Source organism: Staphylococcus petrasii (assembly GCF_002902565.1).
Lineage (GTDB): Bacteria > Bacillota > Bacilli > Staphylococcales > Staphylococcaceae > Staphylococcus > Staphylococcus petrasii.
On sequence record NZ_PPRC01000128.1, the window covers coordinates 23950 to 73818 of the forward strand.

The window sequence follows — 49869 nt, forward strand, 5'->3', positions numbered from 1 at the left end:
GCTTGTACTGTGTTTGCGATTGCTTCTGCTAATTTTTGCATTTTAATCTCTCCATTTCGTTATTTTTTATTTTTGAAAAACTAAGTGATATATGAATGTTAAGGTTATATTAGAAACCTAAGTATTTACCTAATACGCTTACGCCGTTTTCTACGATGCTTACGATGCTTGTACCTAATTTAGTCCAATCGTGATTGATTCCTGCGTCTACTGTACCTCTGATTGCGTCGAATAATTTTTCCATGTTAATGATCTCCTTTGTGTTATATATAGTAATTTATTAATTAAAAACCTAAGTATTTGCTTAGTAAACCTACACCGTTTTCTACGATACCTACAATACTTGTACCTAATTTGCTCCAGTCACTATTAATGCCTGCTGTTACTGTATCTTTAATTGAGTTGAATAAACCTTCCATTTTATACACTCCTTAGAAAGTAGTTGGTAAATTTATAAAACGATTACTAGGTTGTTGCTTTGTTTTTGTTTAGCTATCGTTTTGATACTTATACTATAAAGGGTATCTACAACTTATGGCGGATTTTTTCTTAACTTGAAACTTTCACATCAAAACTGTTTCTTTTACGTTTTCAATTAGACAGTTAGGGATGCAAATATGTATGCTTAATACATACAAGTTAGAAAGCGCTTACTCAATAAATAAAGTTCTCTCTATTTTTAAAATGTATTATTTAACGTCTTAGTGTGAAAGATTGAGAAATAAGAACTAAAAGGAAATATATAAGTAGAAGGAATTTAGTACTAAATTACGAGGTTAACTTATTTAAACATACAAAAAACTCCACAACCATAAGGTTGCGGAGTTTTATAGCGTCCTGGGAGGGATTTTTATAAATATAGAACTAGCTAGAAAAACGCTTATTTATCGCATTTATATCGAATTATCTTTCGAACAAAACTGAACTAAATAGAACTATTTTGACACGCGCTTGACACTTTTATGTATAAAACCCGTCGAATTCGACGGGTTTTGTTTTATTCGAAATAACCAATTTGTTCTGCAACCTCGGTTAAACTTTCTTTACCTTTCAACACATCTTTAATATAACTTTCTGCGTCTTCTTTATTTACGAAGAATACACTCTCGATATAAGTTTCTTCCTGTTGATCTTTTTCAAGCCAAGTATTATAAAACACTTCCATATCTTCTTTTTCTAATTTATCATGGTGAGGAATTTCATAAGTTTTGCTGATAGCCACCTCATATAATGTATTATCTTTATAATCAACTTCTGAAAGTGTAGCAAATTCTACATCATATTCATGGTCGCCCTCAATATCGATAAAGTATTGACCTAAACCTTCTACTAATTCAACTTCGCTCAAAACTACCTCTTCAACCATTTTGTTATTTAATTCGTTCATTTTCATTCTCTCCATTTCAAATTGATATAAAAGTTCAGCATTTTTTAATGATAAATTATCCAATGATCGTGACTTCGTTCTTATTCTATATATAGTGCTTTGCGTCACACCTGTTTGTTTTGCTATATGCAAACTACTTAATTCACTATCTAATAGATTTTGTATTATCTCTCTCATTTGAATATCACCCATAATATAGAAATTATTATTGCCCACGCTATTAAACCAGTTACAAATTCTTTTTTTGTAGATTTTCTAATATTTATTTTCATATATTTAAAATGAGGATTGTGTTATATTTTATATTGAAGAGGGGCGACCCCCCTCAATCATTTAGTACTCAAAAGCTAGTTCAATTTGTATAACTGCCAAATTTATTTTAATTGAACACTTGAAGCTTTTGGGTGCTTTTATTTTTATCCTCATTTCCTTACCTCCTAAATATATTATACTATGCATTATGGCATAGAGCAATACTTTTTATGCATTTTGTCATAATTATTTTTAGACATAAAAAAATAGGGACAAGTACTAAACTTGTCCCAATGAATAAAATGAAAATCGGTTTTTTGTTATAACATATTAATACACTTCTACAATTCTTAGACGTTCGTGCCATATCCAACCGTTATTATTTTTAGAATAAACACGACACCAGCCCTCTTTAACTTCAAACACATAAAATTGACTATATCCTGCTCTATAAGTGTTGTTTGTCACATACCACTCTTTACCTTTGAATTTGACTAATGATGCACCGTAATAATCGACACGCGCTCTAAATTTAGCTTTAGACGACTTTTTCATGTTTAATGGTGGAATACTATTCACTTTTAAACCTGTTGTATCTTGAATGATATTACGTTGCGCTACTGCTTGTTTATCATCTTTTTTCGCAAACTTTTTACCACCTGCTGTTTTGTAGATATCTTTAACGATTAAGCGTTCATACCATACATAACCGTCGTTGCTTGGACTGTATACTCTAGCCCAACCATCACGAATTTCATATACATAGAATACGTCTCCTGGTTTATATTCTTCATTTGTTGTAACCATCACATTATTGTGGTTAGGTCTACAAATAGTGACACCTGCGTTATCAGCAATCGCTTTGAAATATGCTTGGTTACTCCAAGTCAATTTCTTAGGTGGCTTTTTGTTTACTGAAATTGAACTGTTAGATTTACGTTCTGATTTTTTCACTTCTTTTATATCCGTTAAATCAACGCTATCGTCGGCAAAGTCTGGCACAATGAAATGTGTTAAGCCTGTGTAATCATCTTCACGTAATTTAGCTGGCGAATTGGCTTTACTATCGAAGTTTTGTTCTAAGATTGTAAATGATTTTGTACCGCCGCTATTGTCCCAAACTAAACCAGTATGTCCCCAACGACTATAAACACCTTTTGTGTAAATAGCGATTGCACAAATAGGTGGAACGTAATCTCTTGTATTTTTAACCACTTTCCAACCTTTTGGCATAGCGTTTACTGTGTGTAATTGTTTAGCGTTACCATAGAAACGAACGCCACCTGTTACATGATAGATGAAATCTACAACGACATCAGCACATTGGAAAGCGAACTCTTTATCAAAGTCGATATATTGACCTTTCAAGCTGCGCATGTATTCGATTGCTTCTTTATACTTAACCACACTTTGTGGTGATGGCGTCGCTTTTTCTTTTGTCTTCTCTGATAATTGTTCACTAGGTTTCTCGCTTGTTTTTTCTTGTACCCCATTAATGTATTTAGCAATTTGTTTATCTAAATTTTTAACGTTACGTGAATATCCGCAAGCCTCTAATAAGTTACCAGGATCAATTTTATCTCCTTGAATATCTTGGTGACCTGGTACTTCCGTTTTGTAATCAATGCCCCAATAATTACATAAATAGGCGAGCACTCGCGCCATGTTATCTAATGACTTACGAGAACGTTCTTGACTACTAGGGAAGTAACTACCTTCCACACCAAATGCTACATCGTTTGCATCAGCGTTATACCATTGGTTGTCAGTTGGTGTATTATATAATACATGCCATGCTTTTTCAGTAACTGGAATACAAACAATACACTCTTTGTCATCGACAAAGATATGTGCGCTTGCTACTAGTGACCAATCAATCATATAAGTGTTTTTATAATAATTAACATTTGTTTGTGCGGTAGTTTCTGGATTCCCTGTATCATGTGCTACTGCAAATAAAGGTTTTTTACTTGTTAAAGGTTGCCCACTTCTACGTGTTCCAATCGGTAAAAAATCATATTTAACTGGAACGCCATTCCATTTTTCTGCCATTATGCACGACCTCCACCAATTTTATTATTTTTGTCTTTAGTTGAACCTGTACGTGTTCTTACAGTTTCCCAAATACCAGTAGCCATTAGTCCACTTATTAAGCCAGCAAGCAATCTACCTCCGATTGACAATTCTGTTACAATTTCCGGAATAAAAGCTGTAATACCACCTAAAACGATACCAATACCAATAGCGATTAAAGGTACAATGTTTTTAGGTACTCCAGCTTGTTTAACTAATTGTGTTAATGCGATTGTGATAACTGAAATTACTGTTGCAAATGCAATAATACTTTCCATTTCTTCCACTCCTTATTCAAAATAAAAAGCCGACCTAAAAAGGTCAGCTTAAATTTATAATCTTAATAATCTGTTATACACAACGTTACAAATTGCATAACCACCATTTGCATTTGGGTGTACACCATCTGTATACATTAAACCATTAGTATTAGTTGTGGCGTAATCACCTAAGTTTCTATATAAGCTAACATGCCCTAAATTTAAATCTTTAGCTACGTTCAATTGCGCATTACTGTAATCTTCAATTGTATGCAATTGTTTTCCATCATTTTTATTACCACTAGGCGCGATTAAAAAGATACTTGCTAAAGGCTTAGCCTCTCTGATACGTGAGACAATTTCTTTTAAATCCTTAATATAAGTAGAAACTGGAATATTTTGAGCCATTTCATTAGTACCTAACAAGATACCAAACGTATTAGCACGGCATCGTTTTAATTGTTTTATATAATTATCACGGTCTGTTGATGTCATATGGCCACCACGTAGACCGCCATTACCGATTTTGTGAACTACTACACCTTTGTTACCTTTGTAAGCGTACGAACCAATGAATGTAACTTTTCCACTCACAATTTCAATATTGATAATATGCTTACCTAAACTTAATGTAATAGGTGTAACTTCTTGTTGCGTCGCATCTACTGTTACCCAGTCGCCACCGTCAATATTGTATCGCCACGTTCCTGTGTTTAATGTGTGTATTTCGTAGAAATCTAAATCTTCATAAAATTGAACCTTAATACTATCGCCAACTGTACCGCTCTCAACCATTGCACTGTCTAGCCCTTTTGATAAAGCAATATCAGCTTTCTTTGGATCTTCATCATAATGTGTCCAATCACCAGTTAAATTAACTGCGACTTCGCCATTACCAATATGACCATTAGCAAAACTTACAAACCCAATACCACCGTCAGCATAGGTTTTTAAATAACGTTCTCGTAATGGTCGTGTTAGACGTTCACCCTGTTTCTTTTCGCCACCGGCAACCCAACTATCGCCAAGTATCGCAATTTCTGCACGCCCGTTGTAATTTGGGTTCATAGATTTACTAAAATCGGCTGTATATGTTTTTAAGTTTTTGATGCCGAATGATTCAACGACATTTTCATTAGCTGAATTATCGTTAGATGAAGGTTCGATGAAAGTATTAGGTATATAAATTTTGTAAGGTACAAATGTTTCAGGTAATGTATCACCTACAACAAGCATTTGACCGTTCATTGATGTTTCAGTATCTGAAAATCTGATGTACGCCGCATTACTTGGAACATCAACTGTATTTGTATTTGTGTTATTGGTCTTAATAAATTTTTTACTATCATCATAGAAAGCATATAGATTACGTGCATTGCTTTTAGTAACCTTAGTTGCACCTTTAATATTGATATAGTCACTTGCACTGTATGTTGGATTAGCACTTAATGCACCTGTTGTTGGATTTACATAATAACCAGTTGTATTAGTTTTATTATTGTATAAATTGGATGAATGTTTTGTAAAACCCAGTTTTTCTAAAGATACAGAACCATTTGAAATTTGGTCAGAAGTAATTGAATTATTGGGGATGTTAGGCTTTAAATAATCAATGGTTCTATAATATTCTTCATACTTAGTCGTAGTGTCGCCTAATTCTATCTGATAGTTCTTGTAATTATAAGTATCGACACCCTCTTTTAGCGTTCCTGTTCTAATGTAATAACAATTACTAGGTGTTTTGAACGATCTAGTATTTTTAGTGTTATCAGCTTTTTTTATACCGGAAATAAATTTTTTATTTAAATCGTAAAATGCAATCGCATCTGCAAAATTCTGAACATACGTTGTGCTTGGTGTCACTGGTTCGAAGTCACTAACAACGTAATATGGACTCTTAATTAATTCTCCTTTTGTGTGACTAACTGAATAACCTTGTGTTACATTATTCGCTCTAAAAATATTTTTCCCTGTCTTTAAAAACGAAGTTGTTTGAGGTTCTACTGAATTTAATGTCAGTTTATTCGAGCTAATACTTTGGTCAGGGATAACAAAATCAGATAAAGCTTCATTCGTAACAACTTTTATGAATTCTTTTTTCTCTTGACTTGTTAAATCTTCATATTTAAATTTAAAATCATAACTATTACTTTTTAAATAATCTTTTATTTCTCTTTCTAAAACTTGTCTATAATCATCACTTAATTGCCCCATCAAATTTTCAGACATAACACTTTTGACGATGTCTTTAATGGTTTCAGGACTAATTTCTCTACCAATACTTTGAGTAACTTTATCTTCTTTAACAAAAAAGTAAAAATTAGCAACTTCTGACTTAGTTGATTCGTTTTCTAACGTAATCGAAACATCTATCTGACCACTATGTTTTAATATTCTAGGTCTTACCACATACTGTATAACTCCATTTTCTGCGTCGATAATATCAATCGGTTCTTTTGTAAATGTCGAACCGTCTCTTGTTAATAAATCGACTCTTGGGTCCATTTTAGCTTTTACCAAATCAATCGGCTCTAAAATAGTTTGATTGGAATATCGAACTTCTTTTTTCAAATAAATTCTAAAAGATGCAGTCCCTTGATCATTAGGATATAAAGTTACATTAATGTTTCCTAAATCAACACTTCTTTCATTAACATTAGTTTCAATATCCTTATTTTTATATATCGTCATTAAGACACCTCTTTCAATAAATTAGGACTACATGCTGTCAGCACATAGTCCTGTAAATTAAGATTTATATCTATCTCGTATGAAGTATTCGCCTTTCATACCGATTTGTGAATATAAGTTGTAAATAGTATTTGCTTGATGCTTACACCAGTTAATATCTGTTGCATATTGATGATTCCCCGGCGACTGAGGATTCCAACGCATACGATAAAGCGTTTGTTGACCGTTGTCTATATAACCTTTTCTGACAAATTTAGCGCCGCCAACAATACCTTTGTAAGGTGTAGTCCAACCTTCTGCTCTTGCATAATCAATTGCTTTGTTTGGCGCCCAATCAACTGCATTTATACCAAAGTAGTTGTAAATTCCATATCGACCACTTGCAAAGTTTGAAGTTCCATATCCACTTTCTAAGAAAGCATGAGCGATTAGATAGATTTCGTTAATATTGTATTTCTTACAACCATCTGAAAAAGCTTGTCCTTGTCCAGATAACGAACCCTTACCTTTAAGAATTTGATTCAGCTTACTAACTGGAATGCCTTGATATTTACCTAAATTAAGCATTTGGTAACGCATTTTGCTATTATTCCAAATCGTTGCATTATTCATAGCTGCTGACGTTGCACTACGACTAGCGTTATACCAGCCACTACCATAGTTAACTTGTGGCGCTTTAGCCATTTGAATATTTAGTGCATTATTGTAGGTGTATCTACTATAAACAACTGTAACAGTAGGTTGTTTTTTCTTGGCTGATGTTGTAGTTTTTGGCTTAGTCTTTGATGTATTTGTAGATGTTTTATTATCACTACTTGAAGTAGTTTCATCATCTTTTGGCACTTCGACTTTAACCTTACGTTTAGTTATTTTATCTGATGGAATATCATTGAGTAATTTTTCTCTATTTTGATATAGATTGATTAACGCTTCTATCGTCTTATCTTTAACTCTTTTACTTGGCTTACCTTTTGCTACTGTGTTCCAAGCGCCATGTTCTAATATAGTACGCCAATATTCACTTTCAATTATAAAAGATGATTGCTTCATCGGAATGCTATGAAACTTCATACGACCAATTAGATAATTCATTGCATGTATTTCGTTTAAAATGAAATCATTTTTACTATCTGAGTAGTCCCCACAAACTTCAATAACTAAACAATCTGGTGCGCTTGGTACTTCGATTTGCTCATATCTTGGTTGCCAAATGTAATTTCTATCGATGTAGTAATGTGGTAACTCAGATGTTCTAATGTATTTGCGTCTAGTTGTATATAAATCAAGTACACTACACATTGTTCCAGCGTCACGTATTAACACTTTTTTAGGGGAACGACCTCTGTCTTTACCTTTTGCTATTCTGTGAGGAATAAACGCAGGATAGTTTGTATCTATATCGTCAACAGTAAATTTAATTTCTTTTACATCTTTTAATACCGTTTTAACTTCTTTTGCTTCTTCCGTCTCAGTAGGTTTAGGCGTTGGTTTGCTAGGTGCTGTACTTGTATCTTTAGGCGGTGTACTAGGTTTCGGTTTAGGCTTAGGTTTTGGTTCAGCTTTATATGGTGGTCTGACAAAATATCTAACGCCACCCGGACCATCAGAATAGCTGTGCTTAACTAATAATGCTCTACTTCCGTATGCTTCACTAACCGGATTCCAGTTTTGGTCTACTGCTGTAAAATAAGTAGTAGTTGAAGGTCCTACAACGACATTGGTATGACCGTAAACTCCGCCTGTATATACTGCTATATCACCCGGTTTAGGAACGAAATTAGGAGTATTTGCATATATTTTAAAGCCAGCAGGATATTGACTTCTATAAGCCATCGCATTAGCATTACCCCACGTTCTAAAACCCCAATAACGATTAAAGATGTAATTGGGTAAATCCCACAATTTTGTTACGATAACAGACGCTACTTGTTACCTTCTTCATATTTCTATGAACGTTCAGACTATATCATCAACCTATTAGGTTGCTCCCCGTTTCCACTCGCTTGAGTGTACGTCTTTCGACTAGTCGTTGCACGTTCCTATTTCTAGGCTTCGCTCATGATTGCCTACAACATCACTTGTTTAGGTTTCCCATGAATTAGAGGAGTTTGCTATAACGATTACTCGTTAAAGGTGCTAGAGTTAACACTGATACCCATACATACCATCAACATTTACACCTTTACGGTTTCTCGCTAACCACTTTGCCCAACTTGCTACTTGTGATGCAGTCGGCTTACCACTTGAAGGTAAAATTGCCATTTATCCACCTTCTTTTTTGTATAATAAAAAGCCGACACAAATGTGCCGACTTAAAACATATATTGCGCTAATCCAATTGCACCGCCGATGATGCCACCAACTGTTGTTATTAAAGCAACGGATATTTGCACACTATTTTTTTGTTTTTCTGAAATTGTACCTTCTATTCTTTCAATTTCATCTTCATGATTTTTAACTACAAACTTTATTTCTTTGATTGCATCCCACTGTTTGCTGTTAGTATCGTTTAATTGTTTCATTTGTTCGTTTGTATCTTTTTGGACTTCGAACGATTGCCTTTGATAAACGTTACCCTCGACAATTTTTTCTTTTAATCCATTGATGTGTTTTAAATTTTCATCATCACCAGCTTTTATCTTTTCGAGTATATCTTCTCTAGAAGCACGCCATTCTTCATAGGTAACGTGTTTATTTTCTGTCATAAATATCAGCACCTCCGATAAAACCAACTACAAAGCAGACTGCTGATAAAATGCTGAATTGTATAGTAGAGAGCCAATTAATCGCATTATAAATACTTGCTGATGTCATTAGAAAATAAAGTATAGAACAACTAAAACCACCAATAACTAATAAATAATTACATATAATGCTTGTGCTTTGTCTTGGTAGAAAGAAAGCACCAATCATTAAGATTAGACTGGCAACCATAACGATAATCCCCCACGCCCAAACAGGCATGATGTGATGAAGCGCTACATAGAAATCACTATCACCTAGAACTTTCTCTTGCTCTTTGGTGAAGAAAAAACCTCTCGCAAAAGTAAAAGCGCCTAACCCTAACAAAAGAATAAAATTGATAACTTCATTAAAATTATATTTCAATAACCACACCTTCTTTATTAAGTTGTTTCTGTACTATCTATCGAAGTGTCTACATCACTTTCTTCATCGTTGCTATCATTAGTACCAATCTCTACTTCGCTACCGATATTGAGCCAATCAGTCCAATTATTGCCTACTTGATCTAATTTTGAACGAAGGTAAATAGCGTTTGTTTCGTTAGGCGAGTAAATAACCTTTGTGTAATTACCATAAGCTAAGATTTGTAACATACCTTCAGTATCATTTCCATCAGGTGTATGAAGTGGACCAACTGCATAAAAATATCCAGAAGTATCAACAAAGTCCATTGTAGATAAATCTGGATTAAGTATTTCTCTCACTTGACCGTCATCTTCAAATAACGGTTTATTTTGATTTAACTCGCTAATTCTATTTGTGACTGCTTGATTGATTAGTTCATTAAAATTATCTGGTAAGTTCGACGGTGTTACTTCACCTTTATCTGCTTTATTGTTTAAAGCGTTGTTAAAATCAACCGTAGTTACATAATTAGAAAGTGTAGTGTCTAAATCTGGTTTAGTTACTGCACCAGCTGTTTCATCACTTAGATTTTTTCGAATAGTATCGGCTTCATCACGCATATTTTGAATAGCTGAATTAATGTCTTTTTGTGCCGAATCTACCAAGTTGTTCGTTCTTCTTTCAGTATCAGTTACAATTTTTTCTAAATCTTGCTTTTGTTCACTGATAAACGAATTAAAACTCAATTGAATATTTTCAACATTTTCAATACCAGCAGACGCAGCAATCAATCTCTTTTCAGCTTCTTCAATTAAATCATCGATTTGACGAATATATCTTACTTTAATATCTGCACCAATTTTATTAATCAATGCATCTTTAACATAAAACCTAAACTCATTAAGAATAACAGTATCTGGTCTACCAACTGCTTTAACTCTTACTTGACCGTTAACCCACGTATCAGTAGAAGCCTTTAAAAAGTCTCTATCAATAACAAATCGAATGATACCATTTAGCGAATCAATGTATTCTACTTTAGTCAAAGAAGTGTGTGAACCATTTTCTGACTCTACATATAAATCAATATCACTATTTAAACTGCTAACTTGTAAAGGGTACTTATCTTTTTTGACTTGAAAAGTGAGGATAGCAGTATTGACATCTAAGTTGTAAAAAACAATTTGTTCATCGCTTAATGGTTTTAAATAAGGTGTGTCACTAGCAACTAATTTAGCATTTTTATAAATACCGTCAATATCCATTGAACTCATAATTTAACCTCCTTATTTTTTAGTAATAATTTCATTTCTAATATCATATGCACTTTCGTAATTTGGATAAATTTGTTTGAATGTTTTTTCTTTTTGGTTACCATATCCAGTTGATGTAAATGCTTGGAATGCATTGTGTGAGCCTGTTGGAATGAATTTAATGTTTTGAATAAGTTGTTTAATATGACAGACACCTTCCGAACGTCTAACTTCAACGGGACACATAACTTCTGCTGTTCTATGAACATCACTCGGTGTAATACTAGACATTTGGACAGGAGCAATCGCATTGATAGGTATTGTATGAATACCTTTCGGAAGTTTATGCTCTGTTTTAAATAATTGACGATCATCAGATTTTCCATTACCACTAAACGGGTTATAGTTTTGTACTACCATTGGATTTACTCCAAATGTTGTGTCCCTATCAACCTCAACTGTAATAGATCCGTTCATTTCAACAATGCCATTTGCTGTAATCATAAACCGTTGTTGCGTCATTAACATTCGTTGCCACTTATTTGTAGCAACAAGACTGAATGTAGGTACGCCTTTATTGTTATATCTATCGCTATATACAAATGATTTAGCAAAGGCTTCATTCGACGTTCTACCTTGCCCGCTATTATTTGTTTGCATTAAGCGGATAATGATATTACCTAAGAAATTAACACTACGCCACATTTCTTCTGCTCCACGAGGTTTACCAGCACGTCCTTCATAAATTTCTGGTAGATAAGAAGTGATGTTTTTCTTAATGCCTACCCAGTTAGAAAATGAGCTTAACGTACTAGAACCCCATGTAACTAAATCTCCACGATTACTCACATCTTGCATGAATTGAGTCATAATATTGTGGTCTTGATTAGAAAATCTTGGATAGAATAAACAATAATCTGATACTTGGGAAACAATGTTATGACAATCAACATGCGCAGTAATATGATTAAGTCCTTCAACTAACTTTTTCATATTTTTTGATTCTTGTTCACTAAATGGTGCTTTTCCTTTGAAGTTTTTACCAGTCGAACTTGTACCTTTTCCAGCTTTCCAGTTGTAATCAAAGTTACGATTAAGGTCTACGTTATTAGAGTTTTCTCGATTATCGTTAGCAAAGCCATGTGGATTAACAATAGGTACACATACAATTCTTACATTTTTACGAATGTAAGCTAAATGTGGATCGGTATGCCATTTATTTACAACCAAGTCTAAAAATCTAGAGTTGGCGTAAAACGCACTGTACTCGTTACCATGAATACAACTTGTTAAAAGCAATGTTTTTGAATAATGCTGAGGCTCGAATGTGTATGAATAAACACTGTATTTTCCTGATTGGTCTTTCCCAATATAAGTTTTACGACAATACTCATTATCGACAAACTTATCATAAAAGACTTTTAAATTTTCAGTAGGCTCATTGTGTAATGGTGTTTCATTTTCACCACGCATAGCACCTTTAATGTAAGGTGGAGTCCATAAATATGAACTATCAGCTGCAACGTTCAACTCTTTATCTAAATCATTTCTGATTGAGTTGAAGTCACGCCCTAATCTATCACCTAATGTTTTTGATACCTTACCATCTATACTTGCTCTTGCGTCAATAATTTCTTGTTGGTCGTTAGCTAGTGTAGGTACTAAAAATGCTCTCATTCTAGCATCTAGCCAGTTAATAGAGTCTTTTACACTTCTTGTCGAACCGTCAGCAAATGTATGTTTGATTTGATGTGATTGGTGCGCTTCGTTATCAACAAAGTTATGTCGATGCAACTCATCTTCAACGTAAGTGACCATGTCACGGAAAGCGATGAAGTTAAGTTCTAGCTCTCTTACGTGTCTAGCACCAAATATTGTTTCAAGACTTGTATAAATCGTCTTACGCATTATCGCTGACCTCCTTAATTTTTAGATTTCCGTTTTCATCAATGTATAATTCTTTGTCGCTTAAATCTATGACAGTACCGTCTACTTTTTTAGCAGTTAATTTTGATGATGCGTCGATAGAGTCTAATTTTTTCTTATCTTCCGGCGACATTAAACCAGCTTTATCAGTAGAAGCATTACCTTCGTTTCTCATCTCTATTGTTGTAGCTAAGACGCTTGATGTTTTTGCACTTGTTGAGCGGTAATCTCTAACAAATGCGCCACCACCTAATCCACCAATAGTATTAGCTGCGACATTGATACGATTCATATACCTGTCATAACGTCTGTATTCACCTAATACTACCTCTTGTTTAACGATTTCGTTGTTTATATCTCGTTTTGTCTTAACTTCAACAATGCGTACTATTTCATTTAGTCCTAATACAGAATTGCGTATCTTAACTAAATCGCCAACTCTAGGCTTAGCGTTTGGATAGTATTTTTTTAAGACGATAAAGTCTAAGCTAATAGAACGTTTGATTGAGTCATCTATACGTTTCTGTAACTTTGCTTTCATTAACTCCTCGTCTTTAATACGACCATCTTTGATAGGCTCTGCTTCGTATTTGCCGATGTCTTTCATATCCGGATGTTCGAACTTCATAATCAATCCAGCGCCAGTAATACCCTGTTCATCTGTATAATCACCATAACCAACACAGTATGTTGCCATATCTCCTGTATCTTCTTCAACTTTGATGTTATTTGCATTAATTTCATCATCTATGATGTAATCAACTTCTTTTTGATTATAAGGAGTAAATACAAATGTGTATTTTTTAGTTTTCTTATTAAAATCGATGTAGAACTCTAAATCCCAATGCGACATTGCTTTTTTAATTAATTCTTCAACAGTTTCACCTTCTCCAGCATTTTCAAAATCTGATGAAGGTAACTTACTTTCGGTCAATTTATACTCTAAATCAGTAGGAGCAAAGGCTATATCTAAGAATTTTTTAGCAGTAAAGCTACCATTAATAGGTGCATAGATTCTACGTCGTTTAATAGTGTCTATCGGCTTATAACGACAAGAAACCGTCACACGCTGTTTTGTTCCATGCGCTTGACGGTCAATTAAAAAAGCTAAGTATTCTTTTTCGTCGTCTGGTCCTTCAACTCTTGAAACCCTCCAACGTTTATCTATTGATCTTACTACTTCATAATTGTAAGCATCTTCCAGTAATTCAAACTGTAAAATTGCTTCTGAACTATTTTTATCCGTCCAATTAGTAGTGGTGTTGACAAACTTGCCACGACCACGCTTTGGACTTATTAATATTGGCAATTTGCAACACCTACTTATAATAAAATTTCATATCGAATTTAACCGACTTAACTTGTTGATTAAATTCAAACTCATTCCACCCATGACGGAACTTTGGTTGTGATCCTGACACTTCATAACTTAATGGCGTACCATTTTTGAATGTTTGCACACCATCATACTCAATCTTGTCACCTTTTTTCATTTTGATGTTACGAATTGTCATAACATCAGAATGTGTCATAGTAAAAGTAAAATTTTCTGTATCTTCTCCTAAGATGATTGTCACTTTCTTATACATATTGAATTGGTCGTTATCTGCTGTGCCATGATAATAAATGGCGTTATTCCAAATGTTAGTAAACGAGTAGATACGTGAACCATCTTGTTCGTCAAAAGGAATAAGCATATCATTCGACCATAATTCTTTATCTGGTCGTTTTTCTAAATCAATTGAAGTGCCAATACTTTCAGCAAATGGCAATTCAGTCGTTTCAAACACTAATTCAAAACTAATTTTCTTGCCATTTTCTTCTGGTACGATTACATCAGCGTTTTTAACTTTATAACGTTTACCATTTACATAATAATTGTCGTTAAATTCTTCGTGATCTAACACAAGATTGTTATACTCGCTTATTTCTTGATAATCATCTTCTAATGGCTCAATAAAACGATAATTTAAAGGGACGCTTCTTCTTAACTCTCTTATCCACACTTCTTCAGTGGAGTTGGTTAAGTTGTAGAACTCGTCCCTTAATCTTGCGTTATCATTTAATTTTGTAGAATTTACATGACACTTAACGTTTATCTTACGTTTACGATATTGACTACTTAAAAGAATACGACCACTTGTATTCTCTTTTGTTTCGTAGTTATCTTCAATTTCCATACTTTCGATAATTACATCGTCGACGACAAAACCGAAGTCGCCCAATGTATATTGTTGTCCGTTTTGTTTTTTTATTTCTAAATCCATTGAACGACCTCCTAAAATGTAAATGTAGCGTCACGATTAGCGTTTTGTTCGTTGACGATTGTAGTTAGTGCATCGTTATCAACACCCATTTCAATACGTACTACACGTTGCGACGGATTTGTTTTGATGTTGTGTGTATGTTGTACTTGAGCGTTCATATTAGCGTTAACTTTCTTCATGTTGGCAGTTATATCCGGAATTGCTAAGTTGCTGTTAAATGCGTCTGTAATTGATTGAGCCATACTACCCATACCACTTACAACGTGACGACCTTCTTTTTCAATTCCGATACCTAGACCTTGTGAAACGTATTGACCAATGCCTTTAAATACTCGTGATGGTGAATGAATTCCTAATGCACTTTTAGCTGCATTGACTGCACTTTTGGCTACATTTCGTGCAGCATCGACTACCCATTTCATTCCATCCATAATACCTCGTACTAAACCACGCATTAAATCCATTCCGGCACTAGCAAATTGACTAACAAAATTAACAATTGTTCTATAAGTACGTTGCATTCCAGATTGGACTTGTGAGACTGCATTAGAAAAACCACTAATCACGCTAGAAACGAAATTAGACATCGCACTGACAATTCCTGATACCCATTGCGCTCCACCAGAAATCACTCTACTTAGCGCTTGAGCCATATATTGTGCAACACTTGATACCACTCTGACAAAACCACTAATGACAGATGAAACGAAACTAGCAAGCGTGCTGGCAATGGAAGATACCCACTGACTACCATTAGAAATGATATATCCAAGCGCTTGAGCCATTTTTGAAGCTATTGTTTGAGCTACTTGACCAAACCATTGAGCCACACTTGAAAAAATTTGGCTTAAAAATTGGTAAGTAGATGAAAAAATCTGAGACCAACTTGAAATACTTGTGCCTAGTATAGAATTTAGACTTGCAAATATAAATTGAGAAATTTGTGTGAAAATCGACTGTACCGCAGTCCAAATAGTATTTAGCACATTCCAAAAAGTTGTTTGTAAAGTCTGTAATGCGCCTGAAAAATCACCAGTTATTAACTGAATGAACGCAGTAAATAACCCAACTATTATTTGAATTACAGATGATACGATTGCACCTATCGCAGTGAAAATTACAGATACTGCAAGCCACAAGCCTTTAAATGCTTCTACTAGGAAATTAATCGCTTGTACGACTACAACGCCTAAAACTTGATTAATTAATTCTCCAAATGCTTGAAAGATTGGCATTAGTGGTTGAATGGTTTGCATGATGTTATTGTAAAGTTGCATAAACCAGTCTATTACTGACTGAATAGCTCCACCTATCGTGCTAGAAATTACGTCCCACGCATTTGTGAGTGCTTCTCTCACACCTTCATTGGTGTTCCATAACCATACAAGTACGCCAATTAAAGCACCGACTATTGCAATTACTATACCTACTGGACCAGATAACGCTGCAAGTACACCGCCTAAACCTTCTATAACGCCCATAACGATACTAACTATTCCACTTAAACCACCAAACGTTGAAATAAGAGGAATTATCACTTGATTTACAAATATGAACGCTGGCGCTAATGCCATTAACATTCCAGCTAACGTTGCTATAATTCCTATGATCATTCCAATAATAGGATTAGCTTCTGTTAGCTTTCCTATAAATTCAGTTATAGCTAACGCCACATCTAAAACTACTGATGCTAATGGAGCCATAGCTACACCGACATTAATAAGAATATTGATGATATTACCTAATAATTGGATAAGTTTAGGTCCGTTTTCTTGAACATATTCAATGAACTTTTTAAACCCATCACTCTCTGCAATCGTTGCGCTCCATTGTTCGAATTGCTTAGCCATATCTGCTAAACCTTGTAATACAAGATGAGTGTTAGGTGCAAATGCTTTCATTAAGTTGAATATACCTCTAAATGTTGAGCCGAATATCTGACCTATTAATGGCAAATTCTGTTTAGTATATTCAATGAACGACTTGATTGCGTTTTGTCCTTCAACTGATTGCGCCCACTCATTAAATGCTTGACCCATTTTCTTAAAGCCTTGTGATACCCACTCAGCTAATGGAGCTATTTGTGTAAGTACACTAACTAAACCACTACCAAATGAGCCAGCAGCATCTAACATATTATTAAATATTCTTACGCCAGTTGTACCCATCATCTCAAAGAACTTTTGTGCTACTTGTGAGTTTTTAGCCCAATCAAGCATTTTAGCACTAGCTTGTTCCATTCCTTTAGATACGCCATTGATAAATGGTGTAAGCCCAGCTAACGCAACTTTAGCAGTATCAATCGCATTTGCTAATGTATTAAATATCTGCGCTTGATTTTGTTTGATAAGGTCTGCCCATGCACCTTTTAAACTTTCTAATGAAGCCTCGTAACGTTCAGTTTCTCTAGTTGCTTCTAGTGTACCGTCAGATAACATTTTTAAGGCACTGATGCCCATAGCACCAAATGCTACTGCACCAGCTCCAGCTACTCCAAACGCACCAGCTACACCTAATGCACCACCAGCAACTACGCCTAATGCATTTAACACTGCCATTAATGCTGGTACGATACCTGCTATTGCTGGAACAAGTAAAGAAATATTAGCAAGCAACGAACCTTTAATCATATTACTGAAAACAGTTCCGAATGTTCTGATGTCATTTGCTAAGCTATCTAATGAGTTACTGTAATCTTCTAAACCTTTGTGTAATTGTTTGAAGAAAGCTATTACTGGATTTCCATCTACATCAAGCCGAGTACGATGTCGGTTAGGGATAGAGCGTAGCATAGCTTTAAATGCTTTTATGTGAGCAATAGCTCCTGCGCTATCAACTTCAAGATTAGCTTTAGCTTTTTGATGAGCAAAGTCATTAAGCTGTTTCTTAGCCATTGCTATGTGTTCTCTTGCTCTAGTTGCATCTGCATCTAAAACAGCTGAATACTTGCTACCGTCGATACTATCTAGGTTATGTTGCAACTCAGAAATATGTGTAATAGCTTTTCTGATATTTACGTCTGCATCTGCTTCTGCATCAGTGTTATCATACATATCTAAATATCTCTGCGTTTTCTTGATGTTTGCAATAGCTTTAGATACATCAGCGTCTAACTCTGCATCACCGCGATAAGCATCGAACTTCTCAACTAACGACTTAGCTTGTGCGACTTTTTCTCTAACATCAGAGATATCTGCGTCTAGTTCTGCATTTGCATGAGTATTATCAAAACCTTTTACTGTATCCTTTGCTGCTTTAACTGCTTTCATTACACCAGATGAGTCGCCATCTAATTTAGTATCTTTAATTGACTCTTGTGTTTTCTTAAAACTTTGAGCCACTTTCTTAGCTGATTGGATAGCACTTTTAAATTTGCGGGTATTCGCTTCAATCTGCGCTTTAATACTATAATTTGCTTCTGCCACGTCATCACTCCTTTCTTAAAGAATTGTTGTGATTTGCAATCATTTTGAGCAAATCAGATGGTGCATTAACTTCTTGCTTAGAGTCTGAACCAAATTTGAGAGGTTCTCCTCTATTAAGACGTTTAACGTTTTCTTCGTAGTCCATAATGTCGTTAGCACTTCTAAAACGATACTCAGTTTCTCCCTTTTTGCCACCACGTTTCTTTTGTTCAGCCTGAGCGTCACGTATAGCAAAAGCAAGTTTGTACATATCCATATCTTTATCAAGTTGTTCATACTCGAGTGCATACATACGATAGTTAAACTCTCTAAGCGTCATCATTTCTATTCGTTGCAAGTCGTATATCTTCAATTTACTCATACAAACGACAACAACTCTATCAAACGTTAATATGTCGTCGTCTACTTGCTTTTCTTCTTGTCTTGTTTGTACTCGTCTGGCACTAGGTTTTGGGTTAAAGGTCTCTTTCCCAATTCTTCGATGATTTGTTCACTAAAAGTATCAAAACCTTCATTTTCTGCGATATCTTCTAAAACTGTTTCAATTTCTTCATCAGTTTGTGGTTTCTTTTTATGATGAGCAGTTGCTGATTTGATTACTTTAGCTAATGCAACAACGTTTCCGTTTTGCAGGTTAGGCACTAACATATTCAAACCTTGTCCGATTGTCATTTGTTCTACTTCTAGACCTAATTCTTTATCAATCTTATTTAAAAAACCTAACCCGAATGATAATTCTAATTCTTTATCTTTAAATTTAATGTGCATAATTTAAATACCTCACTTCTTTTTTTTATTTGCGCAAATAAAAAAGAGGGGATGTTCCCCCTCATATTTATACAGTTTCAACTTCTGTTGGTTGTGGAATACTTTCAGCCAAACCGTCGTCTGCTGGATCAGATGCAACAGTATCATGGAAGCCATAAGCAGCTTTGTTTTCTTCGATTGCTTGCGGTAAGGTAGCATAACCACGTTGTTTTTTAAGATAAACGCCAAACTCTGTTTCAAATTCAGCAATACCGTCTGCTTCATTAGTACGAGTGATACTATTCCAGTAACCTTGTCTATATTCAGCTTTGTACTTACCTTCGTTATTTTGAACTCGCTTATTGATTACCCATAATTCATATGGTGTATCATCTTCTGTTGCGTCCTCGATTTCATCACATAACGTGTCTTTTTGGTCCATGTAGCAATTGATTGTTACAGTAGACTCTAATGTACCACCAGAGTTAACTGAGCCATCAAATGTAGCTTCTGTATCTCTGTCTTTTTCAGTTTCACGTTCTAATTCAGTGACTAACATTACTTTGTTAGCATCTTTTCTATCGCCTAATTTACGAATTAAAACTAATTCATCAGTACCTTGTTTTGTTGGCATAGGTTGAATACCTCCTAAATTTTTGTATTAAAAAACGCAAGCCAAATTAATGACTTGCGTACTCTACACTTATAGTTGTATGTGACAACGTTTGATTAGTTTCTTGTTCTGTACTCTCATTCACACTTATTTGAGGCAACGTCAATGTATATCCGTCTAGTTGTATCTCATCTAGCAGAATTGACTGAACCTGCATATAAATTTCATCATTCTTACCTTTGTCATCATCTTTGCACCAGATATGGATAGTTGCAGTTGGACTGCCACCGTAACTGTCAAAAGTTAAACGATTGATATCGTCTTTAATATCTTGGATAGCAATGAATGGATAAGGTAGTTCTTGATTGAGTTCGCTTGTGCGAATGATAGGTACGCCAAGTTCTTCAAACCTTGTATAAAGATAATTGAACAATTGCAAATTCACTGATTGTTTCATCGCATACCTCCTAACCGTTAATTAACCTTTCGAGGTCTGCTCTGACTTTTTTCGTGAACTCTTGGTAGACCGGGAACATAAATGTTTCTGGTTCCATGTATCTGGTTCCGTATTCAAGGAAAGATGAATAACCAGCCTTTGAAGTGATACCGTATTTAAGATGTCCTTCTTTAGCTTGTTCAACCATTCTCGCTAAGTTACCAGTCCAATAACCTTTGTTCATTACTTCTTTAGCAGTTTTAACTGTGTCTGTACTAAATTTCACCGCATTCTCGTGCAACACTTCATCTACATTGTCATCAATAGTGTTGTTCATTCGGTCAAAATCTCTGATTAAGTCGTCTAAATCTCCACCACCGAAGCGCATCACTTAACCTCCTCGATATAGAACACTGTATCGTGTTCATAATCAATTCTTTTGGTTATCTGATACTTAGTATCGTTAATATAAGCATGCGTCGCAGTAGGCTCAAAATGACCGTTTAAACGTATGATATTGATGTCTTTGTTGATGTCTCCGTATTGCACCACTGTTTTTTGTGGACTTAGCGGACTGATATTACATGGTATTGCATCGTAGCGCTTTTTGTATGTTTCAGTTCTGTTTGTTTTAGGGTTGTACTTTCCTTTCGTTTCTTTAGCAAACACGACTCTCTTGTTATATCTCAATAGAAAATACCTGCCCCACGTTTATCTGAGTTTCGTGGCGTATATTGATCTATTACATCCATATATTCGTCAAAGTCGTTTGCTTGAAACGTATTAGAACGCCCATCTACGCTTTCCTGCGTCATACCTTCTGCGCCAACACGATTAAAGCGCTTGACTGCTACTTCTTCGACGATGTATTCCAATCTATCTGGAACTTCTTCGATACCAATAGGAAGTAAGCTAATCAAACGCTTTTCAGTGTTATCTATTATTCTTTTTAATAGTTCATCTTGAACATTATCATTAATAGAGAGTAATAGCTTAACATTCTCTAATGTAGCCATATTATCCCTCCAATGTGTCTAAGATGTCTGCTTTCGTATCTTTTTCAGATACTTCAATACCATGTTTTTGTGCGATTTCAATTAATTCTGCTTTTGTATTCTTATCATCTACAACTAATTTAATATATTGTTTATTGAATTTGTTATCAGCATGTAGTAATTGAGTAATACGTTCATCTGTAATATCAGTAGGATAAATGTCGCCAACTTCATAAGGCTTGTTATCCTCTGCATCTACAAATGGTCGTACAACTTCGTATGAATAAGCCATGTGTCAGACCTCCTTAGATTAATTAGACAGTTTCAGGTTGTGGTGTAGCTGTTTCAGGCTTAGTAGGAACACCTTCGAACTTCGCAAATGCTTTATCGTCTGCAATGTGAACAGCTACATGCATTGTTGCACGTAATGCTAACATATCACGTTCGAATAAGTTAATAGGCTCACCGTTACCGTCTTTAATAGTTGATAATTGAGAACTATCATCGATTTTGTATTCAATACGTTGTGGAATACCATAGAATAATTGATTAAAGTCACCTGTATAAATGACATTTTCTTTATAATCTGGTGACTTTAAGTTCACAACAGGTAAACCATCTAAAGTATCAATAGCATTTCTACCTTTTCCTTTTTCGAACAATCTTTCATTAGAAACTGAATCAACAATGCTAGATAACGCTCTTCTATTTGTTCGTTTAGAAATAAATGCGTTTGGATCGTAATCATTGTTTTCGATTAATGCCTCTAAATCTAATAAATTATCTTCATTGTATTCACCGTTAATCACATTACCAGCAGTTTGAACTGATTGTTCAATAGATTTGTTGAATGGATTATCTCCAACATTTAAAATTCCAGCTTCGTCAAACTTACGAGCAAATGCTTCTGCAATCATAGGTTTCATGGCTTCAAAGAAATCTGAGTAAGTGTAATTCAAGAATTCTTTTGTAACTGGTAAAATAACACCTAATTTATAAGCTCTCATTTTAGCTTCAAGCCAAGTAGCCTTAGATGTTTCGATTTTTTGGCCTTCACCAACCCAGTAAGCGCCTGGTTTATCTGCCCAAAAAACGAAATCTTTTTCTGTTCCGTCCATTTCTTGATATTTACCTAATTGCATGATTTTAGAAGTTTCCATAACTTCACGTAAAACTGGTTTAGTAAAGTTGTTTAATAATTCTCCTTCTTTGTGTTCATGCATCATAACGTTGTCTGGATTAAAAGTTGCTGGTGTTACATCGTTGTTAGCAAAATGTTGTAAATTTAACTTTAACTTGTTAGTTTCATTCATCATTTAATTCCTCCGTTTATTGAATAATTCTTACTTCGTCGGCAATACTGCCTAAACCTTTTTCTTTTCTACTTTGGTTTCGTGAAAAACTACTACTTTGATTGTTTGGTGTAGATTGACGAGTAACTTCTTTAATTCCTTCTTTTACAGCTGCATCAAAATCTGATTTGATTTCATTAATAGTTGATTTAATCTCTTCATTATCTTCAATTTTGATAAGCGCTTTAGCAAAAGAAGTAGGTAACTTCTGTTCTTTTAAATCAGCAATAACGTCAGATTCTAACTCTCTAAGTGCTTGTGCTTTTTCACGTTCAGCAATTGCTTTCTCACGTTTAGATAACTCTTGCTCTTCCTTTTCTTTTTGTGTCATCTTCGCATAAGATTGTTCTTCACGTCGCACTCGTTCAATTTCTTCTTGAAGTTTTTTATCGTACTCTTCTGCTAATCTTCGTTTATTTTTCTCACTAGCTTTACTAATTTTTGCGTCTAGCTCACTTTGTGTATAAGTTACCTCTTCGCTTTTAGTGTTATCGTTTTCTGACTGCTCATTATTATTACGTTCAGCTTCGTCTCCACCTTCTGCGAAGAATTGAAGATTAGCTTTTAAAAAATCACGTTTATTCATTTTTTATCCTCCTCATAAACGTTAAGCACTCGAATTTATCGCATAAAAAAAGCGCCCCAATCAGTCAATTAAGCCCGATTAGTGCGCTAGATTTATTTTGATAGGGAAACAAGTTACTTAACCCTTATAATTAGTTATTAGTATGTTTATGAGCAGTTTAATGACTTACTTAGGTCATAGTTTAAATAAAGTTCTTTGGTTCAAATGATTTCTTTTTATCTTGCTTAGGTTTCGCTTGTGCTTGGTTACTAGGATTTGTATCGTTCAGACGCTTTAATTCAGTGTGTATGCCTTCCAATGCGCTTGCGATACGTTTGAGTGTTTCTAACATTTAGTCATCTCCATTTTATTCTTCTACAAGGTTACATATCTCATAGGTACCACAATCTATACACTCTCGTTTAAAACCTGCAAAGCTAGTTGGTGTGACTGTTCTAATCACTTCTACATTGAGACTTTTGCAGTTTCGACATTGATAGAATGTTTCGTGTTTTACATAGTCGTTTAATTGATTGAAATGTTCTCCTGTTCTTAATTGAATACCATTATTCGCTAAAGACTGATGAAAATCTTTTAATCCAATTAAACTTTCAGTAGTTATCTTTTCCATTATTTAATCACTCCTAAAGTGTAAATAAAGCATCTTTATTTGCGTTTACTTCATTAACAATAGCTGTTAAATCTTTAGGATTAACATCCATTGCAATTTTTACAGTCTTGTCGTCATTCGTCTTTTCTAATTGTTTTCTAATCAACTTCAACTCATTAGCAATTTCTTTTAAATATTGTTCTTGATTACTCATTTAACCACACCTCCAAAATACTTACCTTTACGTTCTTCGAAGAATTTATCACGCCTATTTTCATCAACGTGTGGAACGACGGTACTTCTGCAGAAAGGATGCATAGGCGGAGCATTTACACCCGGCACCATGTCTTTTACTTTAAACGTTTTATCATTCAAACTCCTACATGTTTTCGTTGTCTTGCTATCCATTTTTGCTACAAATTGATATTCAGCTTCTGCACCGTGTTCTTCAAGCATATGACGTTTAGACGCTAACGTTTGAACTCTTGCAGTTTCAGTTAGTAATAATCGTTTCATATTGTAAGTTGTTGCTCCTGTATCTTTACGCATGTCTTTGATGAACTCATAAGGGTGTCGTCCACGTAGTAATACATGACGTGTCGTCTTTTGAACGTGTCGTCTTACTGTCTCCATATCCGACCACAACCTTGTACTCCATTTATGCCCTTCAAATGGTGTAAATATGATTGTTTTAACGTCATTGATGGACACTTGGAGCGTTTCTCCCAAGATACCTGCTTGTTGCTTTAATGCTCTGTAATAAGCACTCTCCATGTAGTTATACATAGATTGTTCTATCTGTGCATAAGCATAAGTCACGATAAGTCCTAGCTGTGCTTGTAGTAACTTCTCACGACTTACATACATCTTAGTGTTGTAAGCTCTTAATTCTGCGTTTGCTTTATCGCTAAAATCTCTATTCTCAACATATTGTTTCGCTTTCTGTTGGAACATCTGTACATCTACTGCATCAATTTTCTTCTTAGCTTCAGTTAATGTGATACCTTCGCTTGTTGCGTATCTTGAATAGAAACGATTGATCTCATCTTCGATATCTTCATTCATCTCATCAACAATACGTTGTATTTCTTGAGCAATCTCATAATCTGATTTACTTTCTTCATCAATGATTTCCTTTGCTCTATCTTCCCAGTAGGACATAGACTATCACTCCTTAATACCAGTTTGGTTGTCTATACCCTGTCTATACATACGTTCATCTGACTTTTGAAGTTGGATATCTTCTTCATTTTCAATACGTTCCATTTCTTGTTGTGGGTTATCAATGAACGACACAATTGACATCAATGATTGTTGACTGATTTGTCCACCTGCTTGTAAGTACATATCCATTTCATCTTTGACTGACTTAGGAACATTACGTGTGAATGTAAATGTTAAGTCTTGAATAGCATCTTTATCTAATTCACGATTGATACTCATAATCTGACCGATTAACTTATAACGTCTACGCAAACCTTTTCGAAATAAACCTTCTTTGATTGCAGTACGTTGCTCTAGTCCAAACAACTTATATTTCATTGCCTCACCTGACTGATTACCACCAAAGTTTTCATCAGTCATATCTGGCGTATTAGTGAACATATGAATGTTACGACTAATTCTGTCTTTATAAGACTCAACACCGTTTACATCGTATTCTTTGTAGATGTATCTAGCGTCAACATTTCCTTCAGTCGTTCTCTCATCCATATTTGTATATTCTGGAGGAGTTAAGTGGAATACATTAGCGTCTTTTTGTAATTGCGCAGTATTGCTATCAAGTTCCATGTTTCCGATAACAAGTAACATCGCATCGTTTAAATCACTCATATAGTTAGCTGTATCTGATTGTGCATTATCATATAAATCGATAAGTGGAATAACTTTCTCAAAATCTCCACGACGCTTTTCATTATTACTAAACTCTGTGATTGTTACCTTACCGAATGAATGTGGCTCTGACGGTCTGCGTTCTTGCAGTGATAGGTTAGTAGACTTATTAGCATAAAAGAAATTAGTTGCATTAGGTGTAATGATATCTACATTGTAAATATCTGTGTCATCATATTCTCTTGTTGACGTTTGCCAGTATCTCACTGCAATTAAACTATTCTGTTCAATCGTATTATCGTAAATCACAAATGTATTACGTGGATCAGATTTATATAATCTCACTTCATCATCTTGGTTACGGATAATGTACTCATAAGCGCGACCAAAGATAGATAAGTCTAATCCAATTGAACGGTTATGCGTGTCGATGTCGTTTAAGTTATGTAGGCCGTTAATCTTCTCTTGTGTATCTTCATCTTCTGTTTGTACTTGTATCGCATGACCAAAGCAATAACCGTTGATAAAGTCTGCAATGTATGACGCAAAATCATGCGCTGCACGATTATCTGCTAAATGACTTTCTCTACGTCTACGATTACGCAAGATGTTGAAATTAAGCCCTTGATAGTAATCATCGAGCATTTGTAATCTAGGTACCTGCGCTTCTAAATGATGCTCAATACATTCACTTATAAAATCGTAATCATCTAGTATCTCGCTTAATGTACCGTCGTAACGATATATCTCTACTGCATCACGTCTGTATATCTTATCTCGATGTTGACGATATTCAGCGTCTCTTTCAAATTCATTTACTTTTAACAAGCATTATCCCTCCTTATAAGCCCATTGATTTGATAGCGCTAATACTTTTTCTAATATTTGAACGTTTATTTGTTTGTGGCTTATAAAAACGTTCTACTGAATAGCGGAGTGCATCTATACAATGATTGTAAGTATCTACTGGCTCATTCAAATATTCGTCTGTATTTTTATCCTTTTGCCATGTGTAGTTATCAAATTCTTCGATAGTTTTGAAACAACGTTCATCTATTATTATGTCGAACTGCATTAAGAATTGAAGTCCTTGAACGACCGAACCTTTACCTTTTCTTGTAGGTTTAATACGTTCAATGCCTAGTTTTTTAATTTCTTGAATACTTTTTTGTTCTGCACTATCTGCAGTTATTTCTTCTTTAGCGTAACCTAATTGCTTTATTGTTTTAGCAATTTCATCATTTAACATTCCAGTCTTAACATATTCTTCAATGATATATAGCTTCTTATTTTCTTTATCTATTTTTACATGAACAAAAGCACTAGGATCATTCACATATCCAAAATCTAGTCCGAAGTAGGAAGGTAAATGTCTCAGCTCATCTTTATTGATTAATCGTTTTTCATACTTAGGGAATACCAACTTATCTAAAGTAGCGAATTGACCTAGTGCATATATTTTGTAATAAGCTGGATTACGTTTAGCTAATAACTCTAAATTTTCACGAGTGATTTTATCTAAAAACTTATTATCCTTATAACTAGATTGGCGTATCATTACACCTTCCATATCTTCGCCATGTTCAAAGAAATACTTATATACCCAATTTAATTTAGATACTGGGTTGAACATCAAGAATATCTGTTTAAAATCATGTTTACGTTCTCTTAGACGCAAAGTTAGTTGTGTATAGTCATTCAATGTAAATTCTGACGCCTCCTCCATAACAATGTCTGAGATACCTTTAATTGATTTAATCTTCTCTGGGTTATCTAAACCTTTGAATAAGAATGTAGCACCATTAGGCAACACTACTTTATTATCAGTTTTGTTCCATTGGCACATATCCCATATACCGTAATCAATTAAGCAGCTCTTAACATCTTCAAATAAACTATCTTTGATTGTCGATTGTACTTTTCTTAACCACAACATACGTCTAGGAATAGGCCACTTCATTAATGCTTTAAGTACCACTTTTTGAATAACACCATGTGACTTACCACTTGAACCTCCGCCATAATGTACTTCGGTGAAATTTTCGTAATTAGTAAGTATCTCAAATATATTCTTGTTGAATACTTTTTCTGGGTGATTAAAATTAAGTTTAAGGTTCGTCATTGTAATCACCTATGTTAATTTCTATGTTCTTTTGAGTAATTTCTTTCTTGTCGATATAAGCACCATGTACTTTTAAGATATGATCTAACGAACGTTGACGTTCTTCTACATTAGGTGTAATAGTATAAGTTACTTCTTTATCTACTTCGCCTTCTAAATGGTCATATCTTTTAGTATATGCTTTTTGTGGCTCTCCTCTTGCAATAGATGCTGATAATGCTAATGCCTCTGTAATACTCATTAAACTTTCTTCTTGTACCTCTTTGATACGTTCGTTGATATAATTTTTAATTGTAGTATTTTGTAGTAGTTTAGTTGCGTTAGTATTAGCTTTATTTTTAGAATAACCAGCTTTAATATAAGCATCTGTTGCATTACCACTCTTAATATATTCGTCTGCGAATCTCTGTTGTTTTATATTCAGCCCGTTCATCTCATATATCACCAACTCTCACGTTATTCACTTAATTTATTTTTTTATACAACAAAAAACCTACCTGAGTGTTCTCTCAGATAGGTCACATCATTTACCTTTTAGGGATGAGTAAATGAAAAACTAACATTTTAGAAAGGAGTATGTTTTTGAATTGTTCAGCAAAGAATTTAATCATTACATGTAAGTCACCTGATAGAACTTACACTATCATGATAGCGCCTTTTGAAGCGAACTTATATACCTCTCAAGTCCATTTACACATAACCGATCAGTTCTGCTAACTTATTAATCATTGCATTGCGTCGTCTCAATATACTTGATTTACTCGTTCCGAAGTATTCAGCTAAATCTTCCCACTCATAACAACCAATTGGACATTCCCAGTATCGTTTGTTAATCATATCAAGTGTATCTTCGTCAGCTTCAGCTACTAACTTATCAACGCCATTAACGATATTACTTAACATGACATATCGCTTATTACTTAATTTCTTGATAGTCTGACGCTCAATTGGATTGCCAGGTAGATTACTTTTCCCAGCACCTACATTCTCCAGTTCGTGATTTTCTAGCAATTCATACTCACAAACCTTTAACTCCTTACGATAACGTTCTACATGTTGAATATATTCTTCTAATTTTCTAATATCATGACGTTCAATCGTTATCAACTTAATACCCACCTGCCAAATCGTTAATATCGTATTGATCACTCTCTCTAGCATAATCACTAGGCACTTCCACATCATCTTCACTCTGCAACTTCACGATAAGTTCGTTAGTTAGATATTTACTAAGTTCATACAATGCGATGATGAACCATATCTTTAGTATGCGTTTAATCATTAAACAATCGCTCCTTAATTTTTTTATAACCTTTAATGACGGACATCAAAGCCTCTTTCTGACGTTGCGCTTTATATACTTTCAACGCCTCTTCCTTACTCTCTGCCTCCACAATAGAGAGAGTTTCATTTGTACGTGCTTTCTCAATGTCGGTGTGAATGTGACCTGTGCTATCTGTGAATTGGCGTATTAGGTATTGCATTATTTATTAAGCACTTCCTTTACACGTTCTAGAATGTCCTTATTTTTAACCGTATCGATTTCGACACGTTTGGAATTAGTACCCTGTACTTCCCCAGCCGTCTGTCCCTCTCTCTGACACATTGCTAAACTCCTTTACTTCTTTTAACTCTGGTGTCCAAATTGGAACGATAACCAGTTGTGCGAGTTTGTCGCCTTTGTTGATTTTGTAAGTACCACTATTTTGCGTTTGGCTAGCGTATTCATAACCACCATTTATATTCATATATACATTAGTATCTATAACGAAATCTTGTATGTCATTCTTAATATTAATCTTCATATTACCCTGAAAACCTGCGTCAATCTTGCCTGTTTCAATCACTAAATGCGTCTTACTACTTACACCACTTCTTGACGTTAATAGCCCTACATAGCCCTCTGGAATGTTTACGGCTATATCTGTTTTAATCACTGCTTTCTCTTGTGGCTCAAGTATCACTGTCTCTGCTGCGAAGATGTCGAAACCAGCGTTTATACCTTTACGTTCTGGTTTAGTTGCGTTCTCTGATAATTTGATAAATTCTAATGTGTTAGTCATTTTGTTCCTCCTCATTCGGATAAAATTTAATAAACATTTTATTACCATGCTTATCTCTAGCTACTAATTCTACGTACTCGTCATGTGTCACGTATTTTTCAATTACACAGTTTTGTATCATTTGCATCATTTGCATGTGACTTTCAGCTTTCATCACTACCACGCTCCAAATCTTTTAATAAAGTTTGAATATAAGTTTTAGATGCACTTAATAATTCATTTTGATAAGCATTAAGAATTGATTTATCTACTTGCTCGATATGCCATAATGCTTCTTGTAAGTTATCTATATCTTGAAACATTAATGGTCGACCTCCCAATCACTTGGAATTTCATTAAAAATATCTCTTAAAAATTCATGGTCTTTTGGATCTAATGTTTCCCATGACTTTAAATCTTTTACGTGATAAAGATTAACTTTTATCTCATCAAACGCCTCTGCCTTCCTTTTCACTTCTGCCATATCATTGATGAGTTCGTCGCGTTGTTTTTTGTATTCATCACGTTCTTCTTTGTACGCTCTGCTGGTTGCTCTAAAGTGCCTAATTATGCTCTTTTCGTCAGTGATACTATCTACTTTTTCTACTCCGTGCTTTTTCATAAATGCAACTAATTCATCTAATGTTGGGTTACTCAACCATAGCACCGTCCTTCCACAGTATAGTCATCGTCATATCATCATTAAGCATATAAAAAGCAACAGTATATTCGTTTTCCACTTCTGCAATAGTGTGGTTACCGTACATATAAGATTTTAATATTTTTAAGTCTTTCCAACCTTCCTCTTTTGAAGGTATTGCATTTCTAACTTCTAAAAGTCTAGGAATTGCCGTTTCTTCCGTAATTTCTTCTTCAATCTCTACTGTAAAGATTTCATCTTTGCGCGTTTCATGTTCTAAAAACAATATTTGTTCTTCATCAAAAAATACTGAACCTCCTGTGTAATTACTATAAAAAGCCTTTTTTCTAATTTCATTCTCCCATGCCCACTCAATCAACTTTGGCAACGTCATTTCTACTTTTCGTTTAATCTTTGGCATCCCTTACACACTCCCTGTTCCTTTTTATGTCACTCTCACTAACTTTCATCGTCACTCTACTTCCTGCTACCTTAACCACAAAGCCTTTGACACCTAACTTGCGTAATTCCTGTTGTATCTGTGTAGGTGTCTTGGCATTATACCGTTGATGTATAATCGTCATTTTCATCTACACCTTTACTATGTCGTATCTATCATCAATCCTTACTAACTCACTACCAACACGCACCATAAGGTAGGGTTCGCCATTAAAGTTATAATTCAACTCTTCCACTACTGCTGGGAATGATGTTTTAGCTTTAGGATATTTAAACCAAATGTCGTCACCTTTATTTAATTCATGTAATTTCATTCCGCTACCCCCCTCTGTACATTGCCGTATTGATCTGTTTTGACTTTAACCATAAGATTGTTTTGTACTAAGTTTTTAAAATATTTACTACTTACTCTGTGCTTAGCCACTTCACGCTCTGCGCGTTTAGCTTTAGCAATACGTTCTTCTCTGCGTTTACGTTTCAACGCTCTTTCATGTCTAAGTTGTATTTGTTGTAATTCATATAGTTGTCTAGATGTCATCCGTTTAGTGTGTGTCATAGCTATATACTCCTTTGCCATATAATAATTCAGGACCACGCAAACCTCTGTTATATCGACCACGCAACGTTGTGAGTGGTACATCATACTTTTTTGAGGCATTCCTTAACGAGATACGTTCCCCGTCCAAATACACATATGTCGCTTGCTGTTTTTGCTTATGCATATTTACCACTTCCAACCGTCAGAATTAATACTTGTATACTCCACTTCCATATCGTTTAGATAATCGAATGGTGAATTCTCCGCTAATTCCATAACGCGCATTTCTTCGCGCTCACTTTCTTCCACTGCGTCAATATAGGCAGTGCCTTCGATTTTGTATTTGACTTCTAATTTAGCCATTTATAACTCCTCCACTTCCATTACGATTTTTGGTTCCTCTGCATATTGCTTAAAACTGTGTATCTCAACGATTTGGTTATCGTCTTTCCATAGATGATCGTTTGCTGCATCTAACACTGTTTTAATTAAGTTGTCTATATCTGGTTTAGTACGTTTGTACTGACCGATTGCGATTAGCTTTTGATTTTTCGACCAACTTTTCGGCGGTTTAAAGTAGAAGTACAGTGACACTTTTAACTGCTTACTTAACATCGCTTTCGGCATTTGCGCTTGTATATACTTCTTATGCGCTGTATAAGACGCTGGCATGTAAGTTTGAATAAAACTACCGCGTTTTGTGAAACGTGGACGAGGCGAGCCGATAGGTGCCTCATACGTTTCGTTAAAGTTAATTTCTATCTGCACGTTGTCACTCCTAGAACAAGAATTCATCTATTGTTGTCTGCTGTTGTAATTCTTCTTTTCTAAATAATTTATGCTTACGTTTCATCTTTGCTAACTCATATTTAGTCACAGATGCTTTAAAATGCTTATCACTCATTCCACCTTTATTAGCAAGATAGAAAGTACCGTCATCTCTAGGTAGCACTCTCAACAAAGGCCAACCGTCACTTTCATATAATGTGTAAGCATTAGGTTGATTTTCTCTAAGTCCCATATTCGACCACAGCCTCCCTTACACGACGTTCTGCAAGTTTCTGGAAGTATATATCCTCCAACTTGTCTTGGTCGCCCTGTGCGTATTCTATGAGTTTCTGAGTATACACATCTGAACACTCAAGATTGAGTTTGATGTCGTCTATCGTCACCATGCGTCACGTCCTCTGAAATCATCTCCTAGCACTCGAACCGTTCTTGCATTTTGTTTCATACGTGAATTGATCCGTTGCCAGTTCATATTTTGATTTAATTCTTTGTCACTAAAGTTAGTAGTAAAGATGTTATTCTTACCTACTCTGTTATCTACGATTGAAAATAGTTTGTTTAATGTGTGTTCAGTGTTTTCTACACCCACATCATCAAGTACAAGTAAATCTATGCTGCTTAATAGCTGTACGAGTTCATCTGTCGTTTCAGTAGCGTTGCGATTGTATGTTGCTTTAATGCGTTCCATTAACATTGGTATGTGCATGAACGCTACCGAATACCCTTGTTGCTTAATTGCCTTTGCTATGGCATAGGCTAAATGGCTTTTTCCAGTACCATATGAGCCTTGCAATATTAATGACTTGGGTTCATCTACCGAAAAACCTTTAACGTACTCAATAGCCGTACTCTTTGCATGTACTTGATGGTCATTTTGTGGTTGGTAACTGTTAACTGTTGCATCACGTAAAGACGCATTCACATTAGATTGGTTAAAGATGCGATTTAGATACTTTTGCTTTCTCTGTTGTTCAGCTTTTTTACCAGCAGCAATCATCGAGCAATCACAACCATGTCTAAACTCTTTTCCGTTACTGAATTTGTAATAGTCGTAGGTATTACCACATCTTTCACATTTAAGATTATGTTCTTCTTCTACAATATTTTGATTAGGCTTGATATTCCTTGCTAAACTTCCTAATGATTGCATATCTTATCACTCCTAGTCCCAATAACTTTCGTCATACTTCATTCTGTTTAGTTGATCCATGCCACTAGGTTGTAGTTCTTCGCTAAAGTCATTTAAATAACTTTCTTGAGATAAAAATGTTTTAGGATATTTTTGATATTGTTTATCGGTAATAGTTTTTAGATATTCTCTAGTACCGTTCATGATAGTTTCAAATTCATGTTCCTTAAGCGCTGATTTGAATAAACTGAATGCCTTTTTCTTATCTAACTTTTTATCGTAAAGTTTCCACCATTCCTCAAAACGTTCACGCGTAACGTCAGTTGCGCTATTATCTGTTCTATTTATGTTATTTATACTTGTATTATTAATACTTGTAATATTCTCTTTAACATTTGTGATAATAGGGGTATCAACAGAATTGTTAATAGGGGTATTATCATTTGTGTTAATAGGTCTTAACATTTGTGTTAAGGGGTATAACTTTCTTTGTTTAATTTCATTACCTTCTCGAATGATTTCAATATTGAGGTAACCTCTGTCTTTTAAGTTTGCTATCCTTCTTGATATTGTTACTTTAGTTACTTCGTACAATTTCGCGAAGTAACCATTACTCGCTGTACAGTAACCATACTTATTACTTAACGAAGTAATCTCTGCAAATAGTAGCTTTTCGCTATCGGTTAGCCGATTATCATATCTTACGTTTGCAGTAATAATTGAGTAATAACTAGGTTGTTCACTCATTGCTATCACTCCCGTACAATATCCACTCTGGCGTAGTGTTGAATTCCTCTGCCATTTTTCTTATTGTTTTCATTGGTGGTAACTGCGCTCTGTTTTCCCAACGACACACAGCTAATCGTCCTACACCTAAACGCTCACCAAATTCAGATTGGAGCATATTAGCATCTAATCTTATTTCATTTATGCGTTGAGCAATTTTCATTCTATCCTCTGGTCTAATCATTATTGATCGCATTTATTTTCTCTCCTTTCAGCATTCTGTTTAGTCTGTCATCTACTTTGATCCAGCTATCCTGTAAGATATATTTCTCATCAAAAGACTTAACGCCTATGTTGTGCTGTTCGGAATGATGTTCTCTGCATAAAGCTAATACTTCATAATCGTAATGCTGCATCTTCTTACGGTTAGCACCACGACCTATTGCGTAGTGATGTGCAAGGTCAGCACCACTCTTACCACATAGTACACAATTACGATTGACTGTTGCCCAATACAACATAGATTTATCGCCGCTTAATAGCTTGCTTGTCTCAACCCTCATAGGTATTTGATGATGAAACATAAAAGCTATAATTAACTCTATTAGTTCTCTCGCTATTCTCATCGAACAGTTACTTAAACTTATTTCGTTATAACCATTCATTATTTCCAATTCTGCTTGAAACCTTTTCCTTAATGATTCGACAGGCTCTCCCCAGTGCAATTCAATATCTCTACACATCGCAAATATCTTTTTACGTTGCTCTATCGATAACTTTTTATTATCCGGAACTTCGACCTCTGCATTAAGTGAGTAGCCATTTTCTAATAAATCAATATGACTTTGTTCTAATTCAACACCAGTAGCAACGACGGAATAAGTACCGTCGTTATCTCGCTGGTATCTTGTAATGCGTTGCATTTAATCACATCCTAGAATGCTAAATCATCTTCATACCCTAATGGGTCACTGTTACCAAACGGGTTATCTTGGTTTGTCATTGGCGTTTGTTGTGAATTGCTTTTTTCTTCAGCTTTTTGCTTTTCGGTTTTAGGAATCGGTTTATTAATTATTCCTTCTCCATTTTTATAAGGTTTAATAAATGAAAAATCAGTGAAATATTTACCTTCATCTTTATTGAATTTCCATTTCAAAACTAAATGACATGGTTTTCCAATTAATTCGTTAGTATCAAAGTCTAAACTTGGAAGATTTAATTTAATGCCTAATCTAGTTAGTAGTTCTATCAATTGTTTTTCTTGGAAATCATATTTGTAAGGTGGAACAAATTGATTGTGTTTGTATTGTTTACCTTCATCATTTTCGAATACGATTGTAAAATATCTATTCTCTCTATCATTAAATTCAATATTTTTAACTTTTACTGTGAATTCTCCAGCTTGAAAACCTGTTGTACCGTTATAGAACTTTTCTTGATTTGTTTCTTTAATATATTGAGCTTGTCCTGAAATTTTCATAATTGATTACCGTCCTTTAAGTTTTTTTAGTTTCCGTTTCTGATTGCTTCAACTACGTCTGTAATACTAGGGTTGATAAAACGTTTATCGCTTATAGTGATATTGCTTGCATGTCTAATTTTTGTTTCAAATAGGCTTGAGGGTTCAGCGTTTAATACATATTGATAAGTCTTTTCGCCATTTTGCTCATGTTCTTCGATTGTCATTCTAGCTAGCACATCTGATTGACTGATGACTGCTTTTTTTATCTGTTCTTGCGCCTCAATCGTGATTATCGGGTTGATCGTGCTACCTTCATCATCTTTATCCTTGTTGATACCTTCATGACCACTTATCGCTAAATGGAATTGGTACTTCTCTTGCAGCTTTGAAATAAATCGATAAATATGAACAATGCGACTAGCACATTCGCCCCAATCGTTAAACGTTGGCTTGCGTGATTTACCTTCCATGATGTCGTCTATTGTGATGTCACGTAGTTTTTGAATGGTTTCAATCACAACAACATCAATTTGCTTACCGTTATCTCTAAGTTGTTGTAAGATTGCAGGTAAGTTTTTGATGATTGCTGCAAAGTGTTTGTAGCTCTGAATTGGAACCACTGCGCCATCTTCAGTAACTGTTGTTCCGTCCTCGTTAATATCAAGTACAAGTGCGTTATTATCTTTAGTTAAGAATGTTGTTTTGCCAGTTCCGAATTTGCCGTATATAGCGAATTTGTAGAACTTATTAGCGTTTTGCTTACTAATATCTTTAATACCTAGTTGTTTTAAAATGTCTGGTTGTTCTTGTGTTTGTTCAGTCATCAAAATTGACCTCCTCATAATCAACGGTTTCTGTTACCGTCTTTTTTATCGCTATGTGATGTGTCATATCTATGCTTGCGTTATCCCAACCACTAAACTCTCTAGCGTCACTGCGTGCAGTAGAGTATTTAATAGTGTCGTTTTGTTCAGTCGGTTTATTAATTACATATAAATCTTCTCTTTTATGCTTGATGAGATACTTAACTGTTTGCGACATTTATCATCGCCTCCAGTTTTCTGCGGTCTGCTTCTAATTCTGCTAAGCGTGATGATTGACCGTTATTTAATATGAGTAGGTCGTCGATATATTCCAGTGCGTTATCTAGTTGGTTGTTTGAGTACTCGAGCATAGCTTCCAATTTTTTTACTCTGTCTTTAGCTACTAAAAATTCGATAAACTCTTTCTCTCCTACTTTGATATATGGCTCTTGCATTCTTGACTACCTCCACATAATGTTTTATTTTTAAGTTAGTAAAATTTCACAAATACTTAGTGTTGACTGGTCGTTTTGCAGAACGTATCAGTCTTTTATTTTGTCGAACTCTTTATCGAAATAGATAAATACACCTACACCGATGAACAGCGCATATGCTAGTGCGTCAGTTACAAATACGTTAATAGTCATTAATATGATTGTGACTAGAACTGCTACCAGCAATGCTATGATGAAACTCACTTCTGCGTACGACATTTAACCACCTCCTAATAAAGTTTGACCGAATGCAACATTTCAATACGCATTTTTAAGGCTCTCTGTGACGTTGGTGTATCCCTCAAGCACTGTAATAACGTCTTGTTGTGACCTTCGTGAAAGTAATCGTCAATTTCGATTGGATATTGACCAAATAAGTCTGTTGCTGCATTCTCTATTAATTCAGGTGCTTTGTATGGGTTAGTTTGTGTTAGATGTGCGATAAGTAATTGTTTGTTATTCATTAGATCCACCTCCTCATAAACTAGCTTCGTTAACCATCAAATTATTTTCGATAAACTCTAATGCTGGCTTAACTTTGATGTAGCGTTTACGACTATCTTCAAATTTGTATATAAATTTTTTGAACTGTTGATTAGATGCTACTTTCTTTTCAAAATCGTCTTTGGATAAACCACTGATTTTTACGAACTCTTTAACGTCTGCAAAACCGATGTATTCCATTAAAATCACTCCTTTCGTGTATAATTTGGTTATCAACCTAAGGAGGTGGATAACTATGTCTGAATTATCTATTGAGCAACGCGCCCATGATTTAGCTTTAATGAGAGTTAAGATCGAGGCTGAAAAAGAATTAATGGAAAATCCTAGTCCAACAATCGATTTAGTCAATGATTACGCAAAATATTATTACGAATTAAAAAGAAATCTTGATAAACTTTCTAACGAAATTCCAGATTTATTTTCTTAGGTCTTGAGTAATTCTCAATCTTTACAACCTTCCACGTCACAACTGCCATTGTGATGAGGAGGGTTGTTTTGTATAAAATGTTCATGTTTTGCCTCCTTTATCAGAGGTGGTCAGACACCACCTCTTGTGGTATGATTAAATTGTTAATATTTACTCGTTGGCTGCTTATTTAGCGGTCTTTTTTTGCCCAGTCTTTTTTGGGGTTATCAATAATCAATTCACCGTTGTTTTTAACGTAGTATTCAATGAAAGAAGGACTATCTTGTGTTAATTTGTCATTATATTTATCAATAAACTCTTTCAATGCTTCAGAAAGGTTGTAACCTTTAACTCTTAAATCATCGTCAAATTTCTTTTGTAACACTTTTCGTATTAATCTATCTCCATCAAAACCATCAATTCTAAATAACGAATACAATGCTAATGCCACTTTCGTTCTTTTAGGTGTATTAGTTTCATTTCTAAACTTTTCATAATACTTTAAGAAATTAAGTGTTTCTTCAAAATTAATAAATTCAAATTCTCCTGATTTTATAAGTTCAGTAACACCTGTGGCAGTAGTGTTGTTTCTTGCGACTGAAATAACTACTGTGGTACCCGCATACTTTTTATTAAGTAAATTCAAAAGTGACACATATTCCTCAGAACCTTGATTTGCATAACTCTCGATAAAGTTAAGTAAACTCCATGGTCTTTGAGTTGTATTCATACGCACAATATCGTGTTCAGTTAGTCCTGGTTTAACAATGTATTCAATTGGTACTCCAGCTTTTTTTGCATGCTCTAATCTATGTTGACCGTCAATAACAACCATGTATTCGTTCACAATTATCGGACTAATAAAGCCTTCTTTCGCTTGTTTCAGCATTTCATCTGTAAAAAGAATATTCCTGTTAAATTTAGTGAATTTGAACATATCTAAATCGTCCGTTTTATACACTTCGTTTACTGGTAAATTCATTGTGTTTTGTTCAAATGCTTCTCCGTTAATATCTACTCGTTTCATAATTTATTGCTCCTTTAACTTTTTAATAATTTCTTCTAATTTGTTTATTACTTCTTTTTCATTAATATGATTTTTATAATTTTGTATAAATAGTTCTGATGGTTCTAAGATTTTCAATAATATCGGCGTATAATCTTGGTTATCATTTTCTTTAGTGAAAGTTGCTGCATTACTAGGTTGATCCATCATATCTTTAACTTCATTTCTAAAGTCATCTGCCAGATTTTTATAGTATTCACGTTCACTTTCAAGATGTTCATTCATATTTTTTATACTTTGGTAATCTTCTGGCTCCATATACTTCTTAATTACTTCTGGCTCTCTATTCTCTGCGTCCTCTAGTTGTTTCTTCGCAATTTCTTCTGAACGTTGTGCTTGTTCTACTTGAGATTGGAGTTGAGTATTTTTTTCTTCTTGTTCTTTTAATTTTCGTTTAAATTCTTGTCTTTCATTTACCGTCATTTCGTAAGTGTTTTTCATTTCACCAGAACTGACTTTATGTTCTTTTTCTCTTTCTTCTTCTGGTATTGTTGCAATTTGATACAAAGCTCTTATCCCTAAATGTTGCACCGGTGCAACATTTGAACCTAATTCTCTTGATATTTTCATGGATTTAGCTGCAAAAGTACGTTCAATACCTATTTTTTCTAACCACTTACCAAACTCTCCATGCGCTAAGTCATTCTCTTTAACGTGTTTCAATCTTCGACCAATCTCGAAAATAGATTGACCAGCGATGTTTTGATAGCTTTTGATTTCAGTTTCAATTGTGGTTAGGTCATTACTTAGTTGTAATTCGTTCAAATGTTTTTGCCCCTTTCCGACTACACTTAAAGTGAATTCGAGATTAAATTTTTTTGCTAACTCTTAATAAGTCAGCATTAATACCGTAGATGTAAGCCAATGCATATACAACCATACTTTTAGGCACTACATCACCTTTTTCCCACGCAATATATTGAGCTCTTGAAACGCCTAGCTTATCAGCTATTTGCTCTTGTGTATAGTTAAATTCGTTTCTTGCGCCCTTCAGAGAAAAAGTCTCAATCGTGTCTGTCATGTTGTCACCTCCCTGTAAGGTATGTACCTAATTTACTACACTAAAAGTAAAGTGTCAACACATTAAGTAAACTTTTTATAAAAATACTTTACTTTTTGTAAACTTTTTAATATAATTTAGACAACACTTAAATAAGAAGAGAGGCAACCAAATGGCTAAAGAAATTCTTTCAAAAAATTTAAAAAACCTTTTAGAACGTAAAGGTAAAACACAAACAGATATGGCGAAAGATTTAGATTTAAAAGAATCGACAGTTAGTAGTTGGATAAATGCAGTTAAATATCCAAGAAGAGATAAAATCGAACTACTTGCTGATTATTTTGGAGTTATGCCCTCTGACATCACAGAAGACAAAACTTTACAACAAGATACAATGGCTGCTCATTTTGATAAAGACGGCCTAACAGAAGAAGAAATCGAAGAAGTAAACAGATTTATTGAATGGGTTAAAAATAGAGATAAATAAATTTAATAGGATAAACACATATGCTGAACTTTATGGAAACATAAAGAAACCACGGATAAAAAACCGTGGTGATAACAATATTGAGTATAATTGGCTCTCCAGCGTTTAAAGCGTTTAAAGAAATTGAAAATAGTCGTCCTGAACTTTCTAAAGAATTCGGAGTTAATAACTTTAAAGGGGTTGAGGCTATTAATATTCCTTCATCAGTGAAAGAACAAGCAAGATTCGCACGTAAATTTGCTAAAGACGTCAATATCGGTAATTACATTGCCCTGCTATACAGTAATGTATAGTTTGTATCGGGTGAATTCAAAGGAAGCCTAAGTCTATTGATATGGTGACTTTGAGCCAAGCCTTTTAGGAAGGTGCAACGCATAGTTTCTGAAATAACGAAACCACGAGCGCCCGATATCCTATTAATTTAATTATAACAAAAATATTTGTAAAAATAACATTCACTAATCAAAGGGTGTATTAAATGGGATTGTATGAAGAATTATGTATAAAAAACGACTGGATAGAAATAAAAGAAACTAATCGTTTGCCTAAATTCCAGCACGGTTTTTATATAAATGGGAAAATTTACATCAATAGCAACCTATCCGAAACACGCAAAGCCGAAGTGCTATACGAAGAACTCGCACATCACAAGCTTACATATGGGAATATCTTAGATCAATCTAAAGACATAAATCGCAAATTTGAAAACTACGCTAGGCGTCACGGGTACGAGGCAGCACTACCCTTGCGTATTATCGTTGAGGCACATAACTATGGTGTAAGTAGCTTATATGAACTAGCTGATTATGTTCAGTTAAGCGAAAGGTACATAGTAGAGATACTGGAACATTACAAAAATAAATATGGTATTTACACACAATATGGAACTTATTTAATTCAGTTTGAACCATTACGTGTGTTTATATATAAAGATATATAAATATTACATATTTAAAGGCGGTGGTTTTTATAAAAAAAACGAGTGCCTCATCTTAGAATACAAATGAATATAAAGACTTAATCTACATATAGGAGAAAAAATCATGGAAGAAAAATTTAATAACGAACAAGAAGAAAGACAATTTAGACAGTTTCAAGAATATCAAAAACAACAAGAAGAAGAGAAAAAGAAAAAACGTAAAAAAGGTTGGTTGTTTGGCTGTGGTGGTTGTCTAGTTTTATTAATATTAATTGTAATTGGTATTTCAGCTTGTACAGCTACTTTTGTGAATGATACTGGTAGTGATAGTGATAATAATACGCAACAAGACAAAAATGCCACACGCGAGCAAAAATCTGCATTAAATAAAGCTAAAACTTATTCAAAGGTTATGCATATGTCTAAAGATGGTATTTACAATCAATTAACATCAGAAGCAGACGGTTTTAAAGAAGTTGATGCTCAATATGCTGTTGATAATTTAAAAGCTGATTATAAAAAGAATGCGTTAGAAAAAGCTAAAGACTATGCTAATACACAAAATATGTCTAATGACGCTATATATAATCAACTCACGTCAAGTATTGAAGGTTTCACCGAAGAACAAGCACAATATGCAATAGATAACTTAGATGAATAATTCACAGGGTAGCACGTCTACCCTTTTTTATTACACCCATTATGACTATTACGTTTGAACCATTGAGAGTATATGGATATAAAAACATTAAATAAAGGGGAGAAATATAGAATGAAAAAGGTTCTATTTTTAATTTTTGCTAGTTTATTAGTATTAGGTGCATGTGGACAAGATGAGGATAACTCGAATAAAGATGATAATAAAAAGTCAGAAAGCAAATCAGATAAAAAGTCTAACGATCCAAAGAAAGATAAGAAATTAGAAAACAAGGACAAATCAAACAAAAACACTAATGATGATAAACAACAAGTTAGTTCAGATGATAGCAATAATGATACTGCTAACAACGAATCTGAAAGCACATCTAAAAATGATAATGAGAAAACTCAAAATGCTAACGTTAATATTGAACGTCCAAAGGGTGAAAAGATTCAACCAACGCAACAAAACAACCAACAACAAGCTAACAATAACCAACAACAAAGTAGCAATCAACAATCACCAAACAACAATGATTATATGACGCAAGATGAAATTAACGAATGGAATAAAAATAAACCTACTACACATGACGAATCTCAAATGGGTTATGGTCGTGGAGATTATGAAGCTGCTAAAGAAGCAAGTGAAAAAGTTGCTAACGATCCTAATGCTCATGTTGGTGGACCGGGATGGGTAAATCAAGGTGAAGGTTATGATAGTTGGAAGCAAAGACAACAAGAAGCACAAGAAGCTGTAGTACAACAATAATATTTTAGGGTAGTCCGCCTACCCTTATTATTTTTTTTACTTTTTTTAAGGAGAAGTGATAAAAATGGCTTCATTTACAGTAACAAAACGTAAAAATAAGAACTCTACATCGTGGCAATATGATGTAAAGCACCCTTCTTTCAAGTCAGGTAAGAAACGTAAATCAGGATTCAAAACAAAAGCTGAAGCAACGAATGCAGCGCAACAATTGATTAGAGATTTAGAGGATGGTAAACAAGTAGATAGCAACAGATTGTTTAAAGATTATTATAAAGAATGGCTCAAGTTGAATGGAAAATATGAATTATCATCAAAACAGCAATATTGGTATGAACACTCGCTTGATTTATTTTTAAAACATTTCGGTGAAGATATTAAGATTAAAGATATTACTCGAAGTGAATATCAAAAATTTATATCTAATTACGCAAATGGTAGAACTTCAGAAACAGTTAGAAAAGTTAATCTTTATTTATCTAGTTGTATTAAAGATGCAGTGTATGATGGTTATATCAAAAAAGATCCAACATATAACATTAAAGCTAAAGGAACAAAACTAGCTAAAAAAGAAGATGTAAAATTTTTAACTATTAGACAGTATGAAGAATTAAGAGAACATTTTAAGTTAAGAACAGATAAAAGTACGATTATGTTGTATATACTTTTAATTACAGGTGCTAGATTTTCAGAAGTAAACAGAATGACCTATGATGACTTACTAATAACTAAAGGACTAATTCACTTGCCAGGAACTAAAACAGAAAACGCTGATAGATTTGTAGAAGTTTCTAAAAATGATTTAAAGCATATATACAAAGCGATAGAGACACATCCACATAGAATTGATAATAAGTTATTCGGCTTATCTCATACAGCGATTTCTAAAGTGTTTAACAAAGCTAAAAAGAAATATAACATCAATGAAGATGTCACACCTTATTCGTTAAGACATACACATGCAAGTTACTTAATTAGTAAAGGCATTCCGATTGAGTACATTAGTAAAAGATTAGGTCACGCAAGTATAGCTATCACATTAGATGTTTATACACATCTTCTTGATGAACATAAAAAAGAGCAAGGCCAAAAGGTCAGAGAAATATTTTCTTGACACTTATTTGACACTTGCTCGCTGTAAACGTTGATATATCAACGGGTTATAGCGTCCTGGGAGGGATTCGAACCCCCGACCGATGGCTTAGAAGGCCATTGCTCTATCCAGCTGAGCTACCAGGACATGAATTTTTAACACAAGAATTATTATAGCTAAAGAAACCTCATTTAGCAATAGCTTTGATATAAAAAAAGTTTATATTTTTCACTAATTAAGTATAATTATTACTATCAACTTTTACATTCTGTTTAAAATTGTTTAGTGCACAATTGTGCAGTCATATATTTATAAATTAACACTTAGGCATGCTTCAATGTAAAACACTAAAGCATGCCTAAGTGTCAAATCTAAATTTGAAATTCAACTGTGTCGATAATTTGGTTATCTCTATTTCTAAAATGTAATGTAGCATGGTGATCATTATCATCTATTAGTAATTCTGCAAATGTTTCTTCTATATTACTGCGAGATTGTGAGATACTACCTGGATTAATGACATGAACATCGCCTAATTCCTCATATTTAGCTACATGTGTATGACCATAAAATGCTAATTTGCATCCTAGCGACTGAGCTTTTTCAGCTAATCTCATACGTGTTTGATTGACAGAATAAAGATGCCCATGTGTATAAAATGCTTTAACACCATTCACTTCAATGATTTCTTCGTTAGGAAATTCTGGATAGAAATCACAATTCCCTTTTACACGTCGAAACAGACTCAGCTCCGTATCATTGTACTCAAATTCAGAGTCACCAAGATGGATGAAGGCATCTGCATCTTTGTGTTGTTCGTACAATTGATATAAAATACCTGCTTCTGTATGATTATCACTTACTATTAACCATTTAGACATGATTACTCACGCTCCAAATAAGCATTTAATTTCTTAATGGCGTTACCTCGGTGGCTAATCTCACTTTTTTCTTCAGTTGTGAGTTGAGCCATTGTTTTGCCCTTTTCCGGAACAAAAAAGATTGGATCATAACCGAATCCATTCTCACCCTGTCTTTCAGTTGTGATTTCTCCAGCTACAGTGCCTTTGAATGTTTGAGTAGGCTCTCCAGGTGTACTCATACTAATGACGCAAACAAATTGTGCTTCTCTGTCTTTTTTACCTTCTAAATTGTGTAACAGTTTATCAATATTTGCTTCATCACTTTTATCCAACCCAGCATAACGCGCAGAGTAAACACCAGGCTCACCATTTAATGCGAATACTTCTAGCCCACTATCGTCTGCGATTACGCGTTTATTCAAAGCTTTAGCTGCTGCCTCTGATTTCAAACGCGCATTCTCTTCAAAAGTAGTACCTGTTTCTTCTACATCGAAATCTTTGATAACTTCAGAAATCCCTATAACATTATCATTAGGAAATATCGCTTTAAAATCATTAATCTTACCTTGGTTATTGGATGCAATTACTATATCTGCCAAAGTTATGTCACTCCATTCTTTTAAATAACTTGAATACGTTCAACTTCAACGTCTAGTTTTAACCATTGTGCAATAATATTTTTAATATGTACAGTATCACCTGTAGCAAAGAAACGGTGCGGTGGATTTGGCGAATAGCTCGCATGTTCATTACTAAATGTAAGCAATGCACTAACTTCACGTGCTGTTTCAAGACCTGAAGAAATAACCTTTTTCTCTCCACCAAAGTAATCATTAATTGGTTTATACAATAAAGGATAGTGAGTACAACCAAGAATTACCGTGTCAGCCTCAGTATTGCGCCACTGTTTTAAGGTTTGATGAATGACGATACTAGTGATTGTAGGATCATCGTAACGCATTTGTTCTACTAAAGGTACAAATCCAGGACATGCTACACCGTAAACATTGACATTTGGATTGATGCGCTTTATATGATGACGATACGCTTCAGACTTGATAGTCCCTTCAGTTCCTAAGATTAAAACATTTTGATTTTTCGTCGTCATAATTGCAGTACGCGCGCCTGGTTCAATTACTCCAATCACAGGGATAGGTAATATTTGTTGTAAATGCTCAAGTGCTACTGCTGTTGCCGTATTACAAGCAATTACTAACATTTTAATATTAAATTCCATCAATTTATTTGCAAGTTGCGTTGTAAACTCTTTAACTTCATCGCCAGGGCGTGGGCCATATGGGCATCTTGCTATATCTCCTAAATAATAGATGGTTTCATTAGGAAGTTGTCGCATGATTTCCTTCGCAACCGTTAAACCTCCTACGCCAGAATCTATTACACCAATTGGTCTATTCATTTACATTCATCCTTATAATACATAATACTCTCATTTTACCACAGTCATCTACGGAGTTTGACTAATCCGTTTTATTCATTTTGAAAATGAAAAAAGTAGGTAGCGATTTATTACAAAATCACTACCTACTTTTTATTATGAGTGCTAAATGTTAGGTTGTCGATCAACTTAACATTAACTATTATATCAGATTAATCTACTTTGTGGTCTGAACCAAAGAATGATTTAAACATATGGAATGTTGTTTCTCTGTTTAATGCTGCGATTGAAGTTGTCAAAGGAATACCTTTTGGACAAGCATTCACACAGTTTTGAGAGTTACCGCATTCTTGTAAACCACCTGTACCCATCAATGCATCTAAACGTTCATCTTTAGTCATTGCACCTGTTGGGTGTAAGTCGAATAAACGTACTTGAGAAATTGCTTGTGCACCTACGAATTTGTTGTTACGTGTAACGTTTGGACAAACTTCTAAACATACACCACAAGTCATACATTTAGATAATTCATAAGCTGTTTGACGTTTTTTCTCAGACATACGAGGTCCTGGACCTAAGTCATACGTACCGTCAATTGGAATCCAAGCTTTCATACGTTTTAAGTTATCGAACATTCTAGTACGGTCAACTTGTAAGTCACGAATAACTGGGAACGTACTCATTGGTTCTAAACGGATAGGTTGTTCTAATTGATCAACGATTGCTGAACATGATTGTCTAGCACGACCATTGATTACCATTGAACATGCACCACAAACTTCTTCTAAACAGTTCATATCCCAAGTAACTGGTGTTGTTTTTTCACCTTTACTATTTACAGGGTTACGTCTAATTTCCATTAAACATGCGATAACGTTCATGTTCTCTTTATATGGAATTTCAAAAGTTTCTTCATATGGTTGAGAGTCTTGATTATCTTGACGTTTGATAATTAATTTAATTGATTTTTGTTTAGGTTCTTGCTGTTTTTTATCTTGTGTATCTTGATTACCTTGGTTACTTTGAGTTTCTTCATTATTACGATTACGTAGTTCTTCGGGAGTTTCTTTTACTGATTGTTTGTCAGCCATTATTTTTTACCTCCTTTAGACTTACTTGTATAGTCACGTTTACGTGGTGGAATTAAACTTACATCAACTGGCTCATAAGTAAATTTAGGTGGTTCATTTTCACCTTGATATTCAGCTAATGTTGTTTTTAACCATTCATCATCGTTACGATCTGGGAATTCTGGTTTGTAGTGTGCACCACGTGACTCATTACGGTTGTAAGCCCCAATAGTAATAACTCGTGCTAATACTAACATGTTCCATAATTGACGAGTGAAGAATACCGCTTGGTTACTCCAAGTTTGAGTATCTTCCATATCAATATCTTGGTAACGTTCCATTAATTCAAGGATTTTTTTATCAGTTTCTAATAATTTATCATTTTCACGTACTACTGTTACATTCGCTGTCATAATTTCACCAAGTTCACGGTGTAATTTATAAGCATTTTCAGTACCACGCATATTTAATAATTTATCAAAGCGTTCTTGCTCTTCATCTACACGTTTTTGATAAATACTTTCATCTAATTCAGTGTATGATGTTTCTACATTTTCAACATATTTAATCGCATTTGGTCCAGCAACAGTACCACCGTAGATTGCTGATAATAATGAGTTAGCACCTAAACGGTTACCGCCGTGTTGAGAGAAATCACATTCCCCTGCTGCAAATAAACCTTTGATAGATGTCATTTGGTCATAGTCTACATAAAGACCACCCATTGAGTAATGAACCGCTGGGAAAATCTTCATTGGTACTTTACGTGGATCATCGCCTGTGAATTTTTCATAAATCTCAATAATACCACCTAATTTAACATCTAATTCATGTGGATCTTTATGAGATAAATCTAGGTATACCATGTTTTCACCGTTGATACCTAATTTTTGGTTGATACATACATCAAAGATTTCACGTGTTGCGATATCACGAGGTACTAAGTTACCGTAGTCAGGATATTTTTCTTCTAAGAAATACCAAGGTTTACCGTCTTTATAAGTCCAAATACGGCCACCTTCACCACGTGCTGATTCACTCATTAAACGTAATTTATCATCACCAGGAATCGCTGTTGGGTGGATTTGGATAAATTCGCCGTTTGCATATTTAGCACCTTGTTGGTATACAAGTGATGCTGCTGATCCAGTGTTAATCATAGAGTTTGTTGTTTTACCGAAGATAATACCAGGGCCACCAGTTGCCATAATAACTGCATCTGAACCAAATGCTTTGATTTCAGATGTTGTCATATTCTGAGCAATGATACCTCTTGCAGCACCTTCGTCATCTTTAACTAAACCTAAGAATTCCCAACCTTCATATTTCGTTACTAAACCGTCAACTTCGAATGAACGTACTTGTTCGTCAAGCGCATATAATAATTGTTGACCAGTAGTAGCACCAGCAAATGCTGTTCTGTGGTATAACGTACCACCGAAACGTCTAAAGTCTAGTAATCCTTCAGGTGTTCTGTTAAACATTACACCCATACGGTCTAATAAGTGAATGATTGATGGCGCAGCTTCTGCCATTGCTTTTACAGGTGGTTGGTTTGCTAAGAAGTCCCCACCGTAAACAGTGTCATCAAAGTGAATCCACGTTGAGTCACCTTCACCTTTAGTATTTACCGCACCGTTAATACCACCTTGGGCACATACAGAGTGCGAACGTTTAACAGGCACGATTGAGAATAAATCAACATGTGCACCTTGTTCTGCAGCTTTAATTGTTGACATCAGACCGGCAAGTCCTCCACCGACAACAATAATTTTTTTATCTGCCATAGAATTGTCACTCCCCTAAAATATATCTACAACTTAACGTTTAAATGAATATAAGACATTTAATTATTTCTGCCCTATTTTGATTTATTTAAAATTCTATACGAATGCGAAAATCGCTGTTACACCAATATAAGAAAGAATTAAGAATACAATTAATGAAATCCAAGTGAAAATACGTTGTGATTTCTTAGATTGTAAAAAGCCCCAAGTTACACAGAATGACCATAAACCATTTGAGAAATGGAAGATTACAGAAAGAACACAAATGATATAAATTACTACCCAAACTGGGTTTTCAAGTGTTTTATGCATTAATTCATAATCCACTGCTTTACCAAAGAAGTGTTTCTGTAAGTTTGTTTGCCATAAATGTACGAATACAAAGACGAAAGTAATAATACCTGTTAATCTTTGTAAAGCAAACATCCAGTTTCTAAATAATGAGTAATGACCGATATTCTCTTTTGCAGTAAATGCAATATGAATACCATATAAACCATGGTATAAAATTGGAATATAAATTAATAAGAACTCAATAACCAATAAGAATGGTAATGATTCCATAAAGTTTGAAGCTTTATTGAACGCCGCAGCGCCTTGTGTTGCTTGATGGTTGATTAACAAATGGACAACTAAGAATGCACCAATTGGAATAATACCTAATAACGAATGAATACGTCTTAGATAAAATTCATTTTTTGACTTAGCCAAAAGGACTCCCCCCTGTAGAACAATAGATTAAAATAGCCCTTTTTAAGAAAGTTTGTTAGAGCAATATCTCTCTACGTTTTAACGTATTTACTATTTTATTTAGTACTCGTCAACCTCATCTATATAGTGATGACAATTAAATTTGGTATTCGTTCTATTGATGCCTTATTATTACTAAAC

General features: G+C 34.5%; 72 protein-coding genes, 1 tRNA gene and 1 pseudogene. 7 read left to right on the forward strand and 67 right to left on the reverse strand.

Annotated elements, in window-relative coordinates; all coding sequences use genetic code 11:
- Positions 1-109: 109 nt before the first annotated feature.
- The 57 genes and pseudogenes from CD127_RS12060 to CD127_RS12310 form a co-directional block, all read right to left on the reverse strand.
- Entirely contained in the window at positions 110-244 is a 135-nt protein-coding gene (locus CD127_RS12060) for a beta-class phenol-soluble modulin (protein WP_103366843.1), read from the reverse strand.
- Positions 245-284: 40 nt separating this feature from the next.
- Positions 285-419, reverse strand: coding sequence for a beta-class phenol-soluble modulin (locus CD127_RS12065; RefSeq protein ID WP_103297428.1), 135 nt, complete (start codon positions 417-419; stop codon positions 285-287).
- A gap of 986 nt (positions 420-1405) precedes the next feature.
- Positions 1406-1564: pseudogene (locus CD127_RS12070) on the reverse strand (DNA-binding protein); the annotation flags it as partial.
- 405 nt (positions 1565-1969) lie between these two features.
- Positions 1970-3691, reverse strand: a complete 1722-nt coding sequence (locus tag CD127_RS12075) for an N-acetylmuramoyl-L-alanine amidase (RefSeq protein WP_103366844.1) — start codon at positions 3689-3691, stop codon at positions 1970-1972.
- Positions 3691-3990: a hypothetical protein gene (locus CD127_RS12080; protein ID WP_070495650.1), complete on the reverse strand. Its 300-nt coding sequence runs from the start codon at positions 3988-3990 to the stop codon at positions 3691-3693. Before CD127_RS12080 ends, CD127_RS12075 begins: the two co-directional genes overlap by 1 nt.
- A 54-nt stretch (positions 3991-4044) precedes the next feature.
- Positions 4045-6663 carry an SGNH/GDSL hydrolase family protein gene (locus tag CD127_RS12085; protein ID WP_103366845.1) on the reverse strand — a complete coding sequence of 873 codons (2619 nt, stop codon included), beginning with the start codon at positions 6661-6663 and terminating at the stop codon, positions 4045-4047.
- Between the two features lie 57 nt (positions 6664-6720).
- Complete coding sequence (locus CD127_RS12090) at positions 6721-8565, reverse strand: glucosaminidase domain-containing protein (protein WP_268927760.1); 1845 nt, start codon at positions 8563-8565, stop codon at positions 6721-6723.
- A 410-nt stretch (positions 8566-8975) separates the two neighbouring features.
- The gene (locus CD127_RS12095; RefSeq protein WP_103366847.1) at positions 8976-9368 is read right to left on the reverse strand and encodes a hypothetical protein; all 393 of its coding nucleotides are present in this window, start codon (positions 9366-9368) and stop codon (positions 8976-8978) included.
- Positions 9355-9771, reverse strand: a complete 417-nt coding sequence (locus CD127_RS12100) for a hypothetical protein (protein WP_103366848.1) — start codon at positions 9769-9771, stop codon at positions 9355-9357. The genes CD127_RS12095 and CD127_RS12100 overlap by 14 nt, the downstream gene beginning before the upstream one ends.
- A 17-nt stretch (positions 9772-9788) precedes the next feature.
- Complete coding sequence (locus CD127_RS12105) at positions 9789-11027, reverse strand: BppU family phage baseplate upper protein (protein ID WP_103366849.1); 1239 nt, start codon at positions 11025-11027, stop codon at positions 9789-9791.
- A gap of 12 nt (positions 11028-11039) precedes the next feature.
- The gene (locus CD127_RS12110; RefSeq protein WP_103366850.1) at positions 11040-12914 is read right to left on the reverse strand and encodes a M14 family metallopeptidase; all 1875 of its coding nucleotides are present in this window, start codon (positions 12912-12914) and stop codon (positions 11040-11042) included.
- On the reverse strand, positions 12907-14241 hold the full coding sequence (locus CD127_RS12115; RefSeq protein WP_103366851.1) for a tail tube TT1 domain-containing protein: 1335 nt from the start codon (positions 14239-14241) through the stop codon (positions 12907-12909). Before CD127_RS12115 ends, CD127_RS12110 begins: the two co-directional genes overlap by 8 nt.
- Before the next feature lie 10 nt (positions 14242-14251).
- Positions 14252-15199 (reverse strand): phage tail domain-containing protein, encoded by a 948-nt coding sequence (locus CD127_RS12120; RefSeq protein WP_103366852.1) that lies wholly within the window; start codon positions 15197-15199, stop codon positions 14252-14254.
- Between the two features lie 11 nt (positions 15200-15210).
- Positions 15211-18624, reverse strand: coding sequence for a phage tail protein (locus CD127_RS12125; protein ID WP_103366853.1), 3414 nt, complete (start codon positions 18622-18624; stop codon positions 15211-15213).
- A 4-nt stretch (positions 18625-18628) separates the two neighbouring features.
- The gene (locus CD127_RS12130) at positions 18629-18961 is read right to left on the reverse strand and encodes a hypothetical protein (protein WP_235851309.1); all 333 of its coding nucleotides are present in this window, start codon (positions 18959-18961) and stop codon (positions 18629-18631) included.
- Positions 18962-19026: 65 nt separating this feature from the next.
- On the reverse strand, positions 19027-19392 hold the full coding sequence (locus CD127_RS12135; RefSeq protein ID WP_103366855.1) for a tail assembly chaperone: 366 nt from the start codon (positions 19390-19392) through the stop codon (positions 19027-19029).
- A gap of 67 nt (positions 19393-19459) precedes the next feature.
- Complete coding sequence (locus CD127_RS12140; protein WP_103366856.1) at positions 19460-20005, reverse strand: phage major tail protein, TP901-1 family; 546 nt, start codon at positions 20003-20005, stop codon at positions 19460-19462.
- Positions 20006-20051: 46 nt separating this feature from the next.
- A complete protein-coding gene (locus CD127_RS12145; protein WP_103366857.1) occupies positions 20052-20441 on the reverse strand; it encodes a hypothetical protein in 390 nt (129 codons plus the stop codon).
- Between the two features lie 10 nt (positions 20442-20451).
- Positions 20452-20808, reverse strand: a complete 357-nt coding sequence (locus CD127_RS12150) for an HK97-gp10 family putative phage morphogenesis protein (RefSeq protein ID WP_103366858.1) — start codon at positions 20806-20808, stop codon at positions 20452-20454.
- Positions 20808-21110, reverse strand: coding sequence for a hypothetical protein (locus CD127_RS12155; protein WP_174694738.1), 303 nt, complete (start codon positions 21108-21110; stop codon positions 20808-20810). The genes CD127_RS12150 and CD127_RS12155 overlap by 1 nt, the downstream gene beginning before the upstream one ends.
- The gene (locus CD127_RS12160) at positions 21107-21436 is read right to left on the reverse strand and encodes a phage head-tail connector protein (RefSeq protein ID WP_103366859.1); all 330 of its coding nucleotides are present in this window, start codon (positions 21434-21436) and stop codon (positions 21107-21109) included. The genes CD127_RS12155 and CD127_RS12160 overlap by 4 nt, the downstream gene beginning before the upstream one ends.
- A 1-nt stretch (position 21437) precedes the next feature.
- Complete coding sequence (locus CD127_RS12165) at positions 21438-21707, reverse strand: hypothetical protein (protein WP_103366860.1); 270 nt, start codon at positions 21705-21707, stop codon at positions 21438-21440.
- Positions 21708-21729: 22 nt separating this feature from the next.
- Positions 21730-22728: a phage major capsid protein gene (locus tag CD127_RS12170; RefSeq protein WP_103366902.1), complete on the reverse strand. Its 999-nt coding sequence runs from the start codon at positions 22726-22728 to the stop codon at positions 21730-21732.
- 16 nt (positions 22729-22744) lie between these two features.
- A complete protein-coding gene (locus tag CD127_RS12175) occupies positions 22745-23353 on the reverse strand; it encodes a capsid assembly scaffolding protein Gp46 family protein (protein WP_103366861.1) in 609 nt (202 codons plus the stop codon).
- A gap of 181 nt (positions 23354-23534) precedes the next feature.
- Positions 23535-23684, reverse strand: a complete 150-nt coding sequence (locus CD127_RS12725) for a hypothetical protein (protein WP_167409903.1) — start codon at positions 23682-23684, stop codon at positions 23535-23537.
- 15 nt (positions 23685-23699) lie between these two features.
- Positions 23700-23963, reverse strand: coding sequence for a hypothetical protein (locus CD127_RS12180; protein ID WP_103366862.1), 264 nt, complete (start codon positions 23961-23963; stop codon positions 23700-23702).
- A 13-nt stretch (positions 23964-23976) separates the two neighbouring features.
- The gene (locus tag CD127_RS12185; RefSeq protein ID WP_103366863.1) at positions 23977-24156 is read right to left on the reverse strand and encodes a hypothetical protein; all 180 of its coding nucleotides are present in this window, start codon (positions 24154-24156) and stop codon (positions 23977-23979) included.
- The gene (locus tag CD127_RS12190; RefSeq protein WP_103366864.1) at positions 24153-25103 is read right to left on the reverse strand and encodes a minor capsid protein; all 951 of its coding nucleotides are present in this window, start codon (positions 25101-25103) and stop codon (positions 24153-24155) included. Before CD127_RS12190 ends, CD127_RS12185 begins: the two co-directional genes overlap by 4 nt.
- Positions 25104-25109: 6 nt before the next feature.
- The gene (locus CD127_RS12195; protein ID WP_103366865.1) at positions 25110-26603 is read right to left on the reverse strand and encodes a phage portal protein; all 1494 of its coding nucleotides are present in this window, start codon (positions 26601-26603) and stop codon (positions 25110-25112) included.
- A gap of 13 nt (positions 26604-26616) precedes the next feature.
- A complete protein-coding gene (locus tag CD127_RS12200; protein WP_103366866.1) occupies positions 26617-27897 on the reverse strand; it encodes a PBSX family phage terminase large subunit in 1281 nt (426 codons plus the stop codon).
- Positions 27884-28321, reverse strand: a complete 438-nt coding sequence (locus tag CD127_RS12205) for a terminase small subunit (RefSeq protein WP_037579395.1) — start codon at positions 28319-28321, stop codon at positions 27884-27886. Before CD127_RS12205 ends, CD127_RS12200 begins: the two co-directional genes overlap by 14 nt.
- A gap of 266 nt (positions 28322-28587) precedes the next feature.
- Positions 28588-29004, reverse strand: coding sequence for a transcriptional regulator (locus tag CD127_RS12210; RefSeq protein ID WP_103366867.1), 417 nt, complete (start codon positions 29002-29004; stop codon positions 28588-28590).
- Position 29005: 1 nt separating this feature from the next.
- Entirely contained in the window at positions 29006-29179 is a 174-nt protein-coding gene (rinB, locus tag CD127_RS12590) for a transcriptional activator RinB (RefSeq protein ID WP_115345442.1), read from the reverse strand.
- Complete coding sequence (locus tag CD127_RS12215; protein WP_221270324.1) at positions 29172-29381, reverse strand: DUF1381 domain-containing protein; 210 nt, start codon at positions 29379-29381, stop codon at positions 29172-29174. Before CD127_RS12215 ends, rinB begins: the two co-directional genes overlap by 8 nt.
- Before the next feature lie 75 nt (positions 29382-29456).
- Positions 29457-29960 carry a dUTP diphosphatase gene (locus tag CD127_RS12220; protein ID WP_103366869.1) on the reverse strand — a complete coding sequence of 168 codons (504 nt, stop codon included), beginning with the start codon at positions 29958-29960 and terminating at the stop codon, positions 29457-29459.
- On the reverse strand, positions 29953-30114 hold the full coding sequence (locus CD127_RS12730; protein WP_167409904.1) for a hypothetical protein: 162 nt from the start codon (positions 30112-30114) through the stop codon (positions 29953-29955). The genes CD127_RS12220 and CD127_RS12730 overlap by 8 nt, the downstream gene beginning before the upstream one ends.
- Complete coding sequence (locus tag CD127_RS12735; protein WP_160148975.1) at positions 30104-30262, reverse strand: hypothetical protein; 159 nt, start codon at positions 30260-30262, stop codon at positions 30104-30106. The genes CD127_RS12730 and CD127_RS12735 overlap by 11 nt, the downstream gene beginning before the upstream one ends.
- The gene (locus CD127_RS12890; RefSeq protein ID WP_235851310.1) at positions 30262-30597 is read right to left on the reverse strand and encodes a hypothetical protein; all 336 of its coding nucleotides are present in this window, start codon (positions 30595-30597) and stop codon (positions 30262-30264) included. Before CD127_RS12890 ends, CD127_RS12735 begins: the two co-directional genes overlap by 1 nt.
- Positions 30590-31000, reverse strand: a complete 411-nt coding sequence (locus CD127_RS12230) for a hypothetical protein (protein ID WP_103366870.1) — start codon at positions 30998-31000, stop codon at positions 30590-30592. The genes CD127_RS12890 and CD127_RS12230 overlap by 8 nt, the downstream gene beginning before the upstream one ends.
- Entirely contained in the window at positions 30987-31169 is a 183-nt protein-coding gene (locus tag CD127_RS12895) for a hypothetical protein (RefSeq protein ID WP_103366871.1), read from the reverse strand. Before CD127_RS12895 ends, CD127_RS12230 begins: the two co-directional genes overlap by 14 nt.
- On the reverse strand, positions 31170-31352 hold the full coding sequence (locus CD127_RS12240) for a hypothetical protein (RefSeq protein ID WP_103366872.1): 183 nt from the start codon (positions 31350-31352) through the stop codon (positions 31170-31172).
- Positions 31349-31594, reverse strand: a complete 246-nt coding sequence (locus CD127_RS12245; protein ID WP_103366873.1) for a hypothetical protein — start codon at positions 31592-31594, stop codon at positions 31349-31351. The genes CD127_RS12240 and CD127_RS12245 overlap by 4 nt, the downstream gene beginning before the upstream one ends.
- Before the next feature lie 168 nt (positions 31595-31762).
- Positions 31763-31939 (reverse strand): hypothetical protein, encoded by a 177-nt coding sequence (locus CD127_RS12740; RefSeq protein ID WP_160148976.1) that lies wholly within the window; start codon positions 31937-31939, stop codon positions 31763-31765.
- On the reverse strand, positions 31940-32344 hold the full coding sequence (locus CD127_RS12255; protein WP_103366875.1) for a RusA family crossover junction endodeoxyribonuclease: 405 nt from the start codon (positions 32342-32344) through the stop codon (positions 31940-31942).
- A gap of 10 nt (positions 32345-32354) precedes the next feature.
- Positions 32355-32597, reverse strand: coding sequence for a hypothetical protein (locus CD127_RS12260; RefSeq protein WP_103366876.1), 243 nt, complete (start codon positions 32595-32597; stop codon positions 32355-32357).
- The gene (locus tag CD127_RS12900; RefSeq protein WP_235851311.1) at positions 32587-32751 is read right to left on the reverse strand and encodes a hypothetical protein; all 165 of its coding nucleotides are present in this window, start codon (positions 32749-32751) and stop codon (positions 32587-32589) included. The genes CD127_RS12260 and CD127_RS12900 overlap by 11 nt, the downstream gene beginning before the upstream one ends.
- Positions 32745-33515, reverse strand: a complete 771-nt coding sequence (locus CD127_RS12265) for an ATP-binding protein (RefSeq protein ID WP_103366877.1) — start codon at positions 33513-33515, stop codon at positions 32745-32747. The genes CD127_RS12900 and CD127_RS12265 overlap by 7 nt, the downstream gene beginning before the upstream one ends.
- Positions 33516-33527: 12 nt before the next feature.
- Positions 33528-34241 carry a helix-turn-helix domain-containing protein gene (locus tag CD127_RS12270; protein ID WP_103366878.1) on the reverse strand — a complete coding sequence of 238 codons (714 nt, stop codon included), beginning with the start codon at positions 34239-34241 and terminating at the stop codon, positions 33528-33530.
- Positions 34234-34476, reverse strand: coding sequence for a helix-turn-helix transcriptional regulator (locus tag CD127_RS12275; RefSeq protein WP_103366879.1), 243 nt, complete (start codon positions 34474-34476; stop codon positions 34234-34236). The genes CD127_RS12270 and CD127_RS12275 overlap by 8 nt, the downstream gene beginning before the upstream one ends.
- A complete protein-coding gene (locus CD127_RS12280) occupies positions 34457-35143 on the reverse strand; it encodes a putative HNHc nuclease (RefSeq protein WP_103366880.1) in 687 nt (228 codons plus the stop codon). The genes CD127_RS12275 and CD127_RS12280 overlap by 20 nt, the downstream gene beginning before the upstream one ends.
- Before the next feature lie 11 nt (positions 35144-35154).
- Positions 35155-35700 carry a single-stranded DNA-binding protein gene (locus CD127_RS12285; RefSeq protein ID WP_103366881.1) on the reverse strand — a complete coding sequence of 182 codons (546 nt, stop codon included), beginning with the start codon at positions 35698-35700 and terminating at the stop codon, positions 35155-35157.
- Positions 35701-35726: 26 nt separating this feature from the next.
- Positions 35727-36506 carry an ATP-binding protein gene (locus CD127_RS12290; protein ID WP_103366882.1) on the reverse strand — a complete coding sequence of 260 codons (780 nt, stop codon included), beginning with the start codon at positions 36504-36506 and terminating at the stop codon, positions 35727-35729.
- On the reverse strand, positions 36499-36723 hold the full coding sequence (locus CD127_RS12295) for a DUF2483 family protein (RefSeq protein WP_103366883.1): 225 nt from the start codon (positions 36721-36723) through the stop codon (positions 36499-36501). Before CD127_RS12295 ends, CD127_RS12290 begins: the two co-directional genes overlap by 8 nt.
- Positions 36707-36940, reverse strand: coding sequence for a hypothetical protein (locus tag CD127_RS12300; RefSeq protein ID WP_103366884.1), 234 nt, complete (start codon positions 36938-36940; stop codon positions 36707-36709). The genes CD127_RS12295 and CD127_RS12300 overlap by 17 nt, the downstream gene beginning before the upstream one ends.
- Positions 36941-37027: 87 nt before the next feature.
- Positions 37028-37198 carry a hypothetical protein gene (locus tag CD127_RS12745; protein ID WP_160148977.1) on the reverse strand — a complete coding sequence of 57 codons (171 nt, stop codon included), beginning with the start codon at positions 37196-37198 and terminating at the stop codon, positions 37028-37030.
- 11 nt (positions 37199-37209) lie between these two features.
- A complete protein-coding gene (locus tag CD127_RS12305) occupies positions 37210-37443 on the reverse strand; it encodes a hypothetical protein (RefSeq protein ID WP_103366885.1) in 234 nt (77 codons plus the stop codon).
- Positions 37444-37456: 13 nt separating this feature from the next.
- The gene (locus CD127_RS12310; protein WP_103366886.1) at positions 37457-37663 is read right to left on the reverse strand and encodes a hypothetical protein; all 207 of its coding nucleotides are present in this window, start codon (positions 37661-37663) and stop codon (positions 37457-37459) included.
- 55 nt (positions 37664-37718) lie between these two features.
- Between CD127_RS12310 and CD127_RS12315 the strand changes: the two genes are divergently transcribed.
- Positions 37719-37910 carry a hypothetical protein gene (locus CD127_RS12315; RefSeq protein WP_103366887.1) on the forward strand — a complete coding sequence of 64 codons (192 nt, stop codon included), beginning with the start codon at positions 37719-37721 and terminating at the stop codon, positions 37908-37910.
- A gap of 169 nt (positions 37911-38079) precedes the next feature.
- On the opposite strand, the gene CD127_RS12320 is transcribed toward CD127_RS12315, so the two are convergent.
- From CD127_RS12320 to CD127_RS12330, 3 genes are read right to left on the reverse strand one after another with little or no spacing between them, the layout of a single operon-like run.
- Positions 38080-38916, reverse strand: a complete 837-nt coding sequence (locus CD127_RS12320; protein ID WP_103366888.1) for a ParB N-terminal domain-containing protein — start codon at positions 38914-38916, stop codon at positions 38080-38082.
- 3 nt (positions 38917-38919) lie between these two features.
- Complete coding sequence (locus CD127_RS12325; RefSeq protein WP_103366889.1) at positions 38920-39720, reverse strand: DUF3102 domain-containing protein; 801 nt, start codon at positions 39718-39720, stop codon at positions 38920-38922.
- 43 nt (positions 39721-39763) lie between these two features.
- Complete coding sequence (locus tag CD127_RS12330) at positions 39764-39976, reverse strand: helix-turn-helix domain-containing protein (RefSeq protein WP_070816625.1); 213 nt, start codon at positions 39974-39976, stop codon at positions 39764-39766.
- Between the two features lie 151 nt (positions 39977-40127).
- Here CD127_RS12330 and CD127_RS12335 point away from each other — a divergent pair, with 151 nt between their 5' ends.
- From CD127_RS12335 to CD127_RS12360, 6 genes are all read left to right on the forward strand, one after another.
- Entirely contained in the window at positions 40128-40442 is a 315-nt protein-coding gene (locus tag CD127_RS12335) for a helix-turn-helix domain-containing protein (protein ID WP_103366890.1), read from the forward strand.
- A gap of 80 nt (positions 40443-40522) precedes the next feature.
- The gene (locus CD127_RS12340; RefSeq protein ID WP_103366891.1) at positions 40523-40735 is read left to right on the forward strand and encodes a hypothetical protein; all 213 of its coding nucleotides are present in this window, start codon (positions 40523-40525) and stop codon (positions 40733-40735) included.
- A gap of 185 nt (positions 40736-40920) precedes the next feature.
- On the forward strand, positions 40921-41382 hold the full coding sequence (locus CD127_RS12345; RefSeq protein ID WP_103366892.1) for an ImmA/IrrE family metallo-endopeptidase: 462 nt from the start codon (positions 40921-40923) through the stop codon (positions 41380-41382).
- Positions 41383-41485: 103 nt separating this feature from the next.
- Entirely contained in the window at positions 41486-42022 is a 537-nt protein-coding gene (locus tag CD127_RS12350; protein ID WP_103366893.1) for an Ltp family lipoprotein, read from the forward strand.
- A 111-nt stretch (positions 42023-42133) separates the two neighbouring features.
- On the forward strand, positions 42134-42772 hold the full coding sequence (locus tag CD127_RS12355; protein WP_103366894.1) for a hypothetical protein: 639 nt from the start codon (positions 42134-42136) through the stop codon (positions 42770-42772).
- A gap of 64 nt (positions 42773-42836) precedes the next feature.
- Complete coding sequence (locus CD127_RS12360; protein ID WP_103366895.1) at positions 42837-43883, forward strand: tyrosine-type recombinase/integrase; 1047 nt, start codon at positions 42837-42839, stop codon at positions 43881-43883.
- Between the two features lie 52 nt (positions 43884-43935).
- Here the strand turns inward: CD127_RS12360 and CD127_RS12365 are convergent.
- The 7 genes from CD127_RS12365 to CD127_RS12395 form a co-directional block, all read right to left on the reverse strand.
- Positions 43936-44009, reverse strand: a tRNA-Arg gene (locus tag CD127_RS12365).
- A gap of 224 nt (positions 44010-44233) precedes the next feature.
- A complete protein-coding gene (locus CD127_RS12370) occupies positions 44234-44743 on the reverse strand; it encodes a YfcE family phosphodiesterase (protein WP_103366896.1) in 510 nt (169 codons plus the stop codon).
- A gap of 2 nt (positions 44744-44745) precedes the next feature.
- Positions 44746-45324 carry an XTP/dITP diphosphatase gene (locus CD127_RS12375; RefSeq protein WP_103366897.1) on the reverse strand — a complete coding sequence of 193 codons (579 nt, stop codon included), beginning with the start codon at positions 45322-45324 and terminating at the stop codon, positions 44746-44748.
- Positions 45325-45344: 20 nt separating this feature from the next.
- A complete protein-coding gene (gene racE / locus CD127_RS12380; protein WP_103297425.1) occupies positions 45345-46142 on the reverse strand; it encodes a glutamate racemase in 798 nt (265 codons plus the stop codon).
- Between the two features lie 191 nt (positions 46143-46333).
- Positions 46334-47212 carry a succinate dehydrogenase iron-sulfur subunit gene (sdhB, locus tag CD127_RS12385; RefSeq protein ID WP_103366898.1) on the reverse strand — a complete coding sequence of 293 codons (879 nt, stop codon included), beginning with the start codon at positions 47210-47212 and terminating at the stop codon, positions 46334-46336.
- On the reverse strand, positions 47212-48978 hold the full coding sequence (gene sdhA / locus CD127_RS12390) for a succinate dehydrogenase flavoprotein subunit (RefSeq protein WP_103366899.1): 1767 nt from the start codon (positions 48976-48978) through the stop codon (positions 47212-47214). The genes sdhB and sdhA overlap by 1 nt, the downstream gene beginning before the upstream one ends.
- Before the next feature lie 96 nt (positions 48979-49074).
- Positions 49075-49689 (reverse strand): succinate dehydrogenase cytochrome b558 subunit, encoded by a 615-nt coding sequence (locus CD127_RS12395; protein WP_103297422.1) that lies wholly within the window; start codon positions 49687-49689, stop codon positions 49075-49077.
- Between the last annotated feature and the right edge of the window lie 180 nt (positions 49690-49869).

Coding starts and splice junctions, on each gene's coding strand:
- CD127_RS12735 (WP_160148975.1), bottom strand. CDS start 30,262: ATGTTTCAAGATATAGATAACTTACAAGAAGCATTATGGCATATCGAG.
- CD127_RS12290 (WP_103366882.1), bottom strand. CDS start 36,506: ATGACTGAACAAACACAAGAACAACCAGACATTTTAAAACAACTAGGT.
- CD127_RS12200 (WP_103366866.1), bottom strand. CDS start 27,897: ATGACGAACCTTAAACTTAATTTTAATCACCCAGAAAAAGTATTCAAC.
- CD127_RS12240 (WP_103366872.1), bottom strand. CDS start 31,352: ATGAAATTACATGAATTAAATAAAGGTGACGACATTTGGTTTAAATAT.
- CD127_RS12140 (WP_103366856.1), bottom strand. CDS start 20,005: ATGCCAACAAAACAAGGTACTGATGAATTAGTTTTAATTCGTAAATTA.
- CD127_RS12285 (WP_103366881.1), bottom strand. CDS start 35,700: ATGAAAATTTCAGGACAAGCTCAATATATTAAAGAAACAAATCAAGAA.
- CD127_RS12310 (WP_103366886.1), bottom strand. CDS start 37,663: ATGGAATACATCGGTTTTGCAGACGTTAAAGAGTTCGTAAAAATCAGT.
- CD127_RS12745 (WP_160148977.1), bottom strand. CDS start 37,198: ATGTCGTACGCAGAAGTGAGTTTCATCATAGCATTGCTGGTAGCAGTT.
- CD127_RS12320 (WP_103366888.1), bottom strand. CDS start 38,916: ATGAAACGAGTAGATATTAACGGAGAAGCATTTGAACAAAACACAATG.
- CD127_RS12135 (WP_103366855.1), bottom strand. CDS start 19,392: ATGCACATTAAATTTAAAGATAAAGAATTAGAATTATCATTCGGGTTA.
- CD127_RS12900 (WP_235851311.1), bottom strand. CDS start 32,751: ATGGTGACGATAGACGACATCAAACTCAATCTTGAGTGTTCAGATGTG.
- CD127_RS12065 (WP_103297428.1), bottom strand. CDS start 419: ATGGAAGGTTTATTCAACTCAATTAAAGATACAGTAACAGCAGGCATT.
- CD127_RS12110 (WP_103366850.1), bottom strand. CDS start 12,914: ATGCGTAAGACGATTTATACAAGTCTTGAAACAATATTTGGTGCTAGA.
- CD127_RS12345 (WP_103366892.1), top strand. CDS start 40,921: ATGGGATTGTATGAAGAATTATGTATAAAAAACGACTGGATAGAAATA.
- sdhB (WP_103366898.1), bottom strand. CDS start 47,212: ATGGCTGACAAACAATCAGTAAAAGAAACTCCCGAAGAACTACGTAAT.
- sdhA (WP_103366899.1), bottom strand. CDS start 48,978: ATGGCAGATAAAAAAATTATTGTTGTCGGTGGAGGACTTGCCGGTCTG.
- CD127_RS12105 (WP_103366849.1), bottom strand. CDS start 11,027: ATGAGTTCAATGGATATTGACGGTATTTATAAAAATGCTAAATTAGTT.
- CD127_RS12080 (WP_070495650.1), bottom strand. CDS start 3,990: ATGGAAAGTATTATTGCATTTGCAACAGTAATTTCAGTTATCACAATC.
- CD127_RS12275 (WP_103366879.1), bottom strand. CDS start 34,476: ATGCGATCAATAATGATTAGACCAGAGGATAGAATGAAAATTGCTCAA.
- CD127_RS12295 (WP_103366883.1), bottom strand. CDS start 36,723: ATGTCGCAAACAGTTAAGTATCTCATCAAGCATAAAAGAGAAGATTTA.
- CD127_RS12260 (WP_103366876.1), bottom strand. CDS start 32,597: ATGGGACTTAGAGAAAATCAACCTAATGCTTACACATTATATGAAAGT.
- CD127_RS12145 (WP_103366857.1), bottom strand. CDS start 20,441: ATGAAACAATCAGTGAATTTGCAATTGTTCAATTATCTTTATACAAGG.
- CD127_RS12160 (WP_103366859.1), bottom strand. CDS start 21,436: ATGGCTACATTAGAGAATGTTAAGCTATTACTCTCTATTAATGATAAT.
- CD127_RS12280 (WP_103366880.1), bottom strand. CDS start 35,143: ATGCAACGCATTACAAGATACCAGCGAGATAACGACGGTACTTATTCC.
- CD127_RS12350 (WP_103366893.1), top strand. CDS start 41,486: ATGGAAGAAAAATTTAATAACGAACAAGAAGAAAGACAATTTAGACAG.
- CD127_RS12170 (WP_103366902.1), bottom strand. CDS start 22,728: ATGAATGAAACTAACAAGTTAAAGTTAAATTTACAACATTTTGCTAAC.
- CD127_RS12120 (WP_103366852.1), bottom strand. CDS start 15,199: ATGGATTTAGAAATAAAAAAACAAAACGGACAACAATATACATTGGGC.
- CD127_RS12220 (WP_103366869.1), bottom strand. CDS start 29,960: ATGACTAACACATTAGAATTTATCAAATTATCAGAGAACGCAACTAAA.
- CD127_RS12060 (WP_103366843.1), bottom strand. CDS start 244: ATGGAAAAATTATTCGACGCAATCAGAGGTACAGTAGACGCAGGAATC.
- CD127_RS12270 (WP_103366878.1), bottom strand. CDS start 34,241: ATGAGTGAACAACCTAGTTATTACTCAATTATTACTGCAAACGTAAGA.
- CD127_RS12215 (WP_221270324.1), bottom strand. CDS start 29,381: ATGCAATACCTAATACGCCAATTCACAGATAGCACAGGTCACATTCAC.
- CD127_RS12360 (WP_103366895.1), top strand. CDS start 42,837: ATGGCTTCATTTACAGTAACAAAACGTAAAAATAAGAACTCTACATCG.
- CD127_RS12075 (WP_103366844.1), bottom strand. CDS start 3,691: ATGGCAGAAAAATGGAATGGCGTTCCAGTTAAATATGATTTTTTACCG.
- CD127_RS12165 (WP_103366860.1), bottom strand. CDS start 21,707: ATGGCTTATTCATACGAAGTTGTACGACCATTTGTAGATGCAGAGGAT.
- CD127_RS12315 (WP_103366887.1), top strand. CDS start 37,719: ATGTCTGAATTATCTATTGAGCAACGCGCCCATGATTTAGCTTTAATG.
- rinB (WP_115345442.1), bottom strand. CDS start 29,179: ATGATTAAACGCATACTAAAGATATGGTTCATCATCGCATTGTATGAA.
- CD127_RS12150 (WP_103366858.1), bottom strand. CDS start 20,808: ATGCGCTTCGGTGGTGGAGATTTAGACGACTTAATCAGAGATTTTGAC.
- CD127_RS12190 (WP_103366864.1), bottom strand. CDS start 25,103: ATGTCCTACTGGGAAGATAGAGCAAAGGAAATCATTGATGAAGAAAGT.
- CD127_RS12740 (WP_160148976.1), bottom strand. CDS start 31,939: ATGGCTAAATTAGAAGTCAAATACAAAATCGAAGGCACTGCCTATATT.
- CD127_RS12895 (WP_103366871.1), bottom strand. CDS start 31,169: ATGAAAATGACGATTATACATCAACGGTATAATGCCAAGACACCTACA.
- CD127_RS12355 (WP_103366894.1), top strand. CDS start 42,134: ATGAAAAAGGTTCTATTTTTAATTTTTGCTAGTTTATTAGTATTAGGT.
- CD127_RS12730 (WP_167409904.1), bottom strand. CDS start 30,114: ATGAAAGCTGAAAGTCACATGCAAATGATGCAAATGATACAAAACTGT.
- CD127_RS12180 (WP_103366862.1), bottom strand. CDS start 23,963: ATGGAAAAGATAACTACTGAAAGTTTAATTGGATTAAAAGATTTTCAT.
- CD127_RS12300 (WP_103366884.1), bottom strand. CDS start 36,940: ATGCAAGAGCCATATATCAAAGTAGGAGAGAAAGAGTTTATCGAATTT.
- CD127_RS12370 (WP_103366896.1), bottom strand. CDS start 44,743: ATGTCTAAATGGTTAATAGTAAGTGATAATCATACAGAAGCAGGTATT.
- CD127_RS12335 (WP_103366890.1), top strand. CDS start 40,128: ATGGCTAAAGAAATTCTTTCAAAAAATTTAAAAAACCTTTTAGAACGT.
- CD127_RS12185 (WP_103366863.1), bottom strand. CDS start 24,156: ATGAGTAATCAAGAACAATATTTAAAAGAAATTGCTAATGAGTTGAAG.
- CD127_RS12725 (WP_167409903.1), bottom strand. CDS start 23,684: ATGTTAGAAACACTCAAACGTATCGCAAGCGCATTGGAAGGCATACAC.
- CD127_RS12175 (WP_103366861.1), bottom strand. CDS start 23,353: ATGAATAAACGTGATTTTTTAAAAGCTAATCTTCAATTCTTCGCAGAA.
- CD127_RS12330 (WP_070816625.1), bottom strand. CDS start 39,976: ATGACAGACACGATTGAGACTTTTTCTCTGAAGGGCGCAAGAAACGAA.
- CD127_RS12305 (WP_103366885.1), bottom strand. CDS start 37,443: ATGAATAACAAACAATTACTTATCGCACATCTAACACAAACTAACCCA.
- CD127_RS12085 (WP_103366845.1), bottom strand. CDS start 6,663: ATGACGATATATAAAAATAAGGATATTGAAACTAATGTTAATGAAAGA.
- CD127_RS12095 (WP_103366847.1), bottom strand. CDS start 9,368: ATGACAGAAAATAAACACGTTACCTATGAAGAATGGCGTGCTTCTAGA.
- CD127_RS12245 (WP_103366873.1), bottom strand. CDS start 31,594: ATGACACACACTAAACGGATGACATCTAGACAACTATATGAATTACAA.
- racE (WP_103297425.1), bottom strand. CDS start 46,142: ATGAATAGACCAATTGGTGTAATAGATTCTGGCGTAGGAGGTTTAACG.
- CD127_RS12265 (WP_103366877.1), bottom strand. CDS start 33,515: ATGCAATCATTAGGAAGTTTAGCAAGGAATATCAAGCCTAATCAAAAT.
- CD127_RS12230 (WP_103366870.1), bottom strand. CDS start 31,000: ATGCCAAAGATTAAACGAAAAGTAGAAATGACGTTGCCAAAGTTGATT.